The organism is Paracoccus wurundjeri, from assembly GCF_030678915.1.
In the GTDB taxonomy this organism is placed as follows: domain Bacteria; phylum Pseudomonadota; class Alphaproteobacteria; order Rhodobacterales; family Rhodobacteraceae; genus Paracoccus; species Paracoccus onubensis_A.
Genome location: NZ_JAUUTZ010000016.1, coordinates 57,672 through 114,861, shown reverse-complemented (window position 1 = coordinate 114,861; position 57,190 = coordinate 57,672). Strand labels below are relative to the sequence as shown.

The window sequence follows — 57,190 nt, the reverse complement described above, 5'->3', positions numbered from 1 at the left end:
TGAGCGAATGAAATCTTCATGCAGCAGATCCGATTTGGAGGAGGGAAGGGGGGGCTAGAGCCCCCCGGCGTTCATTCCAAACTGAAGCCCACCGCGTCGAACACGGTCTTGGTCAGTTCGGGGTCGAATGTGGCGGAATATTTCGCGATGACGGGCCGCACGGCGTCCTTCATCCGCTGCAATTCGGCGGGTTCGATCTCGGTCACGGTGTTGCCTGCCTCGCGAATGGCCTCTAGTGCCGAGATCTGCGCATCGCGGGAAATCTGCCGCTGCTCAATAGCAGTTTCACGCGCGACTTCGGTAATCATGGCCTGTTCGTCGGGGGTCAGCTTGTCCCAGAACGGTTTTCCGATAAGCACGATCTGAGGGTTGTAGTTGTGACGGGTATTCGACAGATATTGCTGAACCTCGTAATATTTCGAACCGTAATTGAAGGGCGCGGTTGATTCCTGTCCATCAACTGCGCCGGTCTCAAGTGCGGTATAAAGCTCTGTCACCGCCATAGGGGTCGGGTTCGCGCCAAGCGCGGCCCACATATCGACCAGCAGTGGGTTCTGTTGCACCCGCACCTTCAGCCCCGAGATATCCTCAAGTGTCTTCACCTCGTGCCGGTTGTTGCTCAGCATCCGAAAACCCTGTTCCCAGAACGCCAGACCGATCACACCATGTTCGGGCAATTTGTCGATCAGGAATGTTCCGACTTCGCCATCCAGAAGCTGATCGACCACTTCGACATCCTGATAGATGAAGGGCAGATCCAAAATGCCGAAATTCTGGTCCTGCGTAATCATATTGCCCGCGTTCCAGACCATCATTTCGACCACACCGCCCTGCAGCGACGACAGCACCTGAACGTCGCCGCCCAGAACGCCATTCGCGAAGACGCGGGCATTCAGCTTGCCGCCGCTACGCTCTGCCAGCTTTTCGGCAAAGATGTGCATGCCCAGAACCGGCGGCGTGCCTTCTTGTCCGGTTGCTGCGAATTTGATGGTGTGGTTGTTGATTTCCTGCGCATGGGCGGCAGAAACGACTAATATGGCAGCCAGAATTCCGATCAGTGACTTCTTCATGTTGATATCCATGTTGAGGTGGGTTGAAGGTGTTGGCGCCCCTTAATGTGAAATCCAGGATGCGGGGACGGTGACCAGTTCAGGGAACAGGACCAGCAGGAACAGGATGATGATTTCCGCGAGAAAGAAGGGCAGGGTGCCTTTCACCAGCGTCTCGTAATCCATCTTCCCGACCGCACAGACGACGTTCAGAACCGTGCCGACAGGGGGAGTGATCAGCCCGATGGCGCAGTTGATCATGAACAGCACACCGAAATAGATCGGATCAACCCCGGCGGCGTCCACGACCGGTACAAGGATCGGGCCCAATAGCAGAATGGTGGGCGTCAGGTCCATTGCGGTGCCAACGATGATGATCAGAACCATCAATGCAAAGACCAGCAGTTTCGGATGTTCCATAAGCGGCTCGACCAGGGCGATGACCTGACCGGGAATATCCGCGATGGTGATCATCCACGCGGGGATTGCCGCGGCGGCGACCAGGAACATTACTCCGGCGGCGGTCTTGCCTGCCCGGAAGACCAACTCGATTAGATCGTCGAAGCTGAGTTCGCGATAGATGAACATGGCGACACACAAGGAATAGGCAGCGGCCACCCCGGCGGCCTCTGTCGGGGTCACAATACCGAAGCGCAAACCGACGATGATGATGATGGGCAGCATCAGCGCCCACAGGCTGTCCGCAAAGGTGCGGCCGCATTCCGCCCAAGTCGCGCGCGGCTGCGGCGTCACATCTTCGGAGCGGGCTACGATATACCACGCAACGGCCAGCGCCAAAGCGATGATGATGCCTGGCGCGATACCTGCAAGAAACAGTTTGCTGATCGACAAGTTCGTGGCGACGCCAAAGACGATAAAGCCGATGCTGGGCGGAATGATCGGGCCGATGATCGAGGCCGAGGCAATCAAGCCTCCCGCCCGTTCCTTGCTATGGCCGGCAGCAACCATCATCGGCAAGAGCAGCGCCGACAGAGATGCAGCATCCGCCAGTGCCGATCCCGACAGGCTGGACAAAAGCACGCCCGCAAAGATCACGACATAGCCCAGCCCGCCACGGCGATGCCCGACCAATGCCTGCGCCAGTGCGATGATACGGCGCGACAGACCGCCCGCATTCATCACCTCACCCGCAAGGATGAACAGCGGAATGGCGATCATCGGGAAGCTATCGACGGCGTTTAACAGGTTTTGTGCGATGATTTGACCATCGAACAATCCCATCTGCCACATCAATGCCGCGCCTGTGACGATGAGGGCATAAGCGATCGGGGCACCGATCGCGATGATTAGCAGAAGTGTGCCTGTGAATAGCGCGAGGGTCATTTTGACACCCCGTCAGCCATCAGGCGCACGGCCTCATCTTCATCTTCGCCGGCGGCGACGATCAGGTTGGCGTCAGACAGACGGCCCGTCACCAGTGCGATCAACTGCCAGATCAGGAATAACGCGCTGGCGGCCGCAAAGAAAACGCCTGCCGCATACATCAGACCGATGGGCAGCCGCGTTGCCGGGGAAAAGACGTGCAGGTTGATCATCATCTGCTGCCAGCTTCCGGTCAGTAGCAGCCAGGTGACAGAAAGCATCACGGCGTGGGTCGCGGCGAAGGCCAGCTTGCGCAGCGGCACCGGCAGACGGCGAACCAGCATTTCGACCCCGATATGGCCGCGTTCATAAAGAACCAGCAGGGCACCAACGAAGGTCATCCAGACATACATCAGCCCGGACAGCCCCTCGGACAGATAGATGCCGGTATTGAACGCATAGCGCAGAACGACATTGGCAAAGATCAGGAAAAGCATCCCGAACATGCAGGCGATGACGATCCAGCGTAGCAGCGCGAGATAAAACTTGCTGAAGGCAGCCACGTTCCCTCCGTTCGCATAAGGAAGGGCGAACCCCCCATTTCGACCAAGGACGCATGATCAAGGCCGACCGATACTGATCAGGCCAGCGACTGCCGCGATTCAGAATCGGGCTACCGCGCATCCCTCCCTGAGAGGAAGGGATAAGTCAGTTGTATGATGACTGTCAACATATGAATTAATCGGCTTGCAGCTTGCGATACCTTTCAAGGCTGCCTGCAAGGTGAAAGCGCATTGCCTCGCGCGCGCCTACGACGTCACGGCGGACGATTGCCTCTGCAATACGACGATGTTCGTCCAGCATTTTCGACAGATAATCCCGCGTGATCTTGGGAACCGAGGCATGGATCAACTGGCTGCGCGGAATGATCACCGGCCCGATGAACGACATGAATCGCGGCATGTAGCCGTTGCCGGTCGCCTGCGCGATTGCCATGTGGAAGGCAAAATCCAGCTCGCGCGGTTCTTCGGCGAAAGCTTCGATATCATCCGCCATGGCAAGCGTTTCGTGGATATGATCCATCTGCCCACCTTCACGGCGCTGAGCGGCCAGACCCGCCGCTTCGACCTCGACCCCCAAGCGAAGCTCAAGGATTTCCAGTATCTGGGCAAGTTCACCTGCCTCGTCGGCGCTGATCTTCAACGTCAGCCCACCTTGACCTGACACAAAAACGCCGACCCCCTGTCGGGACTCGACCAGACCTTCGGACCGCAAATGGGCAATCGCCTCGCGCACCACGGTGCGACTGACATTGTAAATGTCGCAAAGCTGGGCTTCGATGGGGATGCGCTCACCAATCGGGTATTCACCATTCTCGATCCGCTCTGCGATATCGCGCGCCACGATCGAAGACAGACTGTCACGCCTGCGTTTCATCCCATACTCCAGCCATCAGACATCATATAACTAGCTATGCGATTTTGCCTACCGGCTGCAACCGTATGGAGCAGGTCGCGTAACGAGAAACGGGGAGCTGCTAACGCAGCCAAGAACATTACCCTTGCCGGCTTGCGTTCGGCCGGCTTGAGTTACGCTGGAGCACACGCGATCAGAGCTAGGAAATCCTGATCCCTTCGATGGCGTTCAGGAATGCCAATTCTTCGTTCTTCGGCGCGAAGCCGTTCCGGTTGATCCTGCCGGATCCCGGCAGGATCAACGAAATGATTGAAGCCTGGATCGGGGGGCGCCGGGAGCGGCTTATCGGGACTGCCGCCGATCCGGAGCCCTGCTTCGTCAAGACGGCGAAGATGACCGGCACTAACATGGCTTATTGCCAGAACACCTTCCACGAGGCCGGGTGCACGGCGATCCTGCGCTATGACATCTACAATCCCTGGACCGGGAAGGGAGCAATTAAAGGACTGCCGCCTCACAGCCCGCACAATCTCCGTGACGTGCTGGCGACGCCCATCCTGAAGCAGACTGGCTCCTATGAACAGGCGAGCTACGCCGTCCAGGACACCGCAGAGATAATTGCACATCACTATGGGCGGTTCCCGCCGCCTCGGTCCAGACCGAAGGGCGAGCGGTCATTCGCAAATGCATGCCGGTAATGCCACACGCTTTGAATCCGCCAGCCACTTTCATGGCCACCAGATGAGCACAGGCGCATAACGGCATCCAGCAGATGCGCTCGACAGCCTGAAAACGGCGGGAGCGGTGGCGTGATTTATGGTCGTGTTTTCCGCCAGGGGCGGCTCAACTTCCGGTGCCATTCTCCCAATCCAACGCTTCGAAACGGGTCAGGGCTTTGAGGCGGTCGTAATCCGCAGCGGTCGTGCCCATGACCCCGAACGGGGCGCCTTGCAGCGCGGCGGGGGAAAAGGGCAAGACCTTGCCACCTGCGGCCTCGATCAGCGCATAGGCGGCAAGGCAATCCCACAGGCTCATCCGGGGTTCGCAATAGCCGACCAGCCGACCAGCAGCCACATAGGCCAGCATCAACGCGCCGGAACCATAGCGCACCCAGGCGATCCCCTCGGCCGCCAATTCACCGTGAAGCTGCCCAAGACGCGCAGGCGGCACGCGGTCATTGCCTCCCAGACCCAAAAGTCCCGAGGATAGATCGAAGCGCCGCGTCACATGGATCTGTTGCCCATTGAGCGATGCGCCACACCCGCGCGCGCCCAGGAACATCTCACCAAGTGCGGGGGCGAAGACGGCGCCAAGCAGGGGGGTGCAACTGTCATCCATCAGGCCGATGGAAACGCACCAGCCTGGCAGACCGTTCAGGAAGGGTGCGGTTCCGTCGATGGGATCGACCACCCATGTCAACCCGCTTTCCCCCGGTGTGTGGCCATACTCCTCGCCCAGCATCGCGTCGGTGGGAAAGGCGGATTGCAGCTTTTCCCGGATCAGTGTCTCGACCTCACGATCGGCGTTCGAGACCATGTCGGTCAGGCTGCGCTTGGTCTCGATGGCAAGGCCGTCGCGGCGACGGAAATGGTCATGAGCAAGGGATCCAGCCAGACGCGCAATGGTTTCCGCCTGTGTCAGCCGCGCTGTCAGGTCGATCTCTGTCATCATATTGTCTGCATCCTTTCGCGTTTCATGAGATCAGCGCCACGCCGCCGCCTCGGAATTGCAGCCCGACCGGCCTGCCTGGTGGAATTGCCTCGGTGCGGTCTCCATCGATGACGAAAAGCCGGCCGGCGGGGCCGTCGATTTCGTATTCGATATGATCGCCCAGATAGGCGGCACTGACGACCCGCCCCTCGATACCCCCGCTATCAGAGCCGACGGTGAAGGCGTTGGGGCGTGCGGCCAGTCGGGCGGGACCGGGGCGGGTATCGCGGGCGGGAAGTGTCAGTTCCTCGCTGCCCACGCGAATTCTGGCCAGACCGCCTGTCACCTCGCGGATCTCGCAATCGATGACATTCGCCTCGCCGATGAAATCCACGATAAACTCGGATGCGGGTGCCTCGTAAAGCTCACGTGGGGTGCCGGCTTGAGCGATTTTTCCATCCTTCATGACGACGATGCGGTCCGAAACCGCAAGCGCTTCGTCCTGGTCGTGGGTGACATAGACCGCAGTGAAACCCAGCCTTTGCTGAAGCTCGCGGATCTCGGTGCGGACGCGGCGGCGCAAGCGGGCGTCAAGATTGGATAGCGGCTCGTCCAGCAGCAGCACCTGCGGCTCCAGCACCAGTGCACGGGCCACCGCGACCCGCTGTTGCTGACCGCCGGAAAGTTCGGAGGGCAGGCGGTCCCCAAGACCGTCGAGGCCAACCAGTTCCAGCCCGCGATTTCCCGCCTCGCGAGCCTGCGCGGGTTTCATGCCGCCCGATTCCAGCCCATAGGCGATGTTCTCCGCCACCGTCATATGCGGAAACAGCGCATAGCTCTGGAACACCATGGTGACATCGCGGCGATTGGGCGGCAGGCGGGTCACATCCTGTCCGCCGATCAGGACCGAGCCCCTCGTCGGCGTTTCCAGCCCCGCCAGCATCCGCAATGTCGTGGTCTTGCCGCAGCCGGACGGGCCAAGCAGCGTCACCAGTTCGCCGGGCTCGATCCGCAGGTTCAGGTCAGGAATGGCGGTGAAACCACCGTAATCCTTGCCCACCGCCCGGAACTCGACCGCGCCTCTTTCGGGATTGCTCATGCTGCTGCCTCCTTGTTGACGGGTGGAGTTGACCTGCGGCGCAGGCGGCGGTCTCCGATCAAAAGTTGAAAGCCGCCGATCACGGCGATCATCACCACGATCAGCACCGAGGAGTAGGCGATGGCCACCCCGTATTGCCCGTTCTCGACCAGCCCGACGATATAGGCGGTCGCCATGTTGTACTTGGCCGAGACGAGGAAGATCACTGCTGAAATCGAGGTGATGGCGCGCACGAAACTGTAGACGAGCGCGGCCATGATCGCCGGGCGCAGAAGCGGCAGGATCACGTGCCTGAGCGTGCGGCCCGAGCTTGCGCCAAGCGTCAATGAGGCCTCGTCGAGGCTTCCGTCAAGCTGCGCCATGGCGGCGACGCTGCCACGCACGCCGACCGGCATGTTGCGGAAGACAAAGCAGGACACGAGGATCAGCGCCGTGCCGGTCATCTGGATCGGTGGCAGGTTGAAGGCCATGATATAGCTGATGCCGATGACGGTGCCGGGGATGGCAAAGCTCATCATCAGCATGAACTCGAACATCGCTTTGCCGGGAAAATGCTGCCGCGAGATCAGCCAGCCGGTCAGCAGTCCCACCGCCGCCGTCAGCGGGGCAGCGATCAGCGCGATCAGCATGGTCGTCCAGAAACTGTTCCAGGCCACGCCCGACCAGCGAAAACCTCCGTCGAAACTGACCCCGAAGGCGCGGATGTAATGGTCCAGCGTCAGCGTGTGATCCAGCCCCCACAACTTGAAGAAGCCGCCGAACAGGATCATTGCGTAGACGATTGCGGTGAACAGGCTCCAGAGCGTCACAATGCCGATCACCGGAAAGGCGACACGCGCCGGCAAGAGCGCATGGGTGCCGCCATCGCCCTTGCCGCCAACGGTGGCGAAATTGCGCCCGGTCAGCCAGAGCCGCTGCGCCAGGAAGGCCGACAGAGTGAAGAACAACAGTACCGCCGCGAGCACGGCGGCGCGGGAAGGATCGTTCTGGGCGCCGACGACCGAAAAGAAAATCTCGGTCGACAGCACACCGCCCGAGCCGCCCAGTACCAGCGGATTGCCGAAATCGGCCATGCTCTCGATGAAGCCGATCAGGAAGGCATTGGCCAGTCCCGGCGCCATCAGCGGCAGCGAGATTCTGCGGAATGTCCGCCAGCGTCCGGCGCGTAGCGTCTGCGAGGCCTCCTCTATTGACGGGCTCACTCCCTCGACCACGCCGATCAGGACGAGAAATGAGATCGGCGTGAAGCTGAGCACCTGTGCCAGCCAGATGCCGGTGAGACCATAAAGCCATCGGCCCAGTTCCCACCCCGTCGCTCCCTCGATCAATTGAGTCAGAGTGCCGGACCGGCCCAATAGCATGGTCAACGCGAGGCCGACGACGAAAGGCGGGGTGATGATCGGCAGGATCGTCAGCAGGCGAAGGCTTTTCTTGAAGGGAAAGTGGGTGCGGGTCGCCACCAGGGCGAAGGCCAGACCCAGCAAGGTTGTCGCGCTGGCCGTGCAGATCGCCAGGAACAACGTGCGCCATGCCACCCCGCAGCTTCCACCTGTCAGGCAGGATAGGCTCCAGATCTTGGGATCATCGATATTGCGCAAGACGCCTTCGGCCGTGAATGAGCCGTCGAAATCCTGGAACGCGCCGGTGAAGATCGACAGGATCGGGTAAAAGACGAACACCGCGACCAGCAGGATCAGCACGGCGATAGAGGTCAGCACGAAAGCGTCGCCCTTCAGCATGCCACGCTCGGCGGCACCGAAGGAAATCAGGCAGGTGAAGAACAGCCCCAGAGCTACCGCGCCCGCACCGAAAGCGGGTTGGCCGGAAATCTCTCCGAAAGTCGTTTCCAGCAGGCTCCAGTTCCAGCCGCGCATACCCGAAGACAACCCCTCCGCCACGAGCCAGACCAGACCCATGATCCCGATGCGGATCAGCCAGCGCCCCCGAAATACGCCCGAGGGTTGCGCGAGGCGCAGACCCGTTGCTGCCACGAAGAGCAAGAGGACGGGCCATAACTGCCAGCGCCCCGCGATCGCCTGGAACGTGCCGGGCCAGAGATCGGGTTCAGAAATGGCGTCGCCGATCCAGCCGAAACCGAAGAACCCGTTCCGGATCTTGTACCAGGGCAAAAGCAGCAGCGACAAAAGCGCAATCCATGAAAGCCGGTCCAGTCGCCGGTTGTCAGCATTCATCCGTTCACCTGTCCTGGCGCCAGTCGGGGAACCGCCGGAATGGCGTTGCATCCCGGCGCTGCCTTACTCGGATGCCCGCCCGCCGATCTCGGAATCCCATCGTGCCAGCAGCGCCTTGCGCCGCTCTGACGAGCCGTATTCGGCGAAGTCGTAATCGATTAGCTTGATCTCCGAGAGGTCGGGGGAATGCTCGGAGGCGGCGGCCTCCTTGTTTGACGGGATCTGATAGGACCCCGCCTCGGGCATCACGCTCTGCACATCCGCCCCGAGCACCCAATCGTAGAAGACCTTGGCCTCCTCGGGGTTCACGGCGCCTTCGATCAGCGACATCGAGCCGACCTCGTAGCCGGTGCCCTCGCAGGGCGCGATGGTCTTGATCGGAAAACCTTCGACGCTTTGCGAGACCGCGTCATGCATGAAGACGATGCCCAGCCCTGCCTCTCCTCGCGCCGCCGCCTTGACGGGGGCGGAGCCGGACTTGGTATATTGCGAAACATTGGCGTCCAGTTTCTTGAGGTAATCGAACGCCTCGTCCTCGCCCATAATCTGCACCAGCGTGGCCAGCGTCGTATAGGCGGTGCCCGAGGAATTCGGGTCAGCGATCTGGATCTCGCCCTTCAGGGACGGATCAAGCAGGTCGGCCCAGCAGGCGGGTTCCTTCAGCCCCTTCTCCTCGAAGAGCTGGGTATTGTACCCCCATCCAAGCGCGCCGCTATAAACGCCGACGGTGCGATGGCCCGAGATCTCGGCCTGCTTGACGGCCCAGTCCCGCAATTCCGGTAGCATCGGCGATTCATATTCCGCCGTCAGTCCGTCGGCGGCGGCTTGCAGATGCGGATCGCCGGTACCGCCCCACCACAGATCGGTTTGCGGGTTGCGCGCCTCGGCCCGGACCTTGGCATAAGCTTCGCCCGAAGACAGGCGGACCATGTTCACGCCAATATCGGAATGCGACGCCTCGAATTCCGAGACCAGCCGTTCGCAGATCACCACATCGGCCGAGCAGATCAGATTCAATTCAGCAGCGCCGGCGGACCATGCCGGTAGGGCAGCAGCGGCTCCGGCCGCGATGGCTGCGGTTTTCATCTTCATCTCTTCTTCCTCCCATTTTCCTTGCCGGAAATTATTGCAATGCTTTGCAATATAGACTTCATCCGAATCGGAAATCTGTCAATAGAAATCAAAATAATCCTTGTTTTATATTGGATATATAGCTTCATGATGATATGAGATGCTGTGCAATAAATGGGCAAGAATTGACCAGAAAAGCTGTCAGTGCAAAAGATGTGGCCGAGCTTGCGGGGGTTTCGCGGGCCGCCGTTTCGCGATGCTTCACCCCGGGGGCAAGCCTGTCGCCCAAGACACGGGAACGGATTTTGCAGGCGGCCGATCAACTCGGTTATCAGGTCAATCGCCTGGCCAGCGGGCTGATCCGCAACGAGACCGGGATTGTCGCCCTGATCGCCGCCGAACTCTCCACACCCTACCGCTCCTCTCTGCTTTCCGCGCTGACCGAGAAATTGCAACAGGCTGGAAAACTGGCATTAACCATCAATACCGATCGCTCGGATGACAGTGTCGAGCAGGCGTTGCGTCACGCGATCAGCTATCGCACCGATGCGGCGATCTTCCTGTCGGGGATGCCGGCGCGGTCTCTGGCAGAGACCTGCCTGCGCAACGGGATGCGGCTGGTACTGATCAATCGTGACGAGGAGCGGCCGGGCTCGCTCCGGTTGCGTCTGAACGACGCCGAAGCGGGAAGGCGCGCGGTAGCACTATTGCTGGCGGCGGGATGCCGGAGATTGGGACTGGCAAGTTCCGCCGCCGACACGCCCAGCCTGACCGAGCGCGAACGCGGTTTTCGCGAGGCGGCCATGACGGCGGGCGTTGAGTTCATCGAGGAGCGGCGCGGGCCGACATCCTATGAGACCGGGCAGGATCTGGCCATGGCGCTGCTTGCGCGGCCTGACCGGCCCGACGGCATCTTCTGCACGACGGACCTGATGGCCTGCGGGATCATCGATGTCGCGCGCTGGCGGTTCGGGATCAGGATCCCGGAGGAGCTGTCACTGATCGGCTTCGACGACATCGCTCAGGCCGGTTGGGAGGGATACACGCTGACCACATTTTCCCAACCGATCGAGAAGATCGCGGCGGAAAGCGTGAACTGGCTCATTTCGGGCGAGCAAAAGAACCAGGCGAAGGAGGTGCTGCTGGAGCCAAAACTGGTCATGCGGCGCACGGTCCGGCAAGGCTTCCAGCCGGTTGCGGGCGAAGGGTAAGATTGCCAGCCCATCGGGTGTCATTCTGACGACACGCGGACTGACAGCATAGCCTTGGCACGATGAGCCCGGTCTTCGGTCATTACATCCGAGATGCCGCAGCCGTATGTTCCGAGGGCTAAGCTGCAGTGTCGCGATGGCTTGGTGAATCACCGAGATAGGCCGTGAGTGGCGAAAACCGTCCATGATCGCCATCAGATTGGGCACTGCATCGCCGCATGACTGCCTGAGAGCCGATTGTTGCCACTCGGCTTCTTCCCGTTTTATATTCACTTGCGACCTTCTGGTGGACATTCCGCGTTCCGGTGGTCAAAATCGGAAGCTGCCGTTCTTTGCGGTGCCTATGAATTCGGCTCAGATGAACTTGCCCGGAGGTCTGATGACAAACGATTTTCTCCATGGCACGGTCCACGAAGCGAGTGAAGACCTTCAAGCAGCAGTGCGCTCGAATCCGAAAGTCTTGACGCAATGGGAAAACCTCACGCCGCTTGGCCGGAATGAGTTCATCTGCTGGGTCGATGATGCGAAACAGGCAAAGACGCGCCAACGTCGCATTGAGCGAACCTGTGACGAATTGCTGGAAGGAAAGAAGCGACCTTGCTGCTGGGCAGGCTGCATTCACCGTACAGACAAGAAGCCAGGCCGATGGCAACAGGCAGTCCTGATCGACAAGCAGGGAAAGAGCCGCCCGTAGATCGATGCCAGTGAACGTCGTCATTTCACTGCACCCGGTTAATAGCTGCCGGACCGCTTGCCACCCCGAAGCAGACACTGATCGCCGCCGCAACAAACCTCTGCTTTTTCCCGCCTTGTACCAATTTGTTCGATCTGTCTCGCGGTGATCTGCATGAATGACCGGTTCAGTGAAGCCGTGCCGCCGCATCGCACAGCATGACCAACGGCGGGTTTCAGCGGACCAAGTCGAGCGGGGGAACGTCTACCTGGTCAGCACGACATGAGTGGCGTGTTTTGTGGGAATGTGTTCGGTACAATGGAAGCCGAGGCTGGCTGTGTCGATATCGGTGAAGAGATTTTCGCCCCTGCCAAGCAGAACCGGACTTATCGCGAGGTGCATCTCATCGACGAGGCCCGCTTCCAAGTATTGCCGAATGGTTGCAACTCCGCCGCCAAGCCGCACGTCCTTGCCTCCGGCTGACGTCCGGGCCCGTTCGAGTGCGGCATGAATGCCAGCAGTGACGAAGTGAAAGACCGTGCCGCCCTCCATCGTGATCGGCTCGCGCGGGTGATGAGTGAGCACGAAGACGTCCGTGTGATAGGGGGGATTGTCGCCCCACCAGCCCTTCCATTGATCGTCCGACCATGCGCCCCTGATCGGTCCGAACATGTTGCGCCCCAGGATCCAGGCGCCGATATTGTCGAAGCCGCGAGCCACGAAATCGTCGTCCGGGCCACTTGTGCCCTCGCCCCTATCCATCACCTTCCTTTGGAAGTTTCGGGTTGGAAACATCCATTTGTGCATGGCCTCACCACCTTCGCCGAGCGGATTGTCGATGGTTTGGTTCGGACCGGCACCGAAACCATCGAGCGACAGGCTGAAACAGCAAACGCGAAGTTTGGACATGATAAATTCCTCCCTTATATCTGATTGCAATAAGCAACTGGTTGTGTTGTTGCATGACTGATCTTATTATGCAACTGGTTTTCGAGGAGGGCGTGAATTGGATATCGAGCGACGGTCTGGCTGCCCGATCAACCTGACCATGGAAGTATTGGGTGACCGGTGGAGCCTGATCGTCATCCGCGACATCATGTTCGGCAATCACCGGCATTTTCGCGATCTGCTGACGCATTCGGTGGAAGGGATCGCGTCGAATGTCCTGGCCGCGCGGCTCAAGCGCCTGGTGAGCCTCGGGTTGCTGGCCAGGCAGGATGATCCCAGCCACAGCCAGAAGGGTATCTACAGCCTGACCGAACCGACAATCCAGTTGCTGCCGGTTCTTGCAATGATCGGCGCATGGGGGTGCAGGTATCTGCCGGTCAGTGAAGAGCTTGGCATTCGCGCGCGACTTCTCGAAGACGGAGGCGCGCCAATGTGGGAGCGGTTCATGGACGAGTTGCGCCTGATCCATATCGAGGATCCGGTCGGCGGCGCCTATGGCCGACATGTGTCGTCCGTCCTTGTTGACCTGACCGCAGCCTATCAACAAATGCAGGACAGGGCGTCCGATGCGTGAGCATTGCCAACTCGAAAAGTGAGGTTCTATGCGTTCCATAGAAACTCGATCAACGGAAAGTACCGAAATAGATAGGCTTGCACAGCTTTGGTATGATAGCTGGCAAGACGCCATGCCAACATCCTGCCAGCAAAGCTGGCCCGGCATTGCACGCTGGAAAAATTTCGGCAAAGACTCCGAGAAGATCTGGCGTCCGTTCACATGGCGGGCCCACCGGACTGGCCGGCGGGATTCTGCATGATCAGGCAAGACTAGCTCTCTCAACTTTATGTCTCGAAGGAAGCCAGGGGAACAGGTGTTGCAATTGCGCTCTTGGCGGATGCCGAACGCCGCCTGGCGGCGGTCGGGGCGACAAGAGCATGGCTCGCCTGTGCAATCGGCAACGAGCGAGCAATGCGGTTCTACGAAAAGCACGGCTGGTGCCGTGTCGGCTCAACGATCAATGCGTTGGAAACAGCTAAGGGTATCTTCGAGCTTGAAGTATGGCGTTACGAGAAAACAATCTCACCCCTTGCGCCTTAACCCAACACCAAGTCATCGGTGTCTAAGCCGTACCCTCATGCCGCGGCCCGCATCGGAAGTCTTTCGCCACCACAGACGTTCAGAGCTGGCTTGGCAAGGTGACGATGATTGGTCTCCGATCCGTGACAACGACGGTATGTTCATACTGGACGACAGGTGCCGGCGGTTCGCTGTAGAGGGTCCATTCATCCTCGCCTGCGGCAGCCCAGATGCCACCTCGGGACAGGAACGGCTCGACCGTTAGCACCATGCCCTTGTGCATCCGCCGCTTATCACCGCGTGTTGGCCAAGTGGCGACCTCTTCGGGGAACTCGTGTAATGCCCGGCCAACCCCATGACTGGCAAGGTTCCGGATCAGGGTATAGCCCCGAGATGAAGCAAACCGCCCGATGGCATTGCCGATCCCGGCTAAAGGTTTGTTGTGGCTTACTTGCGCAATCCCGATCTGCATCGCGCGTTTGCCGTCCCGGCACAAGCGATCGAGAGATGGACTGGTATGCCCCATCCGGAATGTGGCTCCGGTATCGGCGAAATAGTCATTCTTGGAGGCGGAGACATCAATATTGACCATATCCCCCTCTTTCAGGGAGCGGTCTCCCGGAATACCATGTGCGATCTCCTCGTTGACGCTGATGCAAGTGGCACCCGGAAAGTCATATGTAGCCTCTGGGGCGGAGACCGCGCCCTCACGATACAGAAGCTCGCGACCTATCTCGTCAAGCTCTCGGGTCGTCATGCCGGGCTCCATCGCCTTTGACATGGCATGCATGGTGTTGGCCACGACGCGGCCGATATCCTTCAGGCCGTCCAGTTCGTCTTGATTGGTGATCGTCATTCTATTTCCTAACCTGGCACAGAATTCCTGTCGACGTTAGCAATGGTCGTCTGCTTCATTCTTGTCTTTATAGATCACCTGATCAGGGAGCCAGCCAGCATCGACAACGTCACCACCAACGACCGCTAGCGGCCAGCACTGCCGCAAGGCCTTCTTGCAGGTCCCTGACGAAATACTCCGGCGCCTCCAGCGATGGGAAATGTCCCCCGGTTTCAGGCGCCTCCCATCGGACGATTTGTCGATACCGCTCCTGTGCCCAGGCGCGCGGACATTTTTCGATGTCGCGGGGATATATACTGATAACCGATGGAACATCGACTCGAAGTTCGGAGTCGAGCGTGTTCACACCGCCGTGGCGCTCGTAGTAGATGCGGGCCGCCGATGCGCCGGTCCGCGTCAGCCAATACAGAGTGACCTCATCAAGAACGCGATCCATGGAAATTGTTTTGAACGGGCTATCTTCGGTATCTGTCCACTCAGCGAATTTGTCGAGGATCCAGGCCAGAAGCCCGACTAGTGAGTCGACAAGTGCATAGCCGATAGTCTGCGGCCGGGTCGCCTGCTGCTTCGCATATGCTGCGCGGTAAAGCCGGAAACCGCACATATGGTTATGACGTGGCGATGGACGAGCAGGACGGGGCAGGGGCGCTCGTCATCAATGATGATCAGGCGTTGATCGTGCGTCGCATCGTCCGTGACTTTGCTGACGGGAAGACAGGTCCTGTTCGAGCAAAATGAATGCCCGCCCGATCGGGGCTCGTGCCTGGCGCACGTCCGCGCCAGACTTCAGCCCATCTTTGATGCTGTCGCCGCGGCAGTTGCAGAATATCGGCTGCACCCAGAGCCGAAATCCGGGCCGAAACGAGCGTCGGCAGGGGTGCCTGCAGGGACCTGCAAAAAGGTGGCAACTCCCCCGTCACCGTCTTTCCCCAGGTTCCTGGGGGATGACATCCGGCATGCGCCGCGCAAATGGACGACATCGCCGGCGTTTTGAGGGGCTGGAGGACGGTCTTCCGTCCAGGGCGCGGATGGATCATCCTCGCTTTCCCGTTCTCTGGCAGCGCGGTGCCTGACCGCGCCTTCGTGACGCTGGATCCGTCCTTGCCCGGATGCACCGGTCTTCGGTCAGGATTTTGATCTTGAAGCTGCGCGTTACGGTTCTACCGGATCGCGTCGCGCGCCTGCGTCTATGCAATCACCGCAAGCCATCTTTTTTCGCGTGTGCGACGATCAAATCAATAACCAGAGCGAATAAAGTGCCAAAATCATAGTATTGGACGAATAGTTTTCCGAACCATAGCATTGGTCATATCGCGCAGCCCGCGTGGTCAAGGCAGAATGCAAAAAAAGCGCCTCAGGTGCGTCCAGCAAGGGGAAACGCCATGAAATCTTCTTTCCGACTTAGGCTCGAGTACACGGCTGCGGCTGTCGCCGCAGCGGTCCTCTCACCGGTGGCAGGCGCTGCGCAGGCGTTTGACCTGTCCACCCTCGAACCCGTGCCGGAACTTGTCGAACGTGTACCAGAGGAAATTGCGAACCGTGGCGTCCTGATCGGCGGCGCGGATAATGCTTATGCCCCGTGGGAGTTCCTTGCGGGTGACGATGGTCAAACGCCTCAGGGGATCGATATCGATTTGGGTAGAGCCATCGCAAGGACACTCGGACTGGAATATGAATCCCGCACGGCCCCGTTCCCTTCGATCTTGCCATCTCTCGGATCGAAATACGATATCGGTCTCAACGCCCTTTCGATCACCAATGAGCGGATGGAGGTAGTGAACTTCATTACCTATTCCGACACTCAGAGCCTCTGGGTCGTCAGGGAAGGCAATCCGACCGGGTTCGATCCGGCCAATTATTGTGGTGCGACGGTCGCGATCATGCCGGGCACCTACCATGAAAAGCACATGGATATTGATAACCAGGCCTGCCTGGACGCCGACAAGCCTGCTATTAAGAAACTTCCGTTTTCCGTCCAGACCGAAGCCATCACGCGGGTCGCGACCGGCGGCGCAGACGCAACCGTCACCGGCGGTGGTACGGCGGCCTACGCGGTCAAGCAGAGTGGCGGCAAACTCGAAAACCTGGAGCCGGTCGGCTCGATGGGCCAGCGCGGTCCGAACGGCATTGCCGTGATAAAGGATGACACAGAACTGACGCAGTTGATTGCGGACTCTTTGAACTACCTGATCGACGAAGGTGTCTACGCTGAAATCTACGAATTCTGGGGCGTGGGCCATTTTCTGGTCGACGAGGCCGTCATCAACCCGAAAGTCGAGAACTGATATGACATCTGATACGACAGCTTGGGTCCTGGAAGGCGAAAATGCCTCCCGGGGCACAGATCGGCCCGTTGAACTCAATCAGGTGACTCCGCGTCGCCATCCGGGCCGCTGGATTGCCATCGTGCTGCTCGGGATCGTCGTGATGCAGGTGGCGCACAACGTTATCGTCAACCCGAACTTTCACTGGAATGTATTTTGGCAATACCTCTTTGCCCCGACGGTGATTGCCGGGGTGGGCTGGACATTGGTGCTGACGGTGGTTGCCATGCTGGTCGGGATCACCTGTGCTGCCATCCTGGTTCTGATGCGCGACAGTGACAACCCGATCCTGAAGACGCTCTCCTGGGTGTGGATCTGGTTCTTCCGCGGCACGCCGCTTTACACCCAGCTTCTGTTCTGGGGTCTGTTTGCGGTTCTGTTCCCCCGCCTGTCGATATCTGTTCCTTTCGGTCCAGAAATACTTGGCGTGCCGACCGAATGGGTCGTGAGCGCCGGGGTGGCCGCAGTCTTGGGGTTAGGTCTGAACGAAAGCGCCTACCTGGCCGAGATCTTTCGAGCGGGTTTCAAGGCCATAGACCGGGGACAAACCGAAGCAGCGCAGGCCATCGGAATGTCACGCGCACGCATATGGTGGCGGATTCTTCTGCCACAGGCGATGCGCACGATCATTCCGCCGACAGGGAACGAAACCATCGGCATGCTCAAAGGTACCGCACTTGTTCTGGCTGTTCCCTTCACGCTGGACCTGATGTTTGCCACCAGTGCGATCGCGAACCGTATCTACCTGCCCGTTCCAATGCTGATGGTTGCAGCATTCTGGTACCTGATAATCACCTCGGTGATGATGATCGGGCAGTATTATCTCGAACGTCATTTCGGAAAGGGGCAGGACTATGTCCAGACTCGCCACATCTGAGCAAACCGTCCCGGCCATTTCCCTTGAGAGCATCCACAAGTTCTTCGGCACCTTCCATGCGCTTCGCGGGGTGAATCTGACCATCGCCAAAGGCGAGGTCTGTGTTGCGATCGGTCCGTCCGGGTCGGGCAAGTCGACCCTCCTGCGCTGCATCAACCAAATTGAGGAAATCTCGGCAGGGCGCGTCAGGATCGGCGGTACGCTTCAGGGATATGACGAACGCAATGGCCGGCTTTACGAACTGTCTCCCCGGGCGATCGACCGGCAGCGGCGCCTGACGGGTATGGTCTTTCAGCGGTTCAATCTCTTCCCGCACAAGACGGCGCTTGGCAACGTTACCGAGGGGCCCATTCATGTGAAGCGCGTTCCCAAAGCCAAGGCGCTTGGTCAGGGCCGGGACCTTTTGGCCCGTGTGGGGCTGGCAGACTTGGCGGACCGCTATCCCAACCAGTTGTCCGGCGGACAGCAGCAGCGCGTTGCAATCGCGCGGGCACTGGCGATGGAACCCGAAGTGATGCTCTTTGACGAACCGACATCGGCCTTGGACCCTGAACTGGTCGGTGAAGTTCTCGATGTCATCAAGGATTTGGCCGTGTCCGGGATGACCATGATGCTGGTCACGCACGAGATTGGCTTCGCCCGCGAAGTCGGTGACCACCTTGTGTTCATGGATCATGGAACGATTGTCGAAGAAGGGCGTCCCAAAGAGATGCTGGAGACGCCGAAAAATCCGCGCACCCAGGCATTCCTGTCAAAGGTGCTGTAGCGATGCTGTCCGAAAATAAATCAGCCGCTGAACTGCCCGTATTTGTTCAGCGCCTCACCCAGTTCGGCGATGAACTCCTCGACGATCCGCGAGACGGGACGATGCGGGGGCAGGATAAGAAGCGTCCTGAAGTGCAGTTCGGGCTCGAAAGGGCGCATCACCAGCCCGCGCCCTTCGAAAAGCTCCGCTGTCAGCGGATCGACCAGCCCCACTCCAAGCCTCGCCGCCACCATGGCGCAAATTGTGGTGGAGTACGGGGTTTCGAGAATGACGCTCAGCTCGACGCCTTCAGCTGCGATCGCTGTCTCGGCCTGCTGGCGTGTTGTGTCTTCGGGCGAAAGCGCGATGAACGGATGATCCACGAGGTCTGTCGGCCGAATGACCTGAAGCTTTTCGAGCGGATGTCCTTCGGGTATCGCGAGCCAGGCGCGAAAGTGAGCGAAGGGGCGCACCTCGACGCCGGTCTTGTCGATCTCGTCGGCTACGACTCCGATATCGAACTGGCCCGATGCGACGAGGTCCCTCACCACCGAGGACATCCGCGTCTGGAATGTGATGGCAATGCCCGGATTCTTCGAGGTCAGTGCCGCAAGGGCGCTCGGTATGATATTGGTCGACAGGGCGGAAAGCGAAGCAACGCGCAACTCACCAGAGCCGAAATCACGAATCCGCGCTGCTGCCCCGCGAAGATGCGCAAGGCCCGCGAAGGCATGCTCCACTTCGCGGAAAAAGAGTTGACCTTCGGCTGTGGGGCGCAAGCGACCCTTCACCCGGTGAAACACCGGAAACCCGATGGCGCGTTCCAGATCCTGGATCGTCTTGCTGACCGAGGGTTGGGATATCCTCAGCACTTCGGCCGCACGGGCGGTGGTCCCGTTGGTGACCACCGCGCGGAAGACTTCGATCTGGCGCAAGTTCATAGGCGTCAGCCTCCAAGACAATCAATATCAAAATGGAATGATAAGAGCGCAATCTATAGCGTCAATGCATATGATGTGCGAGCGTGGAAGATGGAGAGGAAATAATGGCAACCGGTGATTTGACCCAATGTGTCCTAACCCCACGAATTCCGACGGAAGGGTTCGATCCGGTCGGTGTCGGCGTGCATCGCGCATCGACGATCCTGTTCGATAACGCGGTCGCCTATGCCAGCCGTGGCGAGCGCGGAGAAAAGGGGTATTCCTATGGTCTCTACGGTACGCCGACGACCCGGACCCTGGAAGAAAAGCTGACCCAGCTCGAACATGCCGCGCGCACCTTCCTTGCGCCCTCCGGGCAGGCGGCGAATGCTCTTGCGGTGATGGCGTTCCTGAATGAGGGTGACCATATCCTGCTGGCGGACACCGTATATCCCCCAATGCGCGATTTCGCCGGGTCGGATCTGGCAAGGATGGGGATCGCAGTTGACTTCTTCGATCCGACCGACCTCGACGATCTTCAGGCGCGGATCAGATCGAACACCCGGATCGTCTGGTGCGAGAGCCCCGGATCGACGACGATGGAACTGATGGATTTGCCGGCGGCGGCGGAACTGGCGCATGAAGCTGGCGCGCTTCTGGGTGTGGATAATACTTGGGCAACACCGCTAAACCTGAAGCCACTGACATTGGGCGCCGACATTGTCACCGAGGCCCTGACCAAATACGTGTCCGGCCATTCCGATGTGCTGATGGGGTCTATATCGGTTCGCGATCCCGCGCTGGCGAAACCGGTCAGTGACATGATCGGACGGATGGGAATCGGAACCTCACCGGACGATGCTTCATTGGTTCTGCGCGGGTTCGAGACATTGGGCGTACGACTGCGCCATAGCGGCACCGTGGCGCAGCATTTTGCAGAGCGGCTTGCCGATAGCCCGATGGTCAGCAGGGTACTTTTCCCTGGGCTGTCGACGATGTCGGGGCACCATATCTTCAAGCGGGATTTTTTCGGTAGTAGCGGAGTTTTCTCTCTGACATTTCCCGAGAGCGTCGCGCCGCATGTCTCGCCTGCCCTCGATCATCTTAGCGTGTTTGGGATTGGTGCGTCCTGGGGTGGCACGCGCAGCCTTGCTGCGCCGATGTCGGTCGGGACCAGCCGCAGTGCCACCCGATGGGAAGAGCCGGACGTAATCCTGCGACTCTCGATCGGGCTGGAGGATGAAGGCGAGCTTTGGGAAGATCTCCAGCGGTTGATTGCCGCGCTCGTGAAACTCAGCGCCGTCTCAGGCGTGGCTGAGTGACTGGCTTTTCCGCCGGCACTTCATGGCCTGCTCCGAGGTGAGGTGCGGAGCCAAACGAAGCAGCGTTACGCAGGAAGGATATTTGGCGTGCTGAAAATTGAACGTGCACTAGAGGAAGTTGACGCCAATCTCGAGAAGTCAGTTGCCGATTTGCTGGAACTGATTTCCATTCCGTCCGTTTCGGGAGAAGAGGCGGGCAAGCCGGGTATCGCCCAGGCTGCCGAATGGCTGAACGATGCGCTGGCAGGTATCGGCTTCTCGTCCCGAGTTGTGAAAACGGCTTGCAACCCGGTTGTTCTTGCCAGGTCCGACGGGGCGCCCGAGGGCGGCAAGCGGCTGCTCTTCTACGGACACTATGATGTGCAACCCGTTGCCCCGCGCGACGCTTGGACGCACGATCCGTTCGCGCCCAAAATCATCGAAGAAGATGGACTTCGCCGATTTTACGGGCGTGGGGCGTCTGATAGCAAGAGCCAGCTCTGGTCTTTCGTAGAGGCTCTGCGTGCGTGGAAAGCGGCCAACGGCACCTTTCCTGCGAATATTGTGATCATGCTTGAAGGGGAAGAAGAGATGGGATCGCCCAGCCTTTCCGACTTCCTCGAACGACACCGCGAAGAGCTGGATTGCAACGTGGCGTTCATCTGCGACAGTGATATGTGGTCACCGGCCCGACCGTCGATTACCACGCAGCTCAAGGGGCTGGTGCATGAGACTGTCACGATCCGAGTCCCCAATCCCGACCTGCATTCCGGTCATTACGGGGCTGTCGCAGCCAATCCGATCCGGATTCTCAGCAATATCCTTTCGTCGCTTCACGACGGGAAGGGGAGGGTGACCATCGGCGGGTTTTATGACGGTGTAAACGAACTGACGGAACGCCAACGCAGGCGGTGGAATGACTTGTTGGAAGAAATGGACGGCTCTGCAGAGGTCAGCCTTGCCGGGGGCGTCATTGAAGACGGCTATACGGCGGTGGAGGCGATGTGGGGCCGTCCCACCGCGGATATCAATGGCATCACCGGCGGGAACCAGGGGCCGGGCGGACGCTCCGTGCTTCCCGGCTCGGCAACGGCACGCCTGACCTTTCGGTTGGTGGCCGGGCAGAGCCCTGAAACGATCAGGACCCGGTTCCGTAAGTTCGTGTCAGACCGTGTTCCAGAGGGATGCAATGTCGAGTTTGACGGGCCGGCCGGGAATGCCGCCGTCCATTTGTCCGAGACAAATCCGTTCCTGGTCGCCACCGCGCGGGGGCTCGAAACGGAATGGGGGCAACCGACGGTGCTGAAGGGCACGGGTGGTGCCATTCCGCTGGTGGGCGCTCTCCATGACGGGCTGGGCGTGGATTGCGTGGTTCTGGGCTTCATCCTTGAAAGCGATGCGATTCACGCGCCGGACGAGCATTACGATGTCGAGCGTTTCCATCGAGGCACCCGGAGCTGGATTCGCATTTTCGGAGAAGTCCGCGAGGCTGCGGCGGTATGATGCCGTGGGATCGAAACTCCGGGTCATGAGCCGCTTCGGGCTTCGCCGGACATGAGGCCATCTGTCCGGACAATTCCGTTTTTCGGTTGTGGCTGGGCAATACGGTGTCAGCCGTCGCGACCTGGGCGCTTCCCTTGATCATTGGATATGCCGTATCAATCGAGACGATCGGTGGCGTCATAGCGGATCGCGGTGGGGCCAGGATATCCTGTTTCTCGCAAGCCTGGCCGTGGCGGCAGGAAATCTGCTCACGGCCTTGTTCCTCGGTTCCGAGCCCCCTACTGACAGAGGCTGGCAGCGACAAGACATAGACTCCTTCACTTGAGCTCTGGCTCATGGACAGCAAGCATTTTGAAGAGGTGAATGCCGTTTGGTACGAATGGTGTGAATATATGAGTGCTCTTGGGACACCTTCGTTCGGCTCTCAATATAGGGATGGAGGAGATGTCATGAACTCGAAACAATGCGAGATTGTGGGCAAACATTGCAGGATTCAGCGTACCGGAATGACAGCTTTTTGCAGAAGTTCCATCACTTCGGCCTTCTCCATCCAGCCCTGTTCTATCATGGTTTCGATAAATGGCACGCCGTCATTCTCCGCCTGTTTGACGATTGCCGAGACCCGGGCATAGCCCAGCCGGGGCACCATAACAGTCGCCAGCGCCGGTGAATTCATCAGGAGTTCCAGCGCCCGCGCCGGATTGGCTTCGATTCCACAGATGCATTTTTCGGCGAAAAGCAAGCTGCCCCGGGTCAGCAGTCGTGTGCTGTCAAAGAGATGCGCCGCGATGACCGGCTCGAAATGGTTGATCTCAAGCTGACCGGCCATCGCCGCAAGACTGACGCTGGTGTCGTTGCCCGACAGTGTAAACGCGATCTGCTGCATCAGCATCGGCAACACCGGGTTGATTTTGCCGGGCATGATCGACGAGCCGGGCTGGATTGCCGGCAGGCGGATTTCTCCAAGACCGGTCTGCGGGTCCGAGGAAAGCAGGATCAGATCATGCGCGATTTTGGCCAAGGTTTCGGCAGCAATGCGGATTTCCGCTGAAACCCTGCTGAATGCATCCGAATTCTGCATGGCGTCGAAAGGATCGCTGCCGGGGCGCAGGGGAAGGTCAAGCTCTGCCGAAAGATGGCGATAAATCGCCTGGGGATAGCCCGGATCAGAGCCGAGCCCCGTGCCGATGGCCGATCCGCCCAGTGGCAGGGTCAGCAAATCCTTGGCAGTCGTTTCGATCCTGGCCGCCAGACGGCGGGTCGCGCTGGCATAACCGCCGAACTCCTGACCCAGGGTCATCGGCTGTGCCGCCTGCATACAGGTGCGCCCGGTTTTCAGCACCTCGGAAAACGCATCCGCCCGCCCGGCAAATGCATCGGCAAGGGTGTTCAGGGCCGCGACCAATGGGCCGCAGGCGTCATAAACCGCCAGTTTCACGGCAGAGGGAACCACGTCATTGGTCGACTGGCCCTGATTCACATGATCGTTCGGATGCAGGTCCGCGTAATCGCCCGCCTTGCGCCCAAGGATCTGCAAGGCGCGATTGGCGATGACCTCATTGGCGTTCATGTTGATCGAAGTCCCGCCGGATCCCTCCAGCATACTCACGATGAACTGATCATGATGCCTGCCCGCCATCAACTCCTCGCAGGCCGAGACAATGGCGGTGGCCAGCTTGGGATTCAACGTCCCGATGTCACGATTTGCCAGCGCCGCCGCTTTCTTGATCGCGGCGAGCGCATTCACAAGCCGTGGATGAGCACCGATCCTGTCACCGCCAAGCGCAGAGTTTTCCATCCCGCGCAGCGTGTTGACGCCATATAGCGCATCGGCCGGAATTTCACGGGGGCCGATGCTGTCCGTTTCAATACGAGTCATGCTCGAATGTCCTGTCAATGGAAGTAGTGAGGAAGTTGGTTAAAAGGCTGCACAGCCTGCCCCGCCGAACGGAAAGGCGGCAAGGATACCGATCCCGCGGTCAGAGTACCTGCGAAAGGAACTGTCTGGTGCGCGGATCGCTGGCATTGGAAAAGAACTGCTCTGGCGGACCATGTTCTACGATCACACCCTTGTCGGTGAAATAGATGTGATCTGCGATCTCACGGGCGAAGCCCATTTCATGGGTGACAAGGATGCAGGTCATGCCTTCGGCGGCAAGATCCTTGATCGTGACCAGCACTTCCTTGACCGTCTCGGGGTCGAGCGCGGCCGTCACCTCGTCGAACAGCATGATATCGGGACGCATCGCCAGACTGCGGGCGATAGCGACACGCTGCTGCTGACCCCCTGAAAGTTCGCCCGGATAGCTGTTTTCCTTCCCTTCAAGCCGGACCTTCCGGATCAGTTTCCGGGCCCGTTTCTCAACCTCGGCAGGGTTTTCCTTCAGCACCTTGGTCGGCGCCATCATCACGTTCTGCAAAGCGGTCTTATGGGGAAAGAGATTGTATTGCTGAAAGACCATGCCGACTTTCTTTCGCAGCGCCAGCTTGTCGAGCGACGGATCATTCACCTCCTGACCCTCGACCAGGATCGAGCCGCCCTGAATGTCGTTGAGGGCGTTGATACAGCGGATCAGCGTGGATTTCCCCGAGCCGGAGGGGCCGATGATGCAGACCACCTCGCCCTTCATGATGTCGAAACTGATCCCTTTTAGCACCGGGTGAGTTCCGAAGTTTTTGCGAACATCTTTCAGCGAGACGATGGGTTTATCGGCTGTCCAGCTCATCGGCAGTCCTTCAGAGTTTGACGGAATAGCGGCGTTCCAGCCGCGAGGTGATCAGGCTGATCGGGTAACAATAGGCAAAGAACCAGCACAGCACGTAAAGATACATCGGGATCAGGATTTCCGGCCGGCCTTCTGACGAAAGCGCCGAGCGGGCATAGCCCATGATGTCATCGACCCCGATGATCGAGACCAGCGGTGTTGCCATGGTCAGAACGGCATACAGGTTCATCCAGTTCGGTAGGATCCGCTTTACGGTCTGCGGCAGGATCACCATCCGCATCGTCTGGCCGCGGGTAAAGCCCAGAGAATCCGCGCTTTCCCATTGGCCGGTCGGCACCGATTGGATCGCGCCGCGCACGTATTCCGACATATAGGCCATGACGGGCAATGAAAGCCCGATCACCGCTTTTATCCAGCCGGGGAATGGGATCGTCTGTCCGAAGATATTGATCTCGAAGGGGATCAGGAGGATCGAGTAGAACAACAAGACCAGCCAGGGCGAGTTGCGAAAGAATTGCGTGACCAGCCAGGCTGCCCGGCGGATCAACATGAGCGGCGAAACCTGCAAGATCCCAAGCAGGACACCAAGAAGAGTGCCAAGAGCCATTGAAAGAAGCGATATCAATATGTTGTAGGCGAATCCTTGCGCAAGAAGCGGCGTCCAGCGGATCAGAACCGCGATTATCGACGATTGCTGCGGTTCGGAATTTTGCGCCCAGGCGGTGCCGATCAGGCTGATGGCAAAGCAGCCGAACACCAGCGTGAGCATCAGCGGGCTCAGCAGAAATTCGCGCCAGGTCATCACAGCTGCCGGGCGGTTGCGGCGTGGCAGCAATACATCCATATGGCCGGGGATGCGTTGGTCGGGTTCGGGGATTGGACGCAACCACATGTCAGCCTCCGTATCCGGGAATACGCAATGCCTTTTCCCAGCGGCCCATGATCCAGACGAGAATCGCGACCAGCAGGATATAGGTCAGCAGAAGAACGGTCATCATCTCGCGGACATTGAGTTGCTGGGACCAGATCTGCGCGGCAGAGTAAAGCAGTTCCGGAACCGCAATCGCATAGGCAAGCGTGGTGGTTTTCACCAGATTGACGAGATTGGTTCCCAGCGAAGGCAGCGACACGCGCAAGGCCAGCGGCAGAACGACATACCAATAGCTCTGGAAACGGGTGAAGCCCAGCGCCTCTGCGGCTTCGACGGTGGATTCCGGCACTGCCTCGATACCCGAGCGGAATATTTCGGTGTTAAGCGCCCCGGCAAAAAGTGACAGCGATATGACTGCCCAGGTGAAACCCGAGATCATCGGGACGCTCATCCCGGTTTCGGTCTGTATCCTGAGGACCGAGCCAAGGGCGAAGAAGAAGAAATAGAGTTGCACCAACGGAGGCGTGTTGCGGAAAAAGGTGACGAACATGCCGACCACTGTGCGCAGAAGCAGGAAAGGCGACCCCTGTGCCCAGGCCCCGGTGATGCCGACGATCAGCGAGAAGAAGACCGACAGGACCGACAGTTTTACCGTCATCCACAATCCGTCAAGGAACTGCGCCCGGTCCCAGTCGTCATAACCGATGGTGAGATTTATTCCGTGACTCTGTTGAAGCCACAGAAAGAAAGATTGGACAGTTTCCACCGTCATCCCCCCTGACATGAACGGACCGGTGCGACGAACCGGCAGGATCAGCGTGATTTACCTGAACTTCTCATGCTGCTCTTGCAGAAACGGGCTGTCGGCGATGCCATGCGCGGCATTTGCCTCGATCAGATAACCGGTCTTGTGCCAATCGGTAATGATTTCGCTGATCTTCTGGCCATAAGCCTCATCCAGCTCCGCCAGCGGTACCGCGATGGCCCAGGGTTGCAATTGCTCGGTGGCAAAGGGCATCTCGTAATCGGCCCAAACTGCTTCGGTCATCAACTGGCTTTCTACCCAGGTATTGTCGTAAACCAAGCCGACGCAGCTTCCATTGGTCAGGGCGGCGGTCGCCTCGGGCACGCCTGCGAAGGCGACGATATTGGCTTTGTATTTCTGTGATATCTCGCGCAGATAATAACTGCCCTGGATGGCGCAAAGATCCTTGCCCTCCAGATCCGGCCATTCCTTGAGGCCATTCGCTTTCGGAGCCAGAACATTGGCACCTGCCGCATAATAATTTGGCTCGACCATGCCAACCACGGTGCGGCGCTGCGGATTGTCGCCCAGTGTCGCAATGATCAGGTCGATCCGGCCCTGTTGCAGGAATTCCATCCGGTTCGAGGCGACGACCGGGACCAGTTCGGCCTCGACGCCGAGACGTTCGGCAATGTCGCGCGCCAGATCGATTTCAAGCCCGACCGGATTGCCCTCTGCATCCAGATATCCCCAGGGACGGTAATCATTCTTTACGCCGACCACGATCTTGCCCGCTTCGGCGATTTTGTCGAGCGTACCGGCGCCCGCAAGAGTGGTGCTGGCCAGAATGACGCCCACTGCGATTTTCAGAACTTTTTTCATTTATATCTCCCGTGGACAAAGCTGTTATGCGGGTTACTTCACGCTTGGAACCTGTTTCTTGCCGGGGTTTGAAACCCGTTTACTCTCGGGGTGTCGCCCAAGGAATCTCTGAATTGTGTAGCAGGTGCCTGATGCGATAATACTCCTAACCGGACATATTGTTATCATATCGGGACAGGATTGCCTCGCATTGACAGAAACATACGGTTTCGTTCTGCTGGACGACTTTGCATTGATGTCGGGGGCTGCGGCGGTGGATCCTCTGCGCGCGGCCAATCAGATGTCGGAAAAGCCGCTTTACGACTACAGCTATCTTTCGGCCAAGGGCGGTCCCGTGAGGTCGTCCTGTGGGGCCTATTTTGAAACCCTGCCCTTTGCCTCGGCTATTCGGGAGATGGACTATCTTTTCGTCATCGCGGGGGGCAATCCCTTTGTTATAGACGCGCTCGATTGCATCGGCTTTCTGCGTCAGGCCGCGCGCAAAGGGGTGCCCCTGGGCGGGATTTCCGGTGGGGTGGTGCTGTTGGCCCGTGCCGGCCTGCTGAAGGCGCGGCGTATTGCGGTTCATTGGGAATACGCCCATTCGTTACGCGAACTGGATCCCGATCTTCTGATAGAGCAGCGACTATTCGTGTTGGACCGCGACCGCGCTACCTGTGCCGGCGGGGTTGCGGCGCTGGATATGATGCATGCTCTGATCCGCTCGCATCACGGACAGATGCTGGCCGAATCGGTAAGCCGACGTTTCATCTATACCCGGATCCGCACACCCGAGGCCGCGCAGCGTGGTACCGGGGTTGAGGAAATCAGCCTGCTTCCGGCGGTATTCGGAGCGATACGGCTGATGGAGGATCACATCGCGGATCCGCTGCCGCTGGAGCATCTGGCGCGGCTTGCCGGGCTGAGCAGTCGCCAGCTTCAACGGCAGTTCCGCCAGGATCTGGGCTGTTCGGTAAAGGAATATTACACCAATGTTCGGCTGAACAAGGCCGACGAACTTTTGCAGCAGTCGCGATTGCCGATCGGGCAAATCGCCTATGCTACCGGCTATTCCAGCCAGTCGAATTTCAGCCGTGCCTTTCTACGGCACTTTGGTGCCAGTCCTGCCGCGCGTCGTGCCACGGCGCGCGCATCTTCCCGTCCTCGTTCCAGAGATGAGCTGGATGTTCTCTCTGAGTGAACCTCGTCAGCCTGTTACTGCCCTAAGCCCACGATTTGGCAGGCAATCTTGGTCTTAAGTATATGTTGGCAATCATTGGCCATAACCATCTGCCCGAAACCAGAAATCAGCTTCTGGTTCAACATGCAGGTCGAACTCGGGAAACATCGCGGCACCACCACAACCCGGCAAAGAAGTGAGGGGTTTAGCAAGCTACGCCTGAACCGGATTTCGTGTCCGCAATCATCGATAGCTATCCCTGAAACCATCGCGAGTGGAATGTGCCGCAGCACAGTGTCCAGATCCCTGTCGAGTTTCAGATTTTGCGGTTAACGAATTTGCCCGCTCGGGCGATCTGGCAAATTCGTCATGCCCAGGATGGCCCACGCTTCCAGGCGGGTTTCGGATGATTAGACGGAGTTGAACGCCAGGCCGAACCTGCATCGCGTTTTCGCTTGCAAGATCCGGCAAGCTATCAGCCTGATACCGAATAATCCGGATCCGCTTCCGGGCGGCCGATCAATTTCTGCCGATATCTGCCGCCGATGGCTTCAAGCCCGCCGATGGCGAATGTATGAAGATGTTCGACCAGTTCCTCTCGCGGAAGGTCGAGCATGATCTTGCTGAATGGCAGATGACGGCCGACCAGCAGCAGCGCCAGACACGGCGCCCCCACGCAGGGCAGGCAAGACCATAGTGCCGGATCGTCAGGCGGAAGCGAGGTGATCTCGCCCAGTATCGGCAGGACCAGCAGGAGCTTCGGGACCACCTCGACATCGCGTAGTACCTCGATATGCGGACCGGGGGCGAGCAGTTCCCGGAACAATACGATGACGGGCCATCTATCGCTGCCCGATCCGCTGGCAACGAAGAATTCGATCAGCATTCTCAGCTTGTCGCGGGCGGGCAGCTTTGATGACGCAATGCGCTCGATATCGGCCCTGTCTATGATGCGGCGATGCGCCTCGACCAAAACGGCCTGATAAAGCCCGTTGCGGTTGCCAAAATGGTAGTTGATCGACGCCATGTCGGCCCCGGCCTTCGCCGCAACCATCTTGTTCGGCGTTCCGGCAAACCCATTGACGGCGATCAATTCTCCGGCGGTTTGGAGGATGCGCTTGCGAGTCGCCTCGCCATCGGCACGTTTTGCTTTGGTCATCTTGCGCATGAACCTCTTGTCGAAAGGCCGCACCCATCATCAGGCAGCCCAGGGGCTGTCCGGTCAGGCTGACCAAATAATATGATAATATATCATTGCGCAACCGCCGTCAGAATCCCGCCCGCGCCGCCCAGCACATAGGCGCCGGTTTTCAGCGATGCCGGGATAGGTTTTGGATTCGATTGCGTTTCCCTGAAATTACTATCTCTATTTTAACTTGGATTTAGTTTAAATCTAATTTAAATTATATGTCAAGCCAGAGAATCATGGCGCTGTGACCCAAAATCGGAAGTCCTTGCGATGAAGAAGCTGATCCCCGTTCTTGTCATCCTCGTCGCTCTTGCCGGTGGCTGGTATTGGTGGAGCCAGCGCAGCGCCACCGGTGACGGGCAGCTGACGCTTTATGGAAATGTCGATATCCGGCAGATCACCCTTGCCTTCGATGGCAGCGGACGCATCAGCAAATTGTATGTCGAGGAAGGCGATCATGTGGAAAAGGGACAGGTCGTCGGGCTGCTGGACATAAGGACATTGCAATTGCAGGCAGATGCGCAGCAAGCGACCGTCGAAGCGCAGCGGCAGGCCGTTCTGAAGCTAAGGAACGGTTCGCGCCCCGAAGAGATCGCGCAGGCGCGGGCACAGCTGGATTCCGCCGGAGCAATGCATGAGCTGGCCCGGCAGGATCTGGCGCGTGTAAGCCAGCTTCGCTCATCTCGCAGCGGTGCGACCAGCCAGCAAAGCCTTGAACAGGCGCAGGCGCAGGCCGAGGCGACCATGGCCGCCGTAGCAGAGGCGCAAGCGGCACTCGATCTGGTCGAGGCCGGAGCCCGCGCCGAGGATGTCGCTCAGGCAGAGGCGCAGCTGCGATCGGCAGAAGCCCAACTGGACCTGTTGCGCCATCAGATCAGTCAGGGAGAACTGGTTGCACCCGAAGATGCCGTCATCCGGTCGCGGCTGCGCGAGCCGGGCGATATGGTCAGTGCAAGCACGCCGGTCTTTGCCCTTGCACTGACCCGGCCGAAATGGGTGCGCGTCTATGTCAGCGAGCCTGATCTGGGCAGGATCAGCCCCGGCATGCAGGCAGAGGTCTTTGCCGATAGCCATCCCGACCAGCCGGTTGAAGGCAAGGTTGGCTATATCTCTTCAGTCGCGGAATTCACGCCGAAAAGCGTCCAGACAGAAGAGTTGCGCACGAGTCTTGTCTACGAGGTGCATGTGATCATCTCGGATCAGGCCGACAGGCTGCGGCTTGGCCAGCCGGTGACAGTCCGTCTGAAGGCCGGGGCCGGGACATGACAGACCTGACCGTCACCGCCGAAAATCTGCGCAGGTCCTTTGACGATCCGAATATCGGCAAGGTCGTGGCGGTTGACGGGCTGTCGATAAGCGTGCGCAAGGGCGAACTGACGGCTCTGGTCGGGCCCGACGGGGCGGGTAAGACGACATTGATGCGGATGTTCGCGGGCCATCTGAAGCCGCAATCGGGCAGCTTGTCGGTGCTTGGCATCGACGTGGCACAAGACCCTCAATCGGTGCAGGACCGGATCAGCTATATGCCGCAGCGCTTCGGACTTTACGAGGATCTGAGCGTTCAGGAAAATCTGGACCTTTATGCCGATCTGCATGGCGTGCCGGCGGAACAGCGGCAGGAGCGTTTCGGCCGGATGCTGGAAATGACCGATATGGCGCGGTTCACCGAACGTCCGGCGGGCAAGCTGTCGGGCGGAATGAAGCAGAAACTGGGGCTTGCCTGCACGCTAGTGCGTTCGCCCGATCTGCTGTTGCTGGACGAACCCAGCGTCGGTGTCGACCCGCTGTCGCGCCGCGATCTGTGGAAGATCGTTCAGCAGCTTGTCGATGACGAAGGGCTGAGCGTCATCGTCAGCACCGCCTATATGGATGAGGCGGAACGTTGCGCGCAGGTTTTCGTCATGGACAAGGGGCGCCTGCTGGCTCATGGCACGCCCGCCGAACTCACCTCGCGCGCGAAAGGGCTGACCTATACCGCCATTCCCTTGTCCGGGATGCCCGCCCGCGACCTGCAGGCCGGTCTGATCGACGCGCGGGACCTGATCATCGACGCGACGCCCCAGGCGGGCAATGCCCGTTTCATCAGACAGCCTACTGCGGATGAGGCCGATCTGCGGGACCTGCTGGGCGGGATCGACACGGAACCACGGCAAGAGGAGCTTGAGGATGCCTTCATGATGCTTCTGCGCGAGCAGGAGCAGGAAGACAAAGGGGCAAGCGCCGCGACCGGGGTTGTGGGAAGGAAGCAGGCCATCAAGGACGACAAGCCGGTGATCGTCGTGCGTGATCTGGTGCGCAAGTTCGGCGATTTTACTGCTGTCGCCAGCACGTCCTTCGATGTCGCGCAGGGTGAGATCTTCGGGCTTCTTGGTCCCAACGGCGCAGGCAAGACCACCACTTTCCGGATGCTTTGCGGGCTGTTGCCCGCCACCAGTGGTCATCTGGAGGTTGCGGGGCGCAATCTGCGCACCGCCCGTGCACAGGCCCGCGCCCGGATCGGCTATGTCGCGCAGAAATTCGCGCTTTATAGCAACTTGACGGTGCGCGAGAACCTGGAATTTTTCGGCGGCGCCTATGGGTTGCGGGGCCGCACCCTGAAAAACCGTATCCGCGAGGTGCTTGGGCAATTCGATCTTGACCCGTCTGCGCAAAGCGGACAGCTTCCGGCCGGTTTCAAACAGCGTCTGGCGATGGCGACCGGGCTGCTGCATCAGCCGGAGATCCTGTTTCTGGACGAGCCCACAAGCGGGATCGACCCGCTGGCGCGGCGGGCATTCTGGCGCATGATCACCGCGCTTGCACAGACCGGCGTGACCATCATCATCACCACGCATTTCATGGAAGAGGCGGAATATTGCGATCGCATCGCCATTCAGGATGCGGGAGAGATGCTGATTATCGGCACCCCTCGGGAGGTGCGCGCGCAGGCTGGCGATAGGGCGGGGCAGACCATGAACGACGCCTTCATTGCGGTTGTCGAACAGCATCGCGCCGACAGCAGGTCCCGGCAGGTGGCGGCATGAGCGGATCCGGTTTCATATCCCGGCTGATCGCATTGACGCGCAAGGAAACCCGCCAGATGCTGCGCGACCGCAGTAATCTGGTCGTGGGCCTGCTGCTGCCCTTGGTGCTGATCCTGCTGTTTGGCTATGGCCTGTCCTTCGATGTCACCGATGCCCGCGTCGCCGTCGTGCTGGAGGACAGCTCGCCCATTACGCTGAACGCCGTCGCCGGGCTGGAAGGGACCGATTATCTCAGCCCGATCTGGCTGCATTCCATGCCCGAGGCCGAAGCCATGATCCGCGCAGGAGAGGCCGAGGCCATCCTGCGCGTCCCGGCAGAGTTCACCACCGATCTGGCTCAGGGGCGCGGCACGCTGCAACTGATCCTGAACGGGGTCGATTCCAACACCTCCCAGTCGATTGATGGTTATGCCACCGGCGCGATTTCCAACGCTCTGGAACATCTCGCCGACCGGTCTGACACGCGCTTCACCGGCAGCGGCGTGACGGTCGTGACGCGGACATGGTTCAACGAGGCTGGCAACAGCACCTGGTTCCTTGTCCCCGGCCTGATCGTATTGGTGATGACACTGGTCGGCGCCTTCCTCACCTCGTTGCTGATCGCGCGGGAATGGGAGCGGGGTACGCTGGAATCGCTTTTCGTTACGCCCGTGCGCCCGCTGGAGCTGGTGCTGTCCAAGCTTGCCCCCTATCTGATCATCGGCGCGATCGACCTGATCATGTGCCTGCTGGCTGCGCGATATCTGTTCGAGGTTCCGATGCGCGGCTCTCTTTGGCTCGTGGTGCTGTCCTCGATGCTCTACCTGCTGGTGTCGCTTGGTCTTGGTCTGTGGATATCCGGGGTGACGCGCAACCAGTTCGCCGCCAGCCAGATGGCGCTGCTGATCAGCTTCATGCCGGCGATGATGTTGTCGGGTTTCGTCTTCGATTTGCGCAATGTCCCGGTTGCTGTTCAGGTCATCAGTCAGGCGCTGCCGGCCACGCATTTCATGTCGGTCATCAAGACCCTGTTCCTGGCCGGGGATTATTGGCCTACCGTCATTCGCGGCCTGGGTATCCTGACCTGTTACGCCGCCGTGCTGATATGGGCGACGCATCGCACGCTGGCGAAAAGGCTGGATTAGGCCATGCTTTATCTTGCGCAGCTATTCGCCCTGATCCGCAAGGAGTTGCGGGCGATCCTGAAGGATCCCTCCAGCCGGGCGCTGCTTTTTGCGCCGGCGTTGATGCAGGCGCTGCTGTTCGGTTCTGGCGCGACCTATGACCTTACCCATGCGCCCTATGCCGTGCTGGATCAGAGCCGCAGCGCAGCTTCGACCGAGATCATTGCCCGGCTGGAGGGCACGGGTGTGTTTCAGCGGATCGCAACACTCGACAATTCCAGTCAGATCGCCGGCCAAATCGAAAGCGGCGATGCGCTTCTGGTGCTGCAATTTCAGCCGGATTTTGCCGCCAAACTGTCGGGTGGGGCCGAGGCGCCGGTACAGGTTATCCTTGACGGGCGCAATTCATCGACAGCGGGTCTGGCCTCGGCCTATGTGTCATCCATTATTGCGGCCTATAATGCCGATCAGGGGGCGGTGCCGCCGCTGACTATCGTCAGCAGAGCGTGGTTCAATCCGAATTTCGAATCCCGCTGGAACCTGATGCCGGCGCTGATCGCCTCGCTTTCCATGCTGCAGACACTGATGCTGGCGGCCCTGTCGGTTGCGCGGGAACGCGAGCAGGGCACCTTCGATCAGCTTCAGGTCACGCCACTGACGCCGACCCAGATCCTGATCGGCAAGGCGCTGCCCTCGATCCTTGTCGGGTTGCTGCAATCGACGATCATCTATCTGATCATCCGCTATTGGTTCGGCATTCCGATGAACGGTCAGGTCTGGCTGATGTATCTGGGGCTGATCACCTTCACCACGGCGGCGGTCGGGCTGGGCCTGTCGATTTCAGCCGTGGCACTGACCATGCAGCAGGCGATGCTGTATACTTTCATCCTGATCATGCCGCTGATGCTGCTGTCCGGGCTGCTGACCCCGGTGCGCAACATGCCTGAAATCCTGCAATGGATCACCTATGCCAATCCGCTGCGTTTCGGGATCGATCTGGTTCGCCGGGTCTATCTGGAGGGCGCCGGTTTTCGCGACGTGTCTTTCGACTTCGTGCCATTGCTTGCGATCGCGGCTGTGACATTGCCGCTGGCGGCCTGGCTGTTCCGGAATCGGTTAAGCTGAGCCCCCGAAACCCGCGGCAGAACGCCTTCATTGAAAGTTTCAACGGCAACCTTGACTCCCGGCATCATGCTTTCCGTCGCAATTCGTGCCCGCTCCTCTGGTGTGCGCCGACGAGGGCCGGTTGGACCCTCAATGACCTCAAGCCGCGAAACTCCAACCTGCGACGAGCCGTCCAAATGGGTGCCCATTATGCTGTCTCGTTCTAAATCCCAAACATCCATGCAGACACACCCACAAAGGATGGACCGCTCAGATTGAAATTGGCATTGAATAATGTAATGTTATTACGTAATGGATTATGTGAGTTTTTCTGGAGACGCGTATGCCCCGACAATTCACAATCCCTAAACGTCTTGCAATTGCTTCGCTTTTGTCCGGGGTCGCATGCATGTCTTATGCGCAGCAGTCCGATGCGCCTTTCCTTTTGGATCAGATTGTCATCACCGCGACGCAAGGAGAGCGTAATAAGCGCGACGCTCCTGCAAGCATCTCGGTGATCGATGGGGAAGGGTTGCGGCAACGACCGGTGAACGATCTAAGCGATGCTCTCGCGGGCGTGCCGGGTGTGACTGTCGATGGCGTGGGCCTGGGCAATCGTGGCGTCAGCCTGCGCGGGATGGACACCGATCACACGCTGGTCCTTGTCGATGGCGCCCGCATCAGCACTTCGGCTTCGGCTGTAGCGCATTCGGATTATGAACATGGCTGGATCCCGGCAGCCGCTATTGACCGGGTCGAGGTGGTGCGCGGCCCGATGTCTTCTCTTTATGGTTCCGAGGCGTTGGGCGGTGTGGTCAATGTCATTACCCGCCGGCCCGGCGAAAGCTGGGGCGGTTCGGTCACCGCGAATGGAACGGCACCGCGTGAAGGGGGCGATCAGCGATCGTTTAGCGCCTATGCAGCGGGCTCGGTTGTGCCGGGTTCGGTTGGGCTTAGCTTATGGGCCGAACACCGCCGCCGCGATGCGATAAACTCGAAGCAGGATCCGCGCCGGACCGAATTGGGAGAGCAGGATGCTACCACAGCGGGGCTTGGGCTGGTCTGGACCCCGGATGATCGTCAGAGCATTGATCTGAGCCTGGCTTATGGCAGGGAGAAGCGATGGAACGATATCGTCTCGGGCCCGTCCGCCTATCGCTCGGAAGACGAGATTCGGCGGAGTCGCGCGTCGCTGGCCCATGAAGGCGATTGGGGTTGGGCCGAAACGCGGTTAAGGCTGACGCGCACCGATATCGAAAGGACCAATCGCCGTAGCGACAGCCAGCCGGCGGGTGGACCGAACCGGCTGACGGACACGGTTCTTGATGGCCAGATCGTGATGGCTCCCCTCGACAATCACCGTGTGACGCTTGGCGCCGAGTTACGCGATGAGCGGTTGAAGGATCCCACGGTAAACAAGGCGGGCCGTGAAGAGGCAACCCATTACGCGGCCTTTCTGCAGGATGAAATCGCGCTTGGAGAGCAGTTGGAACTGGTCTTCGGCGCCCGTGCCGACCGGCACGAAGCCTTCGGCTGGGAGACGAGCCCGCGCGCCTATCTGGTTTGGCATGCGAGCAATGCACTGACGGTCAAGGGCGGGATCGGCAAGGGATTCCGTGCCCCGACCCTGAAAGAATTATCGCCGGAATACGAGGCAAGAGCCGGGGGTGGGCGGTTTACCGTTGTTGGCAATCCCGATCTGGAGCCTGAAACCAGCGTGACGGCGGAACTTGGGGTGGACTACGCAGGAAATGGTTGGAACGCAAATGCGACCATCTTCCAGAATCAGGTGGATAACCTCATTCAGACCGGTTGTGTTGTGAACTGCGCTGGCGGCGGCCCGCAAATCTGGACCTACAGCAATGTGGATGAAGTGCGGATTCGCGGCGTGGAACTGGGCGGCGATGTTGCACTGCGCCCCAATCTGATCCTGCGAGCAACCTATGGCTATCTCGATGCTGTCGATCGCACCAGTGGCGAGCAGTTGGCGGGCCGCCCGCGTCATTCGGGTGCGCTGGAACTCGAATGGCAACCGCTTGATGCGCTGTCCGCGCGACTGAACATCCGGCATGTCGGAAAGCAGCGCAGCACCACCGGCGACGGGATCGCGCCGTCCTATACCACAATGTCCCTTTATGGCGATTACGCAGTCAGCCATGCCGCGTCCCTGCAATTCGGGATCGAGAACCTGACCGACAAGCGGCTGGCCGCCGAAGACGACGCCTATAGTTATGCCGATCCCGGCAGGCGTGTATTTGCCGGCCTGACCGCGCGTTTCTGACGGGGTATCCGGGATGTCGAGGCTCTTGCATGCGGCGCTGCTTGCGCTGCTTCTCTTTCCCCTTGCCGGAATGGCCGGGACGGCGCGCGGGCCGGTCTTGCGCATCCTTGCCCCCGATTTCATCGTGCCGGGGAAATTTCAGGCGCTGGAGGAGATCGCGCGGTCCGAGGGGGTGGAGCTTCAGTCGGTCATCGTCGGGCCGACCCATTCCGGCAGTGCGGAATGGCTTGCGGATGCCGATCTGATCCTGATCGATACGTCACGCCCGAATGACCGTGCGCAACTTGAGGCCGTGCTTGCCAACCTGCCCGATATCGGCGTCCCCCGGATCACCATTGGCGGAGGCGCGCCGCAATGGCAGCATCTGGCCTCGCCTGACGCTACCCGGTTGATTGAATATTATGGGGCAGGCGGGACAGAGAATTATCGCAATTTCTTCCGCTATCTGGCCGCGTGGTCGCGGGATGCCGATCGCAGCGGTTTCCCCGATCCGGTCGCGCTTCCCGAGACCGCGATCTATCATCCCGATGCGCCGGATCTGTTCACCGGTGTCACCGCCTATCTGGACTGGCAGCGGGGCCGAGGTCTTGACGGCAAGGGTGTCATTGGCATCGTCACCCATTCCGGCACCGTCACCGATTTGACATCCGGTCCGGTCGACGGGCTGATCCGCGGGGTTGAGAATTCGGGCCTGATACCGGTGGCCTTCTGGTCGCCCTCCGAAGCACGACCGAAGCTGCTGCGGCAGGCTGGTGCCGATGCCGTGGTGATCCGCACCCATCTGCGCGATGGCCCGGTATTGGCGCAGCAGTTTCTGGAACTGGACATTCCTGTGATCCAGACGCTTGTCTATCGCGACGGATCGGCCAAAGATTTTCGGGCGGCGCAAAGCGGCGTTGCGCAAGGTTCGGCAGCGGTGTTTCTTGCCGGTGCCGAGGTCTGGGGCGCCAGCGATCCCATCGTTCTGACCGCGATCGAAAACGGACAAGAAGTTCTCATACCGGAGCAGCTTGACGCGCTGACCGACAAGCTGAGCCGCCTAGTCGTATTGCGCCACAAGCCCGAAGATGAGAAGCGGTTGGCAATGATGTTCTGGAATTATCCGCCGGGCGAGCGGAACTACTCGGCTTCGAATCTGAACATCCCGCGCAGTATCGAGATGATCACCGGGGCATTGGCGGATGCAGGCTATCATGTCGATCCGCTGGACGAGGCCGGTGCCATCGGGAACTTGCAGGCATTGTTGTCGATGTTGTGGCGTACGACCCCTCCGGAGGCTCTGCTTGATCGCGGGCTGGCCGATACCCTGCCGGTTTCGGATTATCGCGCATGGCTGGATGGCCTGCCCGATATTCGCCACAAGGAGATGACGGGGGCAGGGGACCCGTCGCGACACTGGGCGGTGCGGCAGATCGACGGGCAGGCGGCTTTCGTGATTCCCCGGTTGCAATTGGGCAATCTGGTGATCTTGCCGCAAATGCCGCGCGACGGCGACGGGGGGCACTCGCATTATCACGACACCGCTTCCGCGCCGGATCACCTTTATATGGCAGCCTATCTTTGGCTGCGGCAGGAATTCGGTGCGGACGCATTGATCCATCTGGGGACGCATGGAACCCAGGAATGGTTGAAGGGCAAGGATCGCGGGCTTTGGGCGGGTGATTACCCTTACCTCGCCCTTGGGGACATGCCGGTTTTCTATCCCTATCTTCAGGATAATGTCAGCGAAGCGATCCAGGCGCGCCGTCGTGGCCGCGCGGTGATCGTCAGCCATCAGACGCCACCTTTCGCGCCTGCGGGCCTGCAGGAAGAACTGCGCGAGTTGCATCACCTGATCCATGAATATGATCAGCTTGCCCCGGGGCCGGTCCGCGACGAAAGCGCCACGCGCCTGCGGAAGATGGCGGCCGAGTCCGGGCTGTCAGCCGATATGGGCTGGAATGAGGCGAAGATGCAAAATGATTTCTCCGGCTTCATGTCCGCGCTGCACGATCATCTGCACCATCTGGCGGAAAGCGCGGTGCCGTTGGGTCTGCATGTTTTCGGTGAGCCCGCCGATCCCGAACACCGGCTGGTCACCATCATGAAACAGCTTGGCGAGCCCTTTCAAAACGCGTTTGGCGATGGTGATGAGCCGCTGGTGGAAGATCCGGCACTGATCGGGCAAAGCGCGCCGGTCGTCCAGCTTCGCCGCTGGCTCCGCGATGGTGAAGAAGCGACCACGCCGGAAATGACCGAGTTGCGCGACCGTGCCATGAAGCTTGATCAGGCCGCCGCCGCATCGGACGAGATCCCCTCGCTTCTGGCAGGGTTGGCCGGACGATATATCCCGCCCGGCTCTGGCGGTGATCCGATCCGCGATCCGGAACTGCGTTCTGGGCGGAATCTCTATGCGTTCGAGGCGGACCGGATTCCTTCGGAAAGCGCCTATGCCGCCGGGGAACGGGCGCTGGACCAATTGCTGACCGCCTATGCCGAAGACCATGACGGCGAAATACCCGACCGGCTTGCCTTCAGCCTGTGGGCCAGCGAGGCGATCAACCATCTTGGCGTAACCGAGGCACAGATCCTGCATGCGCTTGGCCTGCACCCCATCCGGGATCCCGCGGGCAGGCTGACCGATCTTGAGATCATCCCGTCCGAAGAGTTGGGGCGGCCACGCATCGATGTGGTGATCTCGGTTACCAGCGTCTATCGCGACCAGTTCGACAGTTTCATGCGTCTGCTGGCGCAGGCGACGGATCGGCTGGCCGAACTGGACGAGCCGGGCAATGCCGTTGCCCTGAATAGTCGGAGGATCGAGGCGGAACTGAGCCGCGAAGGTATCGCACAGGATCAGGCCGCAAGGCTTGCCCGATACCGGATCTTCAGCAACGCGCCCGAGAATTACGGTTCGGGGATCAGCCATGTCACGCTGGACTCGGCAAGCTGGGACGATGAGGCGGTTCCTGCCGAGACCTTCCTGAACGGGACGCGCTTCGCCTATGGCGCGGAGGAATGGGGCATTGCCCCGGATGGCGTCAATCTGTTCGCCCGGCAGTTGAGCGGCAGCGACGCCGCGATCATGTCGCGCAGTTCGAACCTGCACGGTGTGCTGAGCAGCGATCACCCGTTCGAGTTTCTGGGAGGGCTTGGACTGGCGATCCGTCATCTGGATGGCAAGACGCCGGCTCTCTATATCTCGGATCTGCGGCAAGGTGAGCCCCGGACGGCTTCCCTTTCAAGTTTCCTGTCTGATGAATTGCGGCTGCGCTATCTTAGCCCGCAATGGCTGTCGGCGATGCAGGAACAGGGATATTCGGGCACGCTGGCCGTGCTTGACGGAACCAACAATCTTTTTGGCTGGCAGGTCGTCGCCCCTGAATCCGTGCGCGCCGACCAATGGCAGGCGATGTTCGAGACTTATGTCGAGGATGCGCTGGAATTGGGCGTCAACGAATGGTTCGAAGAACATAATCCGACTGCGCAGGCGCAACTGATCGCCCGCATGTCCGAGGCGATCCGCAAGGATTATTGGGACGCCCCGGCCGAAACCCGGGCACGGATGGCACAACGATGGCAGGAATTGGTGGCGATGGACGAAGTGAGTGTCCACGAAGCCGCCGCCACCCAGGATTTCCTGAGCCAGATGGCGCAGGGCTACGGTGTCGATGCCGCGCCCGCTGATGCTGCGGCAGCCGAAGCGTCTCTGACAATGACCGACCCTGCCGCCGCCGATACCGCCGCCGAGGCCATGAACGAGTCGCAACAGGTACAGGGCAAGCTGCTTGCTCCGGTCCCACCCCCGCCACAACCCGCGCCCGTGACGATCGATCTTTTGCTGGGTCTTTTCGGAATTCTTGTTCTGATCGGATTCGGCGTGTTCCTGCAAATCCGGGCTAACCGCGCCCCTTCCACCGGAGTCCCCGCATGACTGCACTGGAAACCCAGCTGTTCGAGATTTCCCGCCTGTTCCAGACCCCTGTCCTTTTGCTGATCCTTGCCGCGTTGATTTATGCCTTCGTCAGCCTTGGCATGTTCCTTGCCGAATATGCGCAGCGTCGGACGGGCGGTTATCGCCCGGTGCTGGCGCTTTCGGCGGAGGGTGCGTCCAGCGATGATCTGGAACTCGAGATCCTGCGCCGGACCGAGTGGCTTCGCATCGTTTCACGCGCGGCGCCGATGCTGGGGCTGGTGGCGACGATGATCCCGATGGGGCCGGCATTACTGGCCCTTGGACGCAATGATTCCGCCCTGGTGGCTGAAAATCTGGTCGTGGCCTTTTCGGCGGTGATCCTTGCGCTTATCGCCGCCTCGATCACGTTTCTTGTGCTGACCATCCGCCGTCGCTGGCTTTTACAGGAATTGCGGGCGGTGGAACGCGGATCCGGGGCGGTCTGATGCGGTTTCTGGAACAGGATGACGACGATCCAATCCTGTCGGTGGTCAATCTGATCGATCTGTTTCTGGTGGTGATCGGTATCCTGATGATCGTAATCCTGCAAAATCCGCTGAATCCCTTTGCGGCGGAAAGCGTGACCGTGATCGAAAATCCCGGCACAGACCAGATGCGCGTGACCATCAAGGAGGGCGAGGTCCTGCAAAGCTACGAGGCCAGCGACAGCATCGGAGAAGGGCAGGGCGTTCGGGCGGGTATCACTTACCGGCTGGATGATGGCCGGATGATCTATGTCCCAGAAGAGGAATAGCCCCCTTTCCGTTGATCTTCACGAGGCTTGATTCCCTGGTCATTTTGTCCGGACGGGGCTGGCTGGTGCATACCGAGATGCCTGAATATATGATTTTTGGGTTTTTAACGCGTTACCTGATAATATCATCTGCTCGCCTCGTTATATTTTTAAATGTGCTCCGACCCCGAACCTTCTACCGCCCATGGCGAAAGTTTTCCGGCTTTGATCAGGATGACAGGCCGGTGATGCCTCCCGATTTCGTCAGCGTGATCGGGGCTTTGTTTCCGATCGCGCTGTGTGGCCGTTCCTCATTGTAGTGTCTACGCCAATCCTCCAGCTTTTCGATCGCATCTGCAAGGCTCATGAAGTTGCCATTGGAGCGCCATCGGTTCGAGCGACAATGGCGACGGGCGTTCAGGCACTCGGACCTGAGCTTGCTGTTGAACGCCTCAATGAAGCCATTGTCCGTCGGCGCCGGCGATAAAGATTTTCATGGAAAGACTCCTTCGGATTTCGGGCGCCCCGATGCGGCGCAGTCAGTTTTCGAGTGCGGCCTGAGGCGTGTTGCGGAAGCTGATCGCCATGCGGTTGAAGGCATTCATCAGGCTGATCGCGATGGTGAGATCGACCAGCTCCTTCTCGCCGAAAACCGCGCGGGCGGCCTGGTAGGCCTCGTCCGGCACATTCGTCTGGGCCACGCGCGTCACGGTTTCGGCCCAGGCCAGGGCGGCGCGCTCGGTCTCGCTGAACAGCGGGCCGCCTTCTTCCCAGGCCTGAACAAGAGCGAGCTTTTCGACCGGCACGCCTTTCTTTGCGAGATCGCGGGTGTGCATGTCGAGGCAAAAGGCGCAATTGTTGATCTGTGAAACACGCAGATAGACAAGCTCCACCAGTTCGGCGGGCAGACCGCTTTGCATGACATAGCCATAGACCCCGCCCAGCGCCTTGGCGCCGTTCGGCGCGATCTGGTTGTAATCCAGCCGTTTGCTCATATCGGTTTTCCTTTGCTGTTATTCGACGGGCGTAGTCAGCGGGTTGTCACCGGTATCGAGAACGAAGACGGCAAGCAGTTTCGCAGGTTCGGTCTCGCTGGCATTGCGGCTGACCGAATGGGTCGCGCCCGGCGGTTCTGACCAGCTTTCGCCGGCCTGATAGACACGTGTCTCGCCGTCATCGACCTTCGACTCGATGGCGCCCGAGACCACATAGGCATAGATGAACGCCGAACCCGCATGGCTATGGGACGGAGAGGCCGCGCCCGGAGCGTATTCGACCTCGACGGCAATCAGCGATTTGCCGGGAATATTGGGAATGGCCGCCTCGAAATTCGGCGTGACGGTTTCCGTTTCGCCATCATGGGCGAAGGCGGGACCTGCCACTGAGAGGGCAAGGGCTGTGATGCTGGTGGTGAGGATGGTTTTGGTATTCATGAAGGTCCTCCTTTCGATGGATGGAAGATGCTTCCGATATGAGCTATAGAGAAGAACCAATAATGAAGAATAATTCTGTACCATTATAGCATGAAGAAACTCCTGCACCTGAATGTCGACCGATCCGCGAAGGCGACGCTTGCGGACCAGATCCGGCACGGGATCGCGACCGCGATCGAAAACGGTGTGCTTGAGCCCGGCGCGCGCCTGCCCTCGTGGCAGGACCTTGCCGTCCAACTCGGCGTTGCCCGGGGCACGGTGCGGGCGGCCTATGAGAAGCTGAACGCGGCTCAGCTAATCGTCGCGTCCGGCGCGGCAGGAACGCGCGTCGCGCCGCGTCCTCGGGCAGTGGCGAAAAGCGAGCAGCGACCCGATCCCGGTTCCTTCCTTGAAATCTATCAGGAGATGACCCAGGGTCCCGCTTTCTTCCAGATGGGCGTCCCCGCGACCGAAACTTTCCCCGCGACGCTCTTCGCGCGCATACGTGCAAAAGCCGTTCGCGCAGAAGCGAGCGCGGCCCCCATCTACCCGGATCCGCGCGGCGAATTCGAGCTGAGGCGAGAGATCGCTGGCTATCTTACCATCGCCCGCGGTATCGACTGCTTGCCGTCGCAGATCATCGTAACCGGCGGATACGGTGCCGGGCTGGGGCTTGCGTTTCGGGCGCTGGGGCTTGAGGGGCGGAAGGCCTGGATGGAGGAGCCGGGTTTTCCTTTCACCCGCAAAGGGCTTGAACTCGCGCGGTTATTGATCGTGCCGGTACCGGTCGATGCGGACGGCATCGATATCGACTACGGGCTGCGTCATGCGGCGGACGCAAAGCTGGTGGTGGTGACGCCCGGACAGCAGGCGCCCCTGGGCGCGACATTATCGCTTGAGCGGCGCCTGAAGCTGCTCGACTGGGCTGCCGATAGCGGTGCCTGGATCATAGAGGACGATTATCTCAGCGAATTGCAACTGACAGGTCGTGCCGCGCCGGCGCTGGCATCGCTCGACCGTGCCGGGCGGGTCATTCATATCGGTTCATTCAGCAAGACGATCAGCCCGACGATCCGGCTTGGCTTCATCGTCGCGCCGGTCGATCTGATGGCATGCTTTGCTGAAGTGGCAGCCTGTCTTGCCCCGCCGCCGGGACCCGCGGTGCAGCTTGCCACGGCGGAATTCATGCGCGAAGGCCATTATCTGCGCCATCTCCGCCGTCTGAAGCGCAGCTATGCCGCGAAGCGGGATGAATTGCTGGCTGAGCTTCATTCCCGTTTCGATGCCGATCAGGTTACGGCGACGGGCCTGGCCGTGTTGCTGCGCTTGCCCGACGGTGCGGCGGATCTTGCCATTGCGCGTGAAATGCTGGCTTTCGGCATGTTTCCCGCACCGCTCTCGCCTTTTTACGCATCGTCGGAGACTAGCCGGTCCGGGCTGCTGCTTGGCGTTGCGACATCGCCGACAAGGGAACTCGCGAGATCCTGCGAGCGAATGGAGGAACTCATCCGGCGCTTTAGCTGCGTCCCGGATACGGCCTTTGGCTCTGACTATGATCACCCTTGAGTGTGGAAATGGGCGACAGCATCGATTCTTCTGTCTTATCAGGATGTATTGACCGAGCAGGGGATAAAAAATGGGCGGTGAACGGTCATTGTTTCGGTTGTTATGCATTTTGTTGATGCGTGACGCCCGTCATCCATATAATCGTTAATAGGGATCAGTTTTCATCACCTTCGGTCGCATTACCCGAATGCGGTGCGGGTGATCAGGCGCAGGGCGCTGCGTGCGTGGTACGCAACGTAAGCCCTGACAAATTTTTACTGATTGTCGGATGCTGCTATCCTCTGCATCGAATGAGACCCGTTGACCGATCATTCTTCGGAGAGAAAGGAAACGAACTGTGAGCGACGACGATCCATATAGTATTCTGGGCGTTTCCAAATCCGCCACGCAGGATGAAATCAAGAAGGCTTACCGGAAGCTTGCCAAGAAGCTCCATCCTGACCTCAATCCCGGCGACAAGGCCAAAGAGGCTGAATTTCAACTGATCAGCAATGCTTATGACCTCCTCGGCGACGAGGAAAAACGTAAACGTTTTGATGCCGGTGAAATTGATTCCAGCGGACAGGAACAACACCGGCAGCAATATTATCGGCATTATGCCGACAATGATCCCCAGGGACGTTATTCTTCTGGCGCAGGTTATTCCGACTTTCAGGACTTCTCCGAGGTCTTTTCGGATCTGTTTTCGCGGCGAGCCGACCGGTCGGGTAGGGCGGAGTATGGGCGACGGGATTTCGACGCACGCGGTGGCGATATCCGCTATAATATGGAGGTCGATTTTCTGGATGCTGCACTTGGTGCCAAGCGCTCGATCTCGCTGCCGGACGGCACCCAGATCGACCTGAAGATTCCGGCGGGGCTACGTGACGGTCAGACATTGCGGCTGAAAGGCAAAGGGCAGCCGGGCTTTGGTAAAGGGCCGGCCGGGGATGCCTATGTTACCGTCTCTGTCCGTTCGCATCCGCTTTATACCCGTGACGGCAACGACATCGAGATAGAGCTGCCGGTGACCTTTGATGAGGCGGTTCTGGGTGCGAAGGTTGAGGTGCCGACGATTTCGGGTTCTGTGTCGATGCGCCTGCCCAAAGGGGCGTCGTCCGGGCATCGGCTGCGTCTCAAGGGCAAGGGGATCGCTTCGCCCAACGGCTCTGGAGATCAATATGTACGTCTCAAGATCGTGCTGCCCCAAGCCATCGATTCCGAGATGGAGGCGCTGGCCAAGCGCTGGAGCGAACATGCCGCTTTTGATCCAAGGGAGACCCTGAGGAGGAACATATGATCTATGACGAAACCGCCGTGGTTGGCGAAATCCGCAGGGTCAGTTTGACCGATTTGCGGTTCTACGTAAAAGAGGGGTGGGTGCGTCCAGCTCGGGGTGATACCGGGCCGGTGTTCGACGATCTCGATGTCGCGCGGCTTCGGCTGATCTGTGACTTACGGCTGGATATGGACTTGTCGGATGATGCACTTCCTGTGGTGCTTTCGCTTCTCGATCAGCTACAGGGAATACGGCGCGAGCTGCATAATCTTGCGCGCGCGGTCGATAGTCAGCCGGAAGCAATCCGCCGCTCTGTGATAGCGGCATGCCAAGCCCGATACGAAGTTCAGGAATTGGATTAGATCATTTTGATCGCGCGGTTTTGCAGGAGTCTGTAGCCAGCACCATCTTCCGGGGCGCCCAAGTAATCTAACACTGAGTGAACTCTGTTTCGAACGCGGCAACAGGGTTCCCAATTGGCGGAGCGATCCGTACTGGTTTAGGGGGAAAGCTGTCTTGAACCGCCTTTATCACCATTCTTAAGAATACGATAAAGGATACTGCAGGCACGAAAGCCCCCAGGCCACATGACGGGATCAGATCAGTGACAGCAGGTGTTATATCCAGACGGTTGACCCCACCGGGCTCAACTTCTTACGACGCGGTGACAGCCGCTGTTCATAAGCCCGCACAGAGGAAGGCTAATGATGCGGTCGAGCCGGGCGCATTCTTGATCGATCCTCTTCACGAGCCGCTCCGCTTCGCCTTTCTGCTGGCTCCCAACTTTTCCATGATGAGCCTCAGCTCGGCGATCGAACCCATCCGAGTAGCCAATCGCCTTCTGGGTCGCGCAGCATTCGAATGGAGTACTTGCAGTATCGACGGAAATGCCTCTGTGGCGTCGAACGGATTGTCGCTTACTGCCGAGCGAACTGACGATGCGATTAAGCATGTGGATGCCATGATCCTGTGCGGAGGCACCAGGTTGAGTGCCGAGGACGAACAGCCCATCATGCGCGCCCTGCGGTCGGCGGCGCATCACCAGCGTGCAATTGGGGCTCTTTCGACTGCAACTTATCTGCTGGCAAAGGCTGGGTTACTGAGCGGCTATCGCTGCACCATTCATTGGGAGAATATGCCGGCGCTGCGCGAGGATTTTCCTGATTTGATCGTAACCGAAAACATCTACGAGATTGATCGCGATCGTCTGACCTCTTCTGGCGGAACGACGGCACTCGACATGATGCTGCAAATCATTCTGTCGCGTTACGGTGTGGAAGTTGCAAGTGAAGTCGCAGCCCAGTTCCAGCATATCAAAATCCGTCGTTATAACGAGCCGCAGTCCGGCTGGCGGCAGGGCAACCTTGCTTCATTGCCAATGACGCTTCGCAGGGCCGTCAACGCCATGCGTTCAAATATTGAAGAGCCTTTGGAGATCCGAGAGATTGCTCGCCGCGCGGGGCTGAGCCAGCGCCAATTGGAACGTACTTTCGCGGCATATCTATCGATGCGGCCGATGCACTATTATATCATGATCCGAACAGAACGCGGACGAGAATTGCTTGTATATACCGAAATGCCCCTTATCTCGATCGCCGTTGCGGTCGGTTTCGGGTCTGTATCAAGATTCTCGAAATGGTTTCGGCATTTCCACGGCCAATCTCCCCTGGAATGCAGACGGGCAGGTCAAGGAAGGCAATGACATGAAAGCCCGGCTGACTGGGCCAAGCTCGCTCATGTGAGTGGGCATTATTTGCGCAGAACGTTCAGCAGATCGGCGACCTGGGTTCCATTCTCTCCAAATCGAAGCAGTAGATTGAGACAGGTCCGACTCTTGTCTTCGCTCCAATACCGGGCAGTGTAGCGCAGAAACTTGTCGATAAGTTCGTCTTGGGAAAGCGGGTCACCGGGATTCCCCCGCGGTTCCCGAGGCGATGAGTTCAATACCTGTCCGTCCCGAAGGCGAATTTCAGTCCGGGCAAAGCGGCGCTCTGGAAACAGTCTTGAGAATACAGGATCTTCGATGAACCGGATGCGTCCAGTCATATCCCGTGCCGCCTTGTTGCCAAGCGCAGCGTCTGAAATATGCTCCGGCAGCACAGCACCATGCAGGACCGCGACGGCGGTCGGGAATGCTGTGGCGTATTGTGCCTGATCAGTTGTCTCGGGAACTCCCTGGAAGAGGCGGGTGGCTTCGTGGAAAGTATGCACGACGATCTCGTCGACATCCTCCGTGCGGAACTCGTGCGCGGCGCGAAGCTCGATCACCGCGTCAATCGCCGGATGAGCCCAACGGCATACTGGATATGGTTTCGCATATTGTTCAAGGATCCGCCACCGGGAGCCAAGATCAGCCCAGATACTGTCCAACTGATCCGAAACGACCGAGACCGCGGGCGCGCCGGTAAAGCCCTTTGCCGCGAGATAGCCCGCAGAAACACCGGCCATCGCCCCCCAGCCTGAGCCATCCTTGACCATGGTCGGATAGTCGACGTCCCGCATCAACTGGCTGCGCGGGCCATGATATTCTGCGATACCCAGAGCGTGCCGGAATGGATCGTCGTCAAGGTCAAGCAAATGTGCCGTCAGGGCGGCGCATGTGATTGCGTTCCAGGCACCCGATGAGTGATATTCTGCTGCGCTCGCATGAAGGGCGATGCCGGCGCGCGTACCGATTTCATATCCCGCCACCAGAAGCGCCATGAAGTCGGCGCCCGAAAACTGCCCGGGCCGGCTTTCAAGCACAGCGACAAGGGCGGGGAGAACCGCGCAACCGACATGACCCTTGGTCAGCGAATGACCGTCGTGGGAGTCAACGGAATCGATTATCATTCCACCGACCAGGGCAGCCCCCACGGCACTCATGCGTGGGCCGCCCAGCAATGGCTGACAGGCTGCGGTCGACCGAACCATGCCGTGAAAATCTTGCGCATATTGTGTGATGATCGCCGCGAGCGGTGTATCGGAGCCGGCGACAGAGGTCGCAATAAGATCAATCAGGCAAAACCGTGCCTTCTCGACAATTTCGATGGGAAGTTCGGTGAAGCGAAGGCCCCGAAGATACTCTCTCAGATCAACATCTCGGTTCGAAAGAGCGGGCGAAATGCTCTGTCCGTGGGATTCGGACAGGCGTATGTATTGCTGGCCGGTCATTCCGCCAATCCTTCGCTTTTCAAAAAGTCGGATGCAACCTGTTGGGGCGTTTTCTTGTCAACGTCGACCTTGGCGTTCAGCTTGGCCATTTTATCGCTGTCCAGGCGGCTGGAAATATCCTTTAGGAGTTGTTTCAACTCGGGGAGAGCAGATAACACGTCTTTGGTCGCGACGGGTGTCATAACCTGAGGGATATGATAATCCTTGTCATCCTCGAGCAGCACAAAGTCGAATGCCGGAATGCGACCATCAGTCGAAAATACAAGACCAACATCGATCTGTCCGTCGCGGAGCGCCTGATAAATTAATCCAGAGTCCATGCGCGTGATATCTTTGCGGGCGAACTTGAAGCCATAAGCCTCCTGTAGTGGCATCAGGCCGTCCTTGCGCCCATAGAATTCGGCGTTGCTTCCCAAGGTCAGTTCCTTGTTTGCGTTGACAGCAGCGGCGAGGTCGCTGGTCGTCTTTATCCCAAGCTCCTCTGCCTTTTCACGACGCATCGCAAGCGCATAAGTATCGTTCACGTCAGAGCTTTCTAACCACTCAAGCCCATTTGGCGCGTCCAGTTCATTTAGCTTCGCAACCATCTCATCGCGGGGAATACCCGGTGTCTTGTGATAGTTTACCAGGGCGGGGCCGGTATATTCCCAATAAAGGTCGATTTGCCTGGAAATGATCCCTTGGCGGATAACATTACTGCCAAGCTCGGAGGTCAGGGTGGTCTCGACCCCTTTAGCCCCAAGATATTGCCTGGTTATCTCTGCAATCAGAATATTCTCGGTGAACCCTTTTGAGCCGATATCGACCTCGGTTGCATGGGCGAAGTGGGACATGATGGCAAAGAATATTGCGGCAAGGCTTGCAAATAATGTTTTCATCGGACCTCTCCTTGTTTTTCTGATAAGCCTGAGGTGGTATGTTGGGTCGCTCCGCCAGCCCGCTCGCAGCCCTATTTCCGCGGCTAGCTTCTACTGCGGAATGCGGGCGGGAATTAGATCGAGTGTTCGAAAGAGGCTTCTCACAAGCTCATTCTCACCGTCTGCTTGCAACGTTCACCCTATGCGAATCGACATACTGATTTAAGAAATCGACATTTAGCCGGTAGGGACGGATCGCCCCTTGCCCGTGATCTGATGTCGGCTTCTATCGGTTATGGGCATATGTCCGGGATGACCGCCCCCGGAATGGGAACGCGGCGCCAGCCACATTCGGGCTGTTCTTTGGATCAGTGGCAGAACAGCCCTTACTTCGCTTCTTCTGCGATCACGAGAAGACCAACCCCGATCTGCAGTGTTTTTCCCGGAATGTTGCTTCCCAAACAGCCAGCCAGACGGTCAAAAGGGGGTGACGCTTGGGGCGGGGGGCAGAATGATTTCGGCCCGTTCGCCACCACCCTTGCGGGGCGCAAGGTGCAGTTCGCCCCCCATTGCCTTGACGGCTGTGGCGACGATGGAGAGGCCGAGGCCGCTGCCGCCGTCCGAGGAGCTTGCCGCGCCGCGATAGAAGCGCTCGGTGACATGGGGACGGTCGGCTTCACTGATGCCGGGGCCGCGATCCAGCACGCTGAAGCAGATCTTTTCACCGTCGCGCGTCAGTTGTGCCTCGACGCTGGCACCCCTGGATGACGCGATGATTGCGTTTTCAAGAAGATTGCGCAACGCGGGTGCCAGCAGGGCTGCTTGCGCGGTGCGCCATTCTGTCGGCTCGGTTTTCAGCTGCAAAGCAATGTCACGCGCCTGCGCCAGTCCGGCGAGTTCATCGACCACATCGGCAAGGATGCGGGCACCGCTTTGCGTTGAGGGCTGTGTACTGTCGATGGCGTTATCGACGGCGGTCATGTCCAGAAGCTGACGTACCATGCGATCGGTGCGGTCGACTCCCCGCGTGATCTGGGCGAGGGCCTTGTCGCGGGTTCCGGTATCCTGAGCGAGTGCCGCGATCTGTGCCTGTGTCTTCAGTCCTGCGAGCGGAGTTTTCAGCTCATGTGCGGCGAAGGCGGTGAAACTGCGCTCGCGTTCACGAAGACCATCGACCCGCCGGAACAACCCGTTCAATGCATCGATCATAGGGCGCAATTCGGACGGCGCGCGGCTGTTTTTCAGCGGGCTGAGATCCGTTGCCGGGCGACCCGATAACGCGTCGGCGAGTTTGTCCAGTGGTTCCAGCCCGCGCCGTACGGCAAACCAGATCAAGGCGGCGAGCAGGGGAAGAATCAGGACGGCCGGGGCCAGAAGACCGATGGCCACGCCGTGGACCAGCCGGTCGCGCATGCCGAGCGTATCACCGACCATGACGCGTATGCCCAATTCTTCATCGACATGGCTGTAGACACGCCAGATCTCGCCATCGACCTCGCGCTCGCTGAAGCCTTCGTGCCCGTCACCCAGTTGTACCGGGGGTGCACCGCTGGATCCACTTTTCAGCTGACCGTCAAAGCCCCAGACCTGACAGATCAGCTGGCGGGCAAAATCATGCTGGCCGGTATCGGGAAGGGCCGGGGCCTCATCGACCAGTGCCGCCGTGTCGGGGCCAACGATGCCGCCATTGCGTTCGATCAGTGACGCCACCATCTGGGCCGATTCCTGCAGGCGCCGGTCCAGCACATTCCCCACCTCGGTCCGGGTGGAGTGCTGGATCCACAATACAGCCGAGAGCCAGATCGCACCGGTAGCGACCAGCAGAATGATGAATAGCCGCCTGCGGATCGAGTTCATTGCGGCCTTCCTTCATCTGCCGGGCCGGACAGGCGGTAGCCGATGCCGCGTACGGTCTGGATGAATTCACGGCCCAACTTGTTACGCAGGTGATGAATATGGACTTCGACGGTATTGCTTTCGACCTCCTCCTGCCACCCATAAAGCCGTTCCTCGAGTTGCGGCTTTGACAGGATGCGGCCCGGATGTTCGATCAGCGATTGCAGGATGGTGAATTCTCGGCGCGAGAAACGCAGGTTTTTTCCTCGGATCTGTCCGCTTTGTGTTGCCGGGCAAAGCCTGAGCCCGTTCCATTCGATCACTGCCGAAGCGCGGCCTTCCTGTCGCCGCAGCATGGCGCGCAGGCGGGCGGCCAGTTCCTGCAGGTCGAAGGGCTTTCCCAGGTAATCATCTGCGCCGGCATCGAGCCCCGATATCCGGTCATGCACCTGATCGCGAGCGGTCAGAAGAAGGATCGGGAGGCGTGATCCCGTCTTTCGCAATTCGGCAAGCAGGTCCAGACCCGATCCGTCGGGCAGCATGATGTCCAGCACGACACCCGCAAAATCACTGCTGCCCAACGCAGCGCGGGCATCTGCCAGCGTGCCGACCGTATCGGCGGTGAATCCTGACAGCCCCAACCCGACGCTGAGCCCATCGGACAGAACCGGATCGTCTTCGACAATCAGCAAGCGCATTGTGCCATTCCCTCATGCTCTGCCATGCTCACGCTTTTGTCGATCAAGCTTAAGCTGGGCTTAAGCTGGCGTCTCTAGCTGGCTCGGCATGATGACGAGATTGTTCCCCACTTCTTTCGCGGCGGTTCTGTCACTGCTGATCACAGCCTTTCTGGCAACATGGGCAGCGGCGCAGACCCCGCAACCGCTGCTGCAACCTGAAGATGCCTTCTCCCTGTCCGCAAGTCCGGGTGAAGATGGTATGTTGCGCCTGAACTGGCGCATTGCCGATGGCTATTATCTCTATCGCGGCAAATTCGCGGCAGAGACCGGCGATGGGCAGGCCCTGCCGCTTTCCTTGCCCGACGGGGAATCCTACGAGGATCCGTATTTCGGCGAAGAGGAAATCTATCGTAGCGATGTCGATGCGACGCTCGAGATGTCAGGTGAAGCGGTCACGCTGCACTGGCAGGGCTGTCAGCAGGATGGCATCTGTTATGCACCGCAAAGCGTGCGATTGGCAGCCGATGGCGCCATCCTGCCGGATGCGACCGCAAAAGCCGGCACGGGTAAAGGCGGTTCCACCGGATCGGGCTGGACCCCACAGACCAGGGCCGAGCCTGATGTGACCGGCGATGCCGGCACCGGAACTGGCCTGATATTGGCCCGGGACGAGGGATTGGTTCAGGGGCTGGCCGAACGTGGCGGCGGGCTACTGGTGATCGCCGGTTTTCTGGGTTTCGGGCTGCTGCTTGCTCTTACACCCTGCGTCTTTCCGATGTTCCCCATCGTTGCGGGAATGCTGGCGGGACAGGGGGAAACCCTGACTGCACGGCGTGGGCTGATGCTGACGGGCGCCTATGTGCTGGCGATGGCGTCGGCTTTCGGGCTGCTGGGCGTTGCGGCGGCGTGGTCTGGCGCGAACCTGCAGATGGTGCTGCAATCGCCAGCCGCGATAGTAGCGATTGCCGTGCTGTTCGTTGCGCTGGCCCTGTCGATGTTCGGTTTTTACGATTTGCAGATGCCCGAGACCCTGCGGCGGCGTCTCGGTCAGGTTGGTGGTGGCAGGCGGGGCTCACTCGGCGGAGCAGCGGCGCTTGGCTTTATTTCTGCATTGATCGTCGGTCCCTGCGTGACCGCACCGCTGGCCGGGGCGCTTCTCTATATCGCGCAGACCGGTGACGTTTTGCTGGGTGCGGGGGCCCTGTTTGCACTGGGGTTGGGGCAGGGGCTGCCGCTTCTGGCGATCGGGTTGTTCGGTCCTCGTATCCTGCCGCGCAGCGGCGGCTGGATGGAGCGTGCCAAACAAACCTTTGGCGTGATCTTTCTGGGCTTTGCCATCTGGCTGGCCGGTCGGGTTCTGCCCGGATCGGTTACATTGGCGCTCTGGGCGGTGCTGCTGGTCGGAACGGCGGTTTTCCTGGGCGCGCTTGACCGGCTGGACAGCAATACATCTGCGCGCCGTCGCCTTGCCGCCATTCTAGGTATTCTTCTGCTGGTGACTGGCCTGATGCAGGGCTTCGGTGCCGCTATCGGTGGAAGTGATCCGCTGCGGCCGCTGGCGCCGCTGATGAGCCGCGATACAATGCTTACGCAGGCCAATGCGGCAGAGCCGCAATTTACCACGGTCACCACCCGGACGAAGCTGGATCAGGCTTTGGCCTCGGGCGGTGGGCAGCCGACGCTGATCTATGTGACAGCCGACTGGTGCGTAACCTGCCGGGCGATCGAACGCGGGCCATTGGCCGATCCGACGGTAAATGCCGCGCTGGCAGGGATGGCCGCGATCAAGATCGATGTCAGCGATTTCAACGGTGAAGCCCAGGCATTGATGAAGGATCTAGGAGCAGCGGGCCCGCCGACAATGGTATTCCTCAATGCAAGCCGCATCGAAGCGCCGGGCAGCCGTCTGATCGGCGACGTGGATAGCGCGGCAATGCTCGCCTCGATCGGGAGGGTCCGGCCATGAACGCGATTTCCATCGGCCCGCTGGTCTTCGACGGGGCACGCTTTGCCGCGGTCGTGGCCCTGCTCCTATTCTTTCTCGTGACCGAGATTACCGCACGGCTTCAACGGCGGCGCGATTTGCGGGGTGAAGTGGCGCGATGGGCCGGGTTCGCGGTGCTGGCATGGATTCTTGGCGCACGGACCGGTTTTGTAATGATGAACTGGTCGGAATTCGCCTCGCGCCCGCTGGATATCCTCAAACTGTGGCAAGGTGGCTTTTGGTCCGCTGCCGGTTGGGCCGGGGGTGTCGCGATCTTCCTGTTGGCGATGCATTGGCGCATGCACGCGACATTGAAGCCTGTGGCAATCGGCGGTGTCGCGGCTCTGATCGCACATCTGGCCGTCATCACCGCGTTGCCGGAGCCGAGGGCCACATTGCCGGTGATGCAGTTGATTGCCCTTGATGGCCGTGGGGTGCAACTGGCGGGGCGTGACCGGCCGGTGGTTCTGAACCTTTGGGCGACATGGTGTCCGCCCTGTCGACGCGAAATGCCGATGATGACCGATCTGGCCGCCAACACATCCGAGGTCGATTTCATCTTCGCCAATCAGGGCGAAAACGCCAATCGGATTCATGCTTTCCTGACAGAGGAGAAACTGCCCTCGGAGGGCATGCTCCGTGATCCGCAGAACAGGCTGATGGGTTCGCTGAACGCGATCGGCTTGCCGTCCACATTGGTTTTCGACGCCGGTGGACAGTTGATCGCATCGCAAACGGGCGAGGTCTCGCGCGCCACCCTGATCCGGATGATGGCGCAGGCAACAGGGGAACAGGAATGAGAAGAATACGACAGGGGCTGACCGGTCTGACCCTGCTGACATTGGCGGCTTGCGCGTCGCCGGAGGCACCGATCGAGGCACCGCCCCTGCCACTGGCAGTCAGTCCCGAAGTACTGGCCATGTATGGCGCTGTCGACGATAACGACCACCATATTCCCGCCGTGGTGCCGCAATTGCTGACCGAAGACAAGGCGCGGCAGGTCGTCGATTACTGGACTGACGAGAAGCCGGGTACGATCATTGTCGATCCTCATGCCCGCTTTCTCTATCACGTCCAGCCCGATAACAAGGCCATGCGCTATGCGGTGGCCGTGGGTGCGGCGGGCTATGGTTTCACCGGCGAGGCGCATGTTCCCTATCAGCGTGACTGGCCAAGCTGGAAGCCCACAGACAACATGATTGCGACACAGCCGGAGCTTTATGGTCCGGTCGAACAGGGGCTTGAGGGCGGGCTGGATAATCCGCTGGGGGCACGGGCACTTTATCTTCATAACGGCCAGGGCGATACATATTACCGCATTCACGGCACCATGGATCCGGCTTCGATCGGACAGGCGACATCGGCGGGGTGCATCCGTCTGTTCAATCAGGACATTATCCATCTGGCCAACAAGACCGACAGCATGACCAAGGTGATTGTGCTGAGTGAGGCCGAATCCGGCAAGGGCACGATGCCGCCCAGCGAACCATTGCCGCAGCCCGTCTTGGTTGATGGGGCTGTCGTCGCCACTATGCCCGATCGCAGAGGAGAACCGATATGAACCTTACCCGACGTGACCTTCTGGCCGTGACCGCAGGCTTTGGTCTGGCAGCTTTCGCCGGTGGGGGGCTTCTGCTGGGTCGAGGCAAGATGACTGGAACCGGTGCAGCCGAAATGACCATCGAAGACGTATTGCACGACCCCTACAATCCGGTGCTGGGCAATCCGGACGGGAAACTGAGCATCGTGGAATATTTTGATTATCAGTGCCCCTACTGCAAGATGGGTCATTCCATGCTGACCAGGGTGGTGGCGGAGGATGGCGATATCCGGCTGGTCATGAAGGACTGGCCGATATTCGGCGCACCTTCGGTTCTGGCCAGCCAACTCGTCTTCGGAGCCGCCGTGTCAGGGGCCTATGCGCAGGCGCATGCCGCCTTGATGGCAACCGAAGCGAAACTTTCCGAAGATCAGATCCGGCAGGTGCTGACCGAGTCCGGGATCGATACCGATGCCGCGTTAACAGCCTATCGTGCCGAGCGTGACAAGTGGGACGGGCTTCTGGCGCGCAACTCCGCACAGGCGGCGAGCCTTGGCTTGCGCGGCACCCCGGCCTTTATCATTGGCGCGACGCTTCATGCCGGGGCGCTGGATGAGACGCGCCTGCGTGGTGCCATAGCCGATGCGCGCCGGGGCGTTTAAGCTTCTCTTAAGCTTGAACGGGAATGAGGGCGCTGCGGGACCGAAGCCGCATGAACCGGACATCCATATTTCAGCCTTGGGCCGCATTTAGGGGCCGCGATGCAGGGACAGCTATGGAATGCCAGGTGGTGCGGAAACCATGGCTTGCTGCGAATAGGAGATAATATGCAACGTCGAAGTCTTGTCCTTGCGGGGGGCACCGTATTGGGGCTGCCGCTTCTGGGTCCGGCAGCCTTCGGGCAGACGGCCCGTAGCAACC

General features: G+C 59.6%; 52 protein-coding genes and 2 pseudogenes (2 of these 54 only partly in view). 28 read left to right on the top strand and 26 right to left on the bottom strand.

Features of this window, described 5'->3' with window-relative positions; genetic code table 11:
• The 5 genes from Q0601_RS16050 to Q0601_RS16030 all read right to left on the bottom strand — a co-directional run.
• Positions 1-20, bottom strand: partial view of a carbon-nitrogen hydrolase family protein gene (locus tag Q0601_RS16050; protein WP_305290882.1) — the start only. The gene continues 811 nt to the left of window position 1, outside the view; 20 of the gene's 831 nt are visible here — the first part of the coding sequence; the start codon lies at positions 18-20; its stop codon lies off the left edge, out of view.
• A gap of 51 nt (positions 21-71) precedes the next feature.
• Complete coding sequence (locus tag Q0601_RS16045) at positions 72-1,070, bottom strand: DctP family TRAP transporter solute-binding subunit (protein ID WP_305290881.1); 999 nt, start codon at positions 1,068-1,070, stop codon at positions 72-74.
• Between the two features lie 42 nt (positions 1,071-1,112).
• Complete coding sequence (locus Q0601_RS16040; RefSeq protein ID WP_305290880.1) at positions 1,113-2,393, bottom strand: TRAP transporter large permease subunit; 1,281 nt, start codon at positions 2,391-2,393, stop codon at positions 1,113-1,115.
• On the bottom strand, positions 2,390-2,935 hold the full coding sequence (locus Q0601_RS16035; protein ID WP_305290879.1) for a TRAP transporter small permease: 546 nt from the start codon (positions 2,933-2,935) through the stop codon (positions 2,390-2,392). The genes Q0601_RS16040 and Q0601_RS16035 overlap by 4 nt, the downstream gene beginning before the upstream one ends.
• Positions 2,936-3,110: 175 nt before the next feature.
• Positions 3,111-3,809: a FadR/GntR family transcriptional regulator gene (locus Q0601_RS16030; protein WP_305290878.1), complete on the bottom strand. Its 699-nt coding sequence runs from the start codon at positions 3,807-3,809 to the stop codon at positions 3,111-3,113.
• A gap of 200 nt (positions 3,810-4,009) precedes the next feature.
• Here Q0601_RS16030 and Q0601_RS16025 point away from each other — a divergent pair, with 200 nt between their 5' ends.
• Positions 4,010-4,486: a hypothetical protein gene (locus Q0601_RS16025; protein ID WP_305290877.1), complete on the top strand. Its 477-nt coding sequence runs from the start codon at positions 4,010-4,012 to the stop codon at positions 4,484-4,486.
• 145 nt (positions 4,487-4,631) lie between these two features.
• Here Q0601_RS16025 and Q0601_RS16020 read toward each other — a convergent pair whose 3' ends face one another.
• The 4 genes from Q0601_RS16020 to Q0601_RS16005 form a co-directional block, all read right to left on the bottom strand.
• Positions 4,632-5,456 (bottom strand): inositol monophosphatase family protein, encoded by an 825-nt coding sequence (locus Q0601_RS16020; RefSeq protein WP_305290876.1) that lies wholly within the window; start codon positions 5,454-5,456, stop codon positions 4,632-4,634.
• A gap of 25 nt (positions 5,457-5,481) precedes the next feature.
• On the bottom strand, positions 5,482-6,537 hold the full coding sequence (locus Q0601_RS16015) for an ABC transporter ATP-binding protein (RefSeq protein WP_305290875.1): 1,056 nt from the start codon (positions 6,535-6,537) through the stop codon (positions 5,482-5,484).
• Positions 6,534-8,729, bottom strand: a complete 2,196-nt coding sequence (locus tag Q0601_RS16010; RefSeq protein WP_305290874.1) for an ABC transporter permease — start codon at positions 8,727-8,729, stop codon at positions 6,534-6,536. The genes Q0601_RS16015 and Q0601_RS16010 overlap by 4 nt, the downstream gene beginning before the upstream one ends.
• A 63-nt stretch (positions 8,730-8,792) precedes the next feature.
• Positions 8,793-9,821 (bottom strand): ABC transporter substrate-binding protein, encoded by a 1,029-nt coding sequence (locus Q0601_RS16005; RefSeq protein WP_305290873.1) that lies wholly within the window; start codon positions 9,819-9,821, stop codon positions 8,793-8,795.
• A 164-nt stretch (positions 9,822-9,985) separates the two neighbouring features.
• Between Q0601_RS16005 and Q0601_RS16000 the strand changes: the two genes are divergently transcribed.
• Both Q0601_RS16000 and Q0601_RS24725 read left to right on the top strand, forming a co-directional pair.
• On the top strand, positions 9,986-11,011 hold the full coding sequence (locus Q0601_RS16000) for a LacI family DNA-binding transcriptional regulator (RefSeq protein WP_305290872.1): 1,026 nt from the start codon (positions 9,986-9,988) through the stop codon (positions 11,009-11,011).
• Positions 11,012-11,195: 184 nt separating this feature from the next.
• Positions 11,196-11,705, top strand: a complete 510-nt coding sequence (locus Q0601_RS24725) for a YdeI/OmpD-associated family protein (RefSeq protein WP_370656148.1) — start codon at positions 11,196-11,198, stop codon at positions 11,703-11,705.
• A gap of 243 nt (positions 11,706-11,948) precedes the next feature.
• Here Q0601_RS24725 and Q0601_RS15990 read toward each other — a convergent pair whose 3' ends face one another.
• Positions 11,949-12,593: a dihydrofolate reductase family protein gene (locus Q0601_RS15990; RefSeq protein ID WP_305290870.1), complete on the bottom strand. Its 645-nt coding sequence runs from the start codon at positions 12,591-12,593 to the stop codon at positions 11,949-11,951.
• 97 nt (positions 12,594-12,690) lie between these two features.
• Here Q0601_RS15990 and Q0601_RS15985 point away from each other — a divergent pair, with 97 nt between their 5' ends.
• Together Q0601_RS15985 and Q0601_RS24720 are read left to right on the top strand one after the other, a co-directional pair.
• Positions 12,691-13,206, top strand: a complete 516-nt coding sequence (locus Q0601_RS15985; protein ID WP_305290869.1) for a winged helix-turn-helix transcriptional regulator — start codon at positions 12,691-12,693, stop codon at positions 13,204-13,206.
• Positions 13,207-13,473: 267 nt separating this feature from the next.
• A pseudogene (locus Q0601_RS24720) lies at positions 13,474-13,728 on the top strand (GNAT family N-acetyltransferase); the annotation flags it as partial.
• 79 nt (positions 13,729-13,807) lie between these two features.
• On the opposite strand, the gene map reads toward Q0601_RS24720, so the two are convergent.
• Positions 13,808-14,563, bottom strand: a complete 756-nt coding sequence (gene map / locus Q0601_RS15980) for a type I methionyl aminopeptidase (RefSeq protein ID WP_305290868.1) — start codon at positions 14,561-14,563, stop codon at positions 13,808-13,810.
• 109 nt (positions 14,564-14,672) lie between these two features.
• A complete protein-coding gene (locus tag Q0601_RS15975) occupies positions 14,673-14,999 on the bottom strand; it encodes a hypothetical protein (protein WP_305290867.1) in 327 nt (108 codons plus the stop codon).
• Between the two features lie 946 nt (positions 15,000-15,945).
• Between Q0601_RS15975 and Q0601_RS15970 the strand changes: the two genes are divergently transcribed.
• Genes Q0601_RS15970 through Q0601_RS15960 form a run of 3 tightly spaced genes read left to right on the top strand, consistent with a single transcriptional unit; the run spans position 15,946 to position 18,530 of the window.
• Entirely contained in the window at positions 15,946-16,848 is a 903-nt protein-coding gene (locus tag Q0601_RS15970) for an ABC transporter substrate-binding protein (RefSeq protein WP_305290866.1), read from the top strand.
• Position 16,849: 1 nt separating this feature from the next.
• The gene (locus Q0601_RS15965; RefSeq protein ID WP_305290865.1) at positions 16,850-17,764 is read left to right on the top strand and encodes an amino acid ABC transporter permease; all 915 of its coding nucleotides are present in this window, start codon (positions 16,850-16,852) and stop codon (positions 17,762-17,764) included.
• Positions 17,742-18,530 (top strand): amino acid ABC transporter ATP-binding protein, encoded by a 789-nt coding sequence (locus Q0601_RS15960; protein ID WP_305290864.1) that lies wholly within the window; start codon positions 17,742-17,744, stop codon positions 18,528-18,530. Before Q0601_RS15965 ends, Q0601_RS15960 begins: the two co-directional genes overlap by 23 nt.
• A 20-nt stretch (positions 18,531-18,550) precedes the next feature.
• On the opposite strand, the gene Q0601_RS15955 is transcribed toward Q0601_RS15960, so the two are convergent.
• Positions 18,551-19,450, bottom strand: coding sequence for a LysR substrate-binding domain-containing protein (locus Q0601_RS15955; RefSeq protein WP_305290863.1), 900 nt, complete (start codon positions 19,448-19,450; stop codon positions 18,551-18,553).
• A gap of 104 nt (positions 19,451-19,554) precedes the next feature.
• Here Q0601_RS15955 and Q0601_RS15950 point away from each other — a divergent pair, with 104 nt between their 5' ends.
• Complete coding sequence (locus Q0601_RS15950) at positions 19,555-20,751, top strand: trans-sulfuration enzyme family protein (RefSeq protein ID WP_305290862.1); 1,197 nt, start codon at positions 19,555-19,557, stop codon at positions 20,749-20,751.
• A gap of 87 nt (positions 20,752-20,838) precedes the next feature.
• A complete protein-coding gene (locus Q0601_RS15945; RefSeq protein WP_305290861.1) occupies positions 20,839-22,233 on the top strand; it encodes a M20/M25/M40 family metallo-hydrolase in 1,395 nt (464 codons plus the stop codon).
• A gap of 493 nt (positions 22,234-22,726) precedes the next feature.
• On the opposite strand, the gene Q0601_RS15940 is transcribed toward Q0601_RS15945, so the two are convergent.
• The 5 genes from Q0601_RS15940 to Q0601_RS15920 form a co-directional block, all read right to left on the bottom strand.
• The gene (locus Q0601_RS15940; RefSeq protein ID WP_305290860.1) at positions 22,727-24,112 is read right to left on the bottom strand and encodes an aspartate ammonia-lyase; all 1,386 of its coding nucleotides are present in this window, start codon (positions 24,110-24,112) and stop codon (positions 22,727-22,729) included.
• A 100-nt stretch (positions 24,113-24,212) separates the two neighbouring features.
• A complete protein-coding gene (locus Q0601_RS15935) occupies positions 24,213-24,959 on the bottom strand; it encodes an amino acid ABC transporter ATP-binding protein (protein WP_305290859.1) in 747 nt (248 codons plus the stop codon).
• 10 nt (positions 24,960-24,969) lie between these two features.
• Positions 24,970-25,851 (bottom strand): amino acid ABC transporter permease, encoded by an 882-nt coding sequence (locus tag Q0601_RS15930; RefSeq protein WP_305290858.1) that lies wholly within the window; start codon positions 25,849-25,851, stop codon positions 24,970-24,972.
• A gap of 1 nt (position 25,852) precedes the next feature.
• The gene (locus Q0601_RS15925) at positions 25,853-26,602 is read right to left on the bottom strand and encodes an amino acid ABC transporter permease (protein WP_305290857.1); all 750 of its coding nucleotides are present in this window, start codon (positions 26,600-26,602) and stop codon (positions 25,853-25,855) included.
• Between the two features lie 51 nt (positions 26,603-26,653).
• The gene (locus tag Q0601_RS15920; protein WP_305290856.1) at positions 26,654-27,457 is read right to left on the bottom strand and encodes a transporter substrate-binding domain-containing protein; all 804 of its coding nucleotides are present in this window, start codon (positions 27,455-27,457) and stop codon (positions 26,654-26,656) included.
• Positions 27,458-27,647: 190 nt separating this feature from the next.
• Here Q0601_RS15920 and Q0601_RS15915 point away from each other — a divergent pair, with 190 nt between their 5' ends.
• Complete coding sequence (locus tag Q0601_RS15915) at positions 27,648-28,637, top strand: GlxA family transcriptional regulator (RefSeq protein ID WP_305290855.1); 990 nt, start codon at positions 27,648-27,650, stop codon at positions 28,635-28,637.
• A 454-nt stretch (positions 28,638-29,091) separates the two neighbouring features.
• On the opposite strand, the gene Q0601_RS15910 is transcribed toward Q0601_RS15915, so the two are convergent.
• Positions 29,092-29,775, bottom strand: a complete 684-nt coding sequence (locus Q0601_RS15910; RefSeq protein WP_305290854.1) for a TetR/AcrR family transcriptional regulator — start codon at positions 29,773-29,775, stop codon at positions 29,092-29,094.
• 300 nt (positions 29,776-30,075) lie between these two features.
• Between Q0601_RS15910 and Q0601_RS15905 the strand changes: the two genes are divergently transcribed.
• From Q0601_RS15905 to Q0601_RS15870, 8 genes are all read left to right on the top strand, one after another.
• On the top strand, positions 30,076-31,071 hold the full coding sequence (locus tag Q0601_RS15905; protein WP_305290853.1) for an HlyD family efflux transporter periplasmic adaptor subunit: 996 nt from the start codon (positions 30,076-30,078) through the stop codon (positions 31,069-31,071).
• Positions 31,068-32,828 (top strand): ATP-binding cassette domain-containing protein, encoded by a 1,761-nt coding sequence (locus Q0601_RS15900; RefSeq protein ID WP_305290852.1) that lies wholly within the window; start codon positions 31,068-31,070, stop codon positions 32,826-32,828. The genes Q0601_RS15905 and Q0601_RS15900 overlap by 4 nt, the downstream gene beginning before the upstream one ends.
• Complete coding sequence (locus Q0601_RS15895) at positions 32,825-33,952, top strand: ABC transporter permease (protein ID WP_305290851.1); 1,128 nt, start codon at positions 32,825-32,827, stop codon at positions 33,950-33,952. Before Q0601_RS15900 ends, Q0601_RS15895 begins: the two co-directional genes overlap by 4 nt.
• 3 nt (positions 33,953-33,955) lie before the next feature.
• Entirely contained in the window at positions 33,956-35,056 is a 1,101-nt protein-coding gene (locus tag Q0601_RS15890; protein WP_305290850.1) for an ABC transporter permease, read from the top strand.
• Between the two features lie 388 nt (positions 35,057-35,444).
• Positions 35,445-37,316, top strand: coding sequence for a TonB-dependent receptor domain-containing protein (locus Q0601_RS15885; RefSeq protein ID WP_305290849.1), 1,872 nt, complete (start codon positions 35,445-35,447; stop codon positions 37,314-37,316).
• A gap of 13 nt (positions 37,317-37,329) precedes the next feature.
• The gene (gene cobN / locus Q0601_RS15880) at positions 37,330-41,229 is read left to right on the top strand and encodes a cobaltochelatase subunit CobN (RefSeq protein ID WP_305290848.1); all 3,900 of its coding nucleotides are present in this window, start codon (positions 37,330-37,332) and stop codon (positions 41,227-41,229) included.
• Positions 41,226-41,696, top strand: coding sequence for a MotA/TolQ/ExbB proton channel family protein (locus Q0601_RS15875; RefSeq protein WP_305290847.1), 471 nt, complete (start codon positions 41,226-41,228; stop codon positions 41,694-41,696). Before cobN ends, Q0601_RS15875 begins: the two co-directional genes overlap by 4 nt.
• Positions 41,696-42,004 (top strand): DUF2149 domain-containing protein, encoded by a 309-nt coding sequence (locus Q0601_RS15870; RefSeq protein ID WP_305290846.1) that lies wholly within the window; start codon positions 41,696-41,698, stop codon positions 42,002-42,004. Before Q0601_RS15875 ends, Q0601_RS15870 begins: the two co-directional genes overlap by 1 nt.
• Before the next feature lie 208 nt (positions 42,005-42,212).
• Here Q0601_RS15870 and Q0601_RS15865 read toward each other — a convergent pair.
• The 3 genes and pseudogenes from Q0601_RS15865 to Q0601_RS15855 form a co-directional block, all read right to left on the bottom strand.
• A pseudogene (locus tag Q0601_RS15865) lies at positions 42,213-42,458 on the bottom strand (integrase core domain-containing protein); the annotation flags it as partial.
• Positions 42,459-42,522: 64 nt separating this feature from the next.
• On the bottom strand, positions 42,523-42,978 hold the full coding sequence (locus Q0601_RS15860; protein ID WP_305290845.1) for a carboxymuconolactone decarboxylase family protein: 456 nt from the start codon (positions 42,976-42,978) through the stop codon (positions 42,523-42,525).
• Between the two features lie 18 nt (positions 42,979-42,996).
• On the bottom strand, positions 42,997-43,416 hold the full coding sequence (locus Q0601_RS15855) for a cupin domain-containing protein (protein WP_305290844.1): 420 nt from the start codon (positions 43,414-43,416) through the stop codon (positions 42,997-42,999).
• Between the two features lie 90 nt (positions 43,417-43,506).
• Between Q0601_RS15855 and pdxR the strand changes: the two genes are divergently transcribed.
• The 4 genes from pdxR (at position 43,507) to Q0601_RS15835 (ending at position 47,921) form a co-directional block, all read left to right on the top strand.
• A complete protein-coding gene (gene pdxR, locus Q0601_RS15850; protein WP_305290843.1) occupies positions 43,507-44,961 on the top strand; it encodes a MocR-like pyridoxine biosynthesis transcription factor PdxR in 1,455 nt (484 codons plus the stop codon).
• 337 nt (positions 44,962-45,298) lie between these two features.
• On the top strand, positions 45,299-46,240 hold the full coding sequence (locus Q0601_RS15845) for a DnaJ C-terminal domain-containing protein (protein ID WP_305290842.1): 942 nt from the start codon (positions 45,299-45,301) through the stop codon (positions 46,238-46,240).
• Positions 46,237-46,581 (top strand): chaperone modulator CbpM, encoded by a 345-nt coding sequence (locus Q0601_RS15840; RefSeq protein ID WP_305290841.1) that lies wholly within the window; start codon positions 46,237-46,239, stop codon positions 46,579-46,581. The genes Q0601_RS15845 and Q0601_RS15840 overlap by 4 nt, the downstream gene beginning before the upstream one ends.
• A 242-nt stretch (positions 46,582-46,823) precedes the next feature.
• On the top strand, positions 46,824-47,921 hold the full coding sequence (locus tag Q0601_RS15835) for a GlxA family transcriptional regulator (protein WP_305290840.1): 1,098 nt from the start codon (positions 46,824-46,826) through the stop codon (positions 47,919-47,921).
• 47 nt (positions 47,922-47,968) lie between these two features.
• Here the strand turns inward: Q0601_RS15835 and Q0601_RS15830 are convergent, their stop codons facing one another.
• The 4 genes from Q0601_RS15830 to Q0601_RS15815 form a co-directional block, all read right to left on the bottom strand.
• On the bottom strand, positions 47,969-49,372 hold the full coding sequence (locus Q0601_RS15830; RefSeq protein ID WP_305290839.1) for an MmgE/PrpD family protein: 1,404 nt from the start codon (positions 49,370-49,372) through the stop codon (positions 47,969-47,971).
• Positions 49,369-50,250: a glycine betaine ABC transporter substrate-binding protein gene (locus tag Q0601_RS15825; protein ID WP_305290838.1), complete on the bottom strand. Its 882-nt coding sequence runs from the start codon at positions 50,248-50,250 to the stop codon at positions 49,369-49,371. The genes Q0601_RS15830 and Q0601_RS15825 overlap by 4 nt, the downstream gene beginning before the upstream one ends.
• 456 nt (positions 50,251-50,706) lie before the next feature.
• Positions 50,707-52,086 carry an ATP-binding protein gene (locus Q0601_RS15820; RefSeq protein ID WP_305290837.1) on the bottom strand — a complete coding sequence of 460 codons (1,380 nt, stop codon included), beginning with the start codon at positions 52,084-52,086 and terminating at the stop codon, positions 50,707-50,709.
• The gene (locus tag Q0601_RS15815) at positions 52,083-52,763 is read right to left on the bottom strand and encodes a response regulator (protein ID WP_305290836.1); all 681 of its coding nucleotides are present in this window, start codon (positions 52,761-52,763) and stop codon (positions 52,083-52,085) included. Before Q0601_RS15815 ends, Q0601_RS15820 begins: the two co-directional genes overlap by 4 nt.
• Before the next feature lie 100 nt (positions 52,764-52,863).
• Here Q0601_RS15815 and dsbD point away from each other — a divergent pair, with 100 nt between their 5' ends.
• The 5 genes from dsbD to Q0601_RS15790 all read left to right on the top strand — a co-directional run.
• Entirely contained in the window at positions 52,864-54,711 is a 1,848-nt protein-coding gene (gene dsbD, locus Q0601_RS15810; protein WP_305290835.1) for a protein-disulfide reductase DsbD, read from the top strand.
• A complete protein-coding gene (locus tag Q0601_RS15805; RefSeq protein WP_305290834.1) occupies positions 54,708-55,529 on the top strand; it encodes a TlpA disulfide reductase family protein in 822 nt (273 codons plus the stop codon). The genes dsbD and Q0601_RS15805 overlap by 4 nt, the downstream gene beginning before the upstream one ends.
• Entirely contained in the window at positions 55,526-56,290 is a 765-nt protein-coding gene (locus Q0601_RS15800) for a L,D-transpeptidase (protein WP_305290833.1), read from the top strand. The genes Q0601_RS15805 and Q0601_RS15800 overlap by 4 nt, the downstream gene beginning before the upstream one ends.
• Positions 56,287-56,931 (top strand): DsbA family protein, encoded by a 645-nt coding sequence (locus tag Q0601_RS15795; RefSeq protein WP_305290832.1) that lies wholly within the window; start codon positions 56,287-56,289, stop codon positions 56,929-56,931. The genes Q0601_RS15800 and Q0601_RS15795 overlap by 4 nt, the downstream gene beginning before the upstream one ends.
• Before the next feature lie 165 nt (positions 56,932-57,096).
• Positions 57,097-57,190: the beginning of a DsbA family protein gene (locus Q0601_RS15790; protein ID WP_305290831.1), read on the top strand. The gene runs 536 nt beyond the window's last position; the window shows 94 of its 630 coding nt (coding positions 1-94); the start codon lies at positions 57,097-57,099; its stop codon lies beyond the right edge, outside the window.

What these genes read in the sequence shown, in the direction of transcription:
- Q0601_RS15965 (WP_305290865.1), top strand. Translation starts at nt 16,850, where the DNA reads ATGACATCTGATACGACAGCTTGGGTCCTGGAAGGCGAAAATGCCTCC.
- Q0601_RS15830 (WP_305290839.1), bottom strand. Translation starts at nt 49,372, where the DNA reads ATGACCGGCCAGCAATACATACGCCTGTCCGAATCCCACGGACAGAGC.
- Q0601_RS15815 (WP_305290836.1), bottom strand. Translation starts at nt 52,763, where the DNA reads ATGCGCTTGCTGATTGTCGAAGACGATCCGGTTCTGTCCGATGGGCTC.
- Q0601_RS15925 (WP_305290857.1), bottom strand. Translation starts at nt 26,602, where the DNA reads ATGACGGTGGAAACTGTCCAATCTTTCTTTCTGTGGCTTCAACAGAGT.
- Q0601_RS15895 (WP_305290851.1), top strand. Translation starts at nt 32,825, where the DNA reads ATGAGCGGATCCGGTTTCATATCCCGGCTGATCGCATTGACGCGCAAG.
- Q0601_RS15955 (WP_305290863.1), bottom strand. Translation starts at nt 19,450, where the DNA reads ATGAACTTGCGCCAGATCGAAGTCTTCCGCGCGGTGGTCACCAACGGG.
- Q0601_RS15875 (WP_305290847.1), top strand. Translation starts at nt 41,226, where the DNA reads ATGACTGCACTGGAAACCCAGCTGTTCGAGATTTCCCGCCTGTTCCAG.
- Q0601_RS15805 (WP_305290834.1), top strand. Translation starts at nt 54,708, where the DNA reads ATGAACGCGATTTCCATCGGCCCGCTGGTCTTCGACGGGGCACGCTTT.
- Q0601_RS15860 (WP_305290845.1), bottom strand. Translation starts at nt 42,978, where the DNA reads ATGAGCAAACGGCTGGATTACAACCAGATCGCGCCGAACGGCGCCAAG.
- map (WP_305290868.1), bottom strand. Translation starts at nt 14,563, where the DNA reads ATGACGATCACCAATCAAGACGAACTGGACGGCCTGAAGGATATCGGC.
- Q0601_RS16045 (WP_305290881.1), bottom strand. Translation starts at nt 1,070, where the DNA reads ATGAAGAAGTCACTGATCGGAATTCTGGCTGCCATATTAGTCGTTTCT.
- Q0601_RS16020 (WP_305290876.1), bottom strand. Translation starts at nt 5,456, where the DNA reads ATGACAGAGATCGACCTGACAGCGCGGCTGACACAGGCGGAAACCATT.
- Q0601_RS15975 (WP_305290867.1), bottom strand. Translation starts at nt 14,999, where the DNA reads ATGGATCGCGTTCTTGATGAGGTCACTCTGTATTGGCTGACGCGGACC.
- Q0601_RS15905 (WP_305290853.1), top strand. Translation starts at nt 30,076, where the DNA reads ATGAAGAAGCTGATCCCCGTTCTTGTCATCCTCGTCGCTCTTGCCGGT.
- Q0601_RS15935 (WP_305290859.1), bottom strand. Translation starts at nt 24,959, where the DNA reads ATGAGCTGGACAGCCGATAAACCCATCGTCTCGCTGAAAGATGTTCGC.
- Q0601_RS15855 (WP_305290844.1), bottom strand. Translation starts at nt 43,416, where the DNA reads ATGAATACCAAAACCATCCTCACCACCAGCATCACAGCCCTTGCCCTC.
- Q0601_RS16025 (WP_305290877.1), top strand. Translation starts at nt 4,010, where the DNA reads ATGGCGTTCAGGAATGCCAATTCTTCGTTCTTCGGCGCGAAGCCGTTC.
- Q0601_RS15920 (WP_305290856.1), bottom strand. Translation starts at nt 27,457, where the DNA reads ATGAAAAAAGTTCTGAAAATCGCAGTGGGCGTCATTCTGGCCAGCACC.
- Q0601_RS24725 (WP_370656148.1), top strand. Translation starts at nt 11,196, where the DNA reads ATGATCGCCATCAGATTGGGCACTGCATCGCCGCATGACTGCCTGAGA.
- cobN (WP_305290848.1), top strand. Translation starts at nt 37,330, where the DNA reads ATGTCGAGGCTCTTGCATGCGGCGCTGCTTGCGCTGCTTCTCTTTCCC.
- Q0601_RS15950 (WP_305290862.1), top strand. Translation starts at nt 19,555, where the DNA reads ATGGCAACCGGTGATTTGACCCAATGTGTCCTAACCCCACGAATTCCG.
- Q0601_RS15795 (WP_305290832.1), top strand. Translation starts at nt 56,287, where the DNA reads ATGAACCTTACCCGACGTGACCTTCTGGCCGTGACCGCAGGCTTTGGT.
- Q0601_RS15890 (WP_305290850.1), top strand. Translation starts at nt 33,956, where the DNA reads ATGCTTTATCTTGCGCAGCTATTCGCCCTGATCCGCAAGGAGTTGCGG.
- Q0601_RS15870 (WP_305290846.1), top strand. Translation starts at nt 41,696, where the DNA reads ATGCGGTTTCTGGAACAGGATGACGACGATCCAATCCTGTCGGTGGTC.
- Q0601_RS15900 (WP_305290852.1), top strand. Translation starts at nt 31,068, where the DNA reads ATGACAGACCTGACCGTCACCGCCGAAAATCTGCGCAGGTCCTTTGAC.
- Q0601_RS15960 (WP_305290864.1), top strand. Translation starts at nt 17,742, where the DNA reads ATGTCCAGACTCGCCACATCTGAGCAAACCGTCCCGGCCATTTCCCTT.
- Q0601_RS15910 (WP_305290854.1), bottom strand. Translation starts at nt 29,775, where the DNA reads ATGACCAAAGCAAAACGTGCCGATGGCGAGGCGACTCGCAAGCGCATC.
- Q0601_RS15885 (WP_305290849.1), top strand. Translation starts at nt 35,445, where the DNA reads ATGTCTTATGCGCAGCAGTCCGATGCGCCTTTCCTTTTGGATCAGATT.
- pdxR (WP_305290843.1), top strand. Translation starts at nt 43,507, where the DNA reads ATGAAGAAACTCCTGCACCTGAATGTCGACCGATCCGCGAAGGCGACG.
- Q0601_RS15940 (WP_305290860.1), bottom strand. Translation starts at nt 24,112, where the DNA reads ATGACTCGTATTGAAACGGACAGCATCGGCCCCCGTGAAATTCCGGCC.
- Q0601_RS16030 (WP_305290878.1), bottom strand. Translation starts at nt 3,809, where the DNA reads ATGAAACGCAGGCGTGACAGTCTGTCTTCGATCGTGGCGCGCGATATC.
- Q0601_RS16015 (WP_305290875.1), bottom strand. Translation starts at nt 6,537, where the DNA reads ATGAGCAATCCCGAAAGAGGCGCGGTCGAGTTCCGGGCGGTGGGCAAG.
- Q0601_RS15990 (WP_305290870.1), bottom strand. Translation starts at nt 12,593, where the DNA reads ATGTCCAAACTTCGCGTTTGCTGTTTCAGCCTGTCGCTCGATGGTTTC.
- Q0601_RS16040 (WP_305290880.1), bottom strand. Translation starts at nt 2,393, where the DNA reads ATGACCCTCGCGCTATTCACAGGCACACTTCTGCTAATCATCGCGATC.
- Q0601_RS16010 (WP_305290874.1), bottom strand. Translation starts at nt 8,729, where the DNA reads ATGAATGCTGACAACCGGCGACTGGACCGGCTTTCATGGATTGCGCTT.
- Q0601_RS15800 (WP_305290833.1), top strand. Translation starts at nt 55,526, where the DNA reads ATGAGAAGAATACGACAGGGGCTGACCGGTCTGACCCTGCTGACATTG.
- Q0601_RS15930 (WP_305290858.1), bottom strand. Translation starts at nt 25,851, where the DNA reads ATGTGGTTGCGTCCAATCCCCGAACCCGACCAACGCATCCCCGGCCAT.
- Q0601_RS15970 (WP_305290866.1), top strand. Translation starts at nt 15,946, where the DNA reads ATGAAATCTTCTTTCCGACTTAGGCTCGAGTACACGGCTGCGGCTGTC.
- Q0601_RS16005 (WP_305290873.1), bottom strand. Translation starts at nt 9,821, where the DNA reads ATGAAGATGAAAACCGCAGCCATCGCGGCCGGAGCCGCTGCTGCCCTA.
- Q0601_RS15820 (WP_305290837.1), bottom strand. Translation starts at nt 52,086, where the DNA reads ATGAACTCGATCCGCAGGCGGCTATTCATCATTCTGCTGGTCGCTACC.
- Q0601_RS15840 (WP_305290841.1), top strand. Translation starts at nt 46,237, where the DNA reads ATGATCTATGACGAAACCGCCGTGGTTGGCGAAATCCGCAGGGTCAGT.
- Q0601_RS15825 (WP_305290838.1), bottom strand. Translation starts at nt 50,250, where the DNA reads ATGAAAACATTATTTGCAAGCCTTGCCGCAATATTCTTTGCCATCATG.